Below are 55629 nucleotides of genomic sequence, written 5' to 3' on the forward strand. Positions count from 1 at the left end.
ACTTCCGCGTCATGAGGAACGCGCTCCGTAAGCGTCTCGCACTGGCCGCCGCCACGGCGGCGCTCGGCGGTGGGCTCGCCCTGCCGGCCGGGCCCGCGGTGGCCGCGCCCGCACAGGTGGGCCCCGGCGACCGCGCCACCGCCGAGGCCGCGGAGGGCGCGGGCATCCTGGGCACCGCCCCGGCCTGCGTCCGGCGGGACGTCATCAAGCACGAGAAGAAGGTGACGGTGGGGAACGACTGCGGCCGGGCCATGCACCTGAAGGTGGTCATCGACTGGGGGCCCGACTCGCGGTGTCTGACCTACCAGCACGGCGAGGCCTGGACCTGGCACTGGGGGAGGGGCTCCTACGGCAAGGTCGTCACCTGCTGAAGCCTCCGCCGGCACCGCGGTCCACGGCGGGAACGGATCGGCGGGACGGGTGCGGCACCGAGCCGCGGCTCGCGGTCACCTCGCGCCGCGGCACGCCCTCCGTGGACCGCGTCGGTGCCTTCCGCCCCTGCTCAGCCGAGCTTCTTCAGCGCTGCGCCGATCCGGTCCACCGCCTGCACGACCTTGTCCTGGCCGTACGCGGTGAAGCACAGCCGGAAGTATCCGGGGGAGGGGCAGAACAGCGTCTGTCCCGGCAGCAGCTGCACCTGCGCCTCCTTCTCCAGGTACGCACGCAGCTTCTCCTCCCGGCCGTCGATCTCCGGGAACACCGGCAACCACACGTCGCCGCCCGCCACCGCCGGAACCTTGCCGAGATACTTCTGGAGGTCCAGGAAGAAGAACTGGGCCGCGTTGTCGGTGTTGTTGCTCAGGAAGGGGACGCCCGCCTTGCTCAGCGCCTTCTTCACCGCCTCGTAACTGGCGGTCAGCCGCTCCGGGTACACGCTGCGCATCAACTGCTCCGGGTACCAGGGCCCCTTGTCCGCACCCCTACGGAACAGCTTTCCCACGACCACGTTCTTCAGCGAGTCCAGTGGGCTGAACCAGGACATCTCCTTCAGCCCCTTGCCGCCCCGCATCGCCTTGCGGACGTATGCGGAGCGGGAGAGGACGAAGCCCGCCCGGAAGCCCGAGAGGCCGAAGTCCTTGGCCAGGCCCCAGACGACGTGGACCCGGTCCTGGTGCTGGGGGTAGAGGCCGAGGGAGAACGCGCTGTGGAAGCCGGGCTTGGCCTCGGCGACCTGGCTGTGCGCGTACATCTCGTCCGAGATGATGTGCATGTCGGTCTTCGTCAGCGCCCAGGTGTAGATGCTCTCCAGCAGCTCCTTGCTGTAGTTGGCCCCCAGCGGGTTGTTGGGGTTGGTCAGGACGAGCAGCTTGGGGCGGGGGTCTGCGTGGTCGTACGCGTCCTGGAGCGCCTTCAGCGTCAGCTGGAAGGCGTGGGCGCCCGTCACGGGCAGTGGGGCGAACACGCACCGGAGGCCGGGCCGTTGCTCGAAGCACCACTTGAAGCCCTGCCAGGAGGGGGCGGGCAGCAGTACCTGGTCGCCCGGTTCGAGCACCTCGCCTTGTTCGAGGGCGAAGGCCAGGCACTCCAGTGCTCCGGAGACTCCCGCGGTGGCGTAGATGTCGTCGGCCTCGACGATCGGTGACATGGTCTGCTTGAGCAGTCGCGCGATGTGCTGCCGCAGTTCGTCCGTCCCGTACGACCTCTTGTAGCGGATGTCCTCCGGTCCGATCTCCGGGTTCTTGAAGACGTCCTCCTTCAGCGAGTCGTAGAGGAGGACGTTCTCGGCGACGGCCAGATTCAGTACCGGTGCCGGCAGCGACACATGGTGGAGGGCAAGTCGCTCTTCGGGGTCGGTGATCCCGTACAGGATGGCGGCGGCAGTGTTCTCTGTGGCGTCGTCGGTGGCGGTGATGGCCGTGTTCCCTTCCAGTTCCAGCGGGTACCCCCTGCGGCCCGGAATGTCCGCCTTGGTCGGGTATCCGCGCCGTACGAGCGGGAAACGGCGCCTCCGGCGAAGTCACCCGGGCAGATCAACGCGACGCTGCCGGAGGAAGCCTCAGGGGGTCGGGCTCGGTGGGTTGCGGGGGCCGCCCGCGAGGGGGACACCGGTGCGGCGGGCCTGCTCGACGGAGGCCTTGGACTTCGCGCTCTGTGCCGCGTCCTGGGGGATCTCGGCGGGGCGTGTCGGGCCGGGCGGCGGGACGTATCCGGGCAGACGCAGGGTGCGCCACACGTAGGGGTCGGCCTGGGCGCTGCCGTAGGGGGACCAGGCCAGGCGGGTCTTGCCGGTCTTGTCCTGGGTGTCGGAGTCGTAGAGGAGCACGTTGGCGGTGAGGCGTTCAGGGTCGACCGGGGCGGGCAGATCGGCGAGCGGGATCTTCGCTTCGACCGAGTAGCCCTTGTACGGGTCGGTGTCGACGGAGGCGACGGCCATGCCGGGGGCGTTGTGGTTCGCCGGCCCCTGGCGGTTGTCCCCGTCGCGTTCGGCGCAGGGGCCCTTGCCGCCCTTGGTGAAGGGGAGGACGCCGGCCTTGAAGGTGGTCGAGGTGTCGTCGGAGCGGCCCTGGGGGTCGAGGTCGATCTCGACGGCGTCGGTGCGCCAGTGGCGTTTGCAGTCGCCGGCGGCGTCCAGCGCGTAGCCCTTGATGTCGTCCGTGACATGGACGACGGCGTAGAGGTCGCCACCGTGACGGGAGAATTCGGCGGCGGCCGCGCAGTCCCTTTCGCCCTTGCACTCCTTTCCCTCCCAGTGCGTCAACTCCAGCTTCGGACCGGGGTATTCGTCCGGGCCGGCCACCCCGTCCACGACGGGGGCCTTGGCGACTTCGGGAATGTCGGTGGAGGAATGGGCGGGGTAGGAGGGCTGGGCGTCATTGGCCAGCCACGGCATGTGCATACGCCGCGCCCAGTCGCGGAAACCCGCGTACAGCGGGCGCAGCCCGGACTGCTCGCGCACCGCCGGTGTCGGTGGATTGTCGCGGTCGGCCAGGACGGTGAACCATTCGCAGGGCAGCCGGTCCGGCTCGGTCTCGACCGTGTGCGGCAGTGAGCCGAATCCCTGGGTGACGTAGTCGCGGGCCGCGTCCCGTTCGATCTGGGCCCATGTCTTCCCCGGGTGCTTGGTGGACGGGGTGCCGGTCCACACACCTACGACGGGCAGTCCGGTGTGCGGATCCGTGGACTTCGCTTTGGCGCACGTCGAACCCACCGGCCCTTTGAAGCCCCAGCTCTGGGCCAGCAGTTGGGACGGATTCCACACCTCGTACTTCTCCTTCTCGATCTGCTCGGGGAACGCGCGCCGATCGCCGGCGAGACGGAACGCCTCGACGGCGAGGCGACCGGCCTCCTGGTGGCTGCCGTGCTGATTGAACGGGCGCGGGTCCATGGTCACCACTTTGTGCGGGGTGGTCGCCCGGATCAGCCGGACCAGCCGCGAGAGGGTGTCCCTCGGCGTCTGCGGTGCTCGGTTCCAGACGGTGGTCGTCAAAGGGGCGGACAGTGTGTACCAGAAGTCCGGCTTGTCGAGGTAGAAGACATTGCGGATATCGGCCCGCCCGACGGCCTTGCGTTCCTCGTCCTCACGGATCATGCCGAGATCGGCGCCCTCCTGGTCGCCGGAGGCGTTCCCGCCGCCCTCGCCCCGGGTGATGGTCACCACGCCGGTGCTCAGCCCCGGACTCTCCCCCCACTGCCCGAACGTGGCCAGGGACTGGAACTCGTCATCCGGATGGGCTCCGATGAACAGCACATCGGTGTGCGCCGGATCCACCTTCGTGGAAGAGGTCCGTGTCTCCGGCTCGGTCCGGGTCGCGCACGCGGTCACGGTGAGCGCACCACCGACCAGGCCGAGCGTGCAGAGGGCGGCCGGCAGGGCACATCGAGGCTTCGATCCCGTCAAGAGCCCGTCCTTCTCTTTGGAGACGCACGATGGCAGGACGTGTGACGTGCGCAGCGATGATCAGCGGTATGGGCAGCTTGCCCCGAACGGCAGGAATCGGTCTCCTCGCTTCGCCCAAACAGGGGCGAGCCGAGCCACTGCTTCGGCAACGGGGGGCGGGTGAACCTGCCTGACGGGGCGTGACATGACATGTGTGTGACATGGCATCCGCGTATGCCGCCACATCTCGCCAGGTCTCTCCCGACTCGGTTTTGTCGTCCCACAGGTCGGGCAGGCTTTGACAATCATGTCCGAGGTCTGTCTAACTTACGCCGTAGATCGGTCATGAGTGTCAGCGACAAGCCCTGGCTTGCTGACCGGCAACCCTCGCACCGCGGTGGGGTGCCCCAGGTGACGACCGGACCGGAAGACTTTCGGTAAGCGCGAGGCCCACACGGGCCGGAAGAGTGATGGTGACGGGATGTACGCAGCTTTCGGGACGGCCGCATGGCGGCGCCGTGGCTGCCTGCTGCTGTGCGCGAACCGTTCGGTCGATCTGCTCCGCGTCAGCAGCGCGCTGTGTACCGGCAGCTGAGCTGCACCTGCCGTGCCTTCCGCCAAGACTGACGGCTGACGGTTCTCGGCGTCTCTGATGCCCACCGCTGTCGCGGTGTGCGCCTTTCCTTCCCAGCCCCCGTTCCACGCTTCCCCTGCGCATCGTCACGCAGAGCCCCTCCAGGGCCGCCGTGCCGTTGCCGCATCCGTGGGCCGGGGTGTCCGAATTCGCTGGAGCCCTCCATGAGTGAATCCCCCGGCGCTGCGATATCGCTTGCCTCAGCGCCTCCCGCCGAGGAGTCCCCCGAAGCCTCCTCCGCGCCTCGTCCCGTACGCCCTTCCGAGGCCGGCCCTTCCGGAGCCGGATCTTCCGAGGTCGAACGGCCGGGTGACGACGGCACCGCACCGCGGCCACCGGCGGCACAGCGGGTGCTGCCGCTGCGCAGACCAGGCCGCTGGATCGCCACGGCGATCGTGCTGGTGCTGGTGGCCCAGATCGTCCACGGACTGGTGACCAACCCCTTCTACCAGTGGGACCGCTTCCAGTACTGGTTCCTGCGCCCGACGATCCTCGACGGTCTGCTCATCACCCTCGAAGTGACGGCCTACAGCGCCGTGCTCGGTCTGCTCGGCGGCATCCTCATCGCCCTGGGCAGGCTCTCGCGGAGCCCGGTGCTGCGGGCGGTGAGCTGGACCTACACCTGGCTGTTCCGGTCGGTCCCGCTGATCGTGGTGCTGCTGTTCCTCTACAACTTCAGCGCGCTGTACAAGACGCTGAGCCTCGGGGTGCCGTTCGGTCCCGCCTTCTTCACGTTCGACGAGTCCCGGCTCGCCACCGACATCGTCGTCGCGGTCGTCGGACTCAGCCTGAACGAGGCGGCGTACGCGTCCGAGGTGGTGCGCAGCGGCATCCTCGCGGTCGACCAGGGGCAGCACGAGGCGGCGTCGGCACTCGGCCTGCCGAAGGGTTACCAGTTCACGAGGATCGTCTTTCCGCAGGCCCTGCGGTCCATCACCCCGAACTACGTCAATCTGCTGATCAATCTGATCAAGAGCACCTCGCTCGTCTTCTACGTCTCGCTGCTCGATCTGTTCGGCTCCGTGCAGAGCATGGGCAGCACCTACCCCGGTGACATCGTCCCGCTGCTGCTGGTCGCCACCGTCTGGTACCTGGTCCTCACGAGTGCCGTCTCCGTCGTCCAGTTCTACGTCGAGCGGTACTTCTCCCGGGGCGCGACGCGCATCCTGCCGCCGACGCCGTTGCAGAAGTCGCGGACCGCTCTGCGTGATCTGCGGGCCCGAGCCCGGAGGGAGGCGGCGATATGACCACCGAAATCACCGAGAAGACGGAGACCGTTGAGGCCGCCGAGATACGACCGGCCGCCGTCGAGGTCCACGACGTGCACAAGTGGTACGGGGCCCACCGGGTCCTGGACGGCGTCGAGTTGACGGTACGGCCCGGCGAGGTCACCGTGATCCTCGGGCCGTCAGGCTCCGGCAAGTCCACGCTGCTGCGGGTGATCAACCACCTGGAGAAGCCCGAGGTCGGGTACGTCAGCGTGAACGGTGAGCCGATCGGCGTGCGCCGGCTCGGCGAGCGCGGCAAGGCGGGGGTCGCCCCGGCGGAGGGCCGGGGGAGGCTCAAGGAGCTGAGCGAGCGAGCCATCCTGGGCCAGCGCAGCCGGATCGGCTTCGTCTTCCAGAACTTCAACCTCTTCCCGCACCTGACCGCGCTGGACAACGTGGCCGCCGCTCCCGTGGCCACCGGGAAGCTGACCAAGCCCGAGGCTCAGAAGCTGGCCCGTGAGCTGCTCGACCGGGTGGGCCTGGCCGACAAGTTCGGTGCCTATCCACGGCAGTTGTCCGGCGGCCAGCAGCAGCGGGTCGCCATCGCCCGCGCCCTCGCCCTGCGGCCGGGGGTCATCCTCTTCGACGAACCCACCTCCGCGCTCGACCCCGAACTGGTGGGCGAGGTGCTGGCCGTCATCAAGGACCTGGCCACCAGCGGCACCACCCTGATCATCGTCACCCACGAGATCGGTTTCGCCCGTGAGGTCGCCGACCAGGTCGTCTTCCTCGACGAGGGCCGGATCGTCGAACAGGGCCCGCCCGCCGAGGTGTTGGACCGCCCGAAGCACGAGCGGACCAGGGATTTCTTGAGCAAGGTGCTCTGACCCCGCCGTTCGCCCAGCGCCACACCACCGAAGAACCAGCGCCACGCCACCACAACCGCTCACCGAACCAAGGACAGCCATGCGTATCCGCAGCCTCCGCAGCCGACTCCTCCGCGGCCTCAGCACGGGCACCGCCGTCGCCACCCTCGCCACCGGCATCACCGCCTGCGGGGGCAACAGCGACGCGGCCGGCAGATCAGACGGCAAGCCGTCCGGGACGGTCGCCGTGGGCGCCCTCTCCAACGGAGCCGGTAAGGAGACCGACCTCAATGTCTCCGAGGTCAAGTCCATCAGTGCCAAGCTGCCCGAGCCGATCGCCAAGAAGGGCAAGCTGGTCATCGGCGTCGGCGCCCTGCCCGCCGGCTTCCCGCCGCTGGCCTTCGTGGGCGACGACCAGAAGACCCTCACCGGAGCCGAACCGGACTTCGGACGGCTGGTGGCCGCGGTCCTCGGGCTGAAGCCCGAGCTGAAGAACTCGACCTGGGAGAACCTGTTCGTCGGCATCGACAGCGGCCGGGTCGACGCCGCCTTCTCCAACGTCACCGACACCGAGGAACGCAAGAAGAAGTACGAGTTCGCCACCTACCGGCAGGACAACCTGGGGTTCGAGGTGCCGAAGAAGAGCACCTGGAACTTCGAGGGCGACTACCACAACCTCGCCGGCAGGACGTTCTCGGTGAGCCGGGGCACCAACCAGGAGAAGATCCTGCTGGAGTGGAAGGCGAAGCTGAAGAAGGAGGGCAAGGACCTCACCGTCAAGTACTACCCGGACGCCAACAGCGTCTACCTGGCGCTGAACAGCGGGAAGATCGACGCCCACTTCGGCCCCAACCCCGGCATCGCGTACCACATCACCCGGACGGCGAAGACCCCCAACGCCACGCGTAGTGCGGGCAAGTTCTCCGGCGCCGGCGCAAAGCTCCAGGGGTTGATCGCGGCGACCTCGAAGAAGGGCAGCGGGCTGGCTGAGCCGGTCTCCGAGGCGATCAACTACCTGATCGAGCACGGCCAGTACGCCAAGTGGCTGGCCGCCTGGAACCTCTCCAACGAGGCCGTCGAGACCTCCCAGGTCAACCCGCCCGGTCTGCCGCTCGAAAACTCCTGATCAACGCTCGCACGGAGGTCTGCCGCCCGGGACCCCGGCGTCACGTCGCAGTCCCGGGCGCACCGAACCGCCATGTCCGCCACGGATGACACCGATGTCGGGGATACCACGGATGTCACGGATGCCACGGAGCCCTCTCACCACTATGTCCACCAGCGTCTCTCCCCTCCCCGCGCAGAGCCCGGCAGATCCGCACGTCCTGGACAACGCCGTCTGGGCCGCGCTGACCGGCCCGCATGCTCGGTTCGCCGAGCGCCTCGGCCGCGCTGCCCGCTACCCCCTGGACGTGTGCCCCTTCTCCGCCCTCGCCGACCCGGCCGACCCGGGGGCCTGGGAGGACCTGGCCGCGTTGGTCGGCTCGGACACCGTCACCGCCGTCACGGGCGCGCGGGCCGCCCCCGACGGATGGGAGACCGTGGAGAGCGGGCAGGGCGTCCAACTGGTCGACACCGGGCTGGGCGCCGAACCCGCCCCCGAAGCGGTGCGCCTCGGGCCCGACGACACCCCCGAGATCCTGGACCTGATCGCCCTGACCAAGCCGGGCCCCTTCCTGCCCCGCACCGTCGAACTCGGCACCTACCTCGGCATCCGGCACCGGGGAGCGCTCATCGCCATGGCGGGGGAACGTGTGCGTCCGCCGGGCTGGACGGAGATCAGCGCGGTCTGCACCCACCCGGCACACCGTGGGCGGGGCCTGGCCACACGACTGGTCCGGGCGGTGGCGGCCGGGATCCGGGAGCGCGGGGACACCCCCTTCCTCCACACCCACGCCGGCAACACCCACGCCATCCGCCTCTACGAGTCGATCGGCTTCACCCTGCGCCGTCGTACGAACTTCCTGCTGGTGCGCACCCCGGGCGGTCGTCCGGCACCGACGCCGTGAACAGGCAGCCGCCCCGCCCGCCCACTCCCAGACGCCGAAGGGAACCGTCATGATCACCTCCGAGAACCGCCCCGCACGACCCTCCACGGGCGTTGCCGCCGAGGACGTCCTCCGCCGCACCCTGCGGCGCCACGCAGCCGGAGTCACGGTGATCACCGTTCCGGGCCCGGCCGGCTTCACGGCCACCTCCTTCACCTCCGTATCGCTGCGGCCGCCCCTCGTGTCCTTCTGCCTGGGCCTGGGCGCCTCGACCGCGCCTGCCGTGCACGCAGCCGACCGGTTCGCCGTCCACCTCCTCGGCACCCAGAACGCCGAGGTGGCACGGCAGTTCGCGCTCAGTGGCACCGACCGGTTCCAGGGGGTCGACTGGACCGAGCACGCGGACGGTCTGCCCGTCCTCGGCGACGTACCCGCCTGGCTCATCGCCCGGGTGACGCTGCGTCAGCCCGTTGGCGACCACCTGCTGGTCGTCGGCGAGGTCGAGGCCGGCGAGGTGCATCAGGACGCGACGGCGCTGGTGCACCACGACGGGGCCTTCGCCGCGGCCCGTCCACTGCTCCCCCCACCGATCCGTCGCGCTTCATGACCATCGCGACGATCTCGACGCTCACCCCGCTCACCCGATCACCACGCTCATGACGAGGTGAGCCCGCTCCCGGTACACGAGCCCGCTCCCGGTACACACGACCCCTCAGGAAGGCGCCCCATCGTGTCCTCATCACCCTCCTCCCCGCACTCTCCGGTCCGTTCCTCCGCTCCGCTGCACCTGGCGGTCGCGCTCGACGGTGCGGGCTGGCACCCTGCCGCCTGGCGTGAGCCGGTGGCCCGGCCCCGGGACCTGTTCACCGCCGGCTACTGGGCCGACCTCGTCGCCGAGGCCGAACGCGGTCTGCTCGACTTCGTGACGATCGAGGACTCGCTCGGACCGCAGTCCTCGCACTTCCTGGAACCGGACGGGCGTACCGACCAGGTGCGCGGACGGCTGGACGCCGTCCTCATCGCCGCCCGCGTCGCCCCGCTGACCCGGCACATAGGGTTGGTGCCGACCGTGGTGGCCACCCACACCGAGCCGTTCCACCTCTCCAAGGCGATCGCCACCCTCGACTACGTGAGCACCGGCCGCGCGGGCCTGCGCGTGCAGGTGACGGCGCGCCCGAACGAGGCCGCGCACTTCGGGCGCCGTACGTTCCCCCGGTTCGAGCTCGGGGACCTCGACACCCCGACCGTACGGGACCTGACGACCGACCTCCTCGACGAGGCGGCCGACTACGTCGAAGCGGTGCGCCGGCTGTGGGACAGCTGGGAGGACGACGCGGAGATCCGGGACGTCGCCACCGGCCGCTTCATCGACCGTGACAAGCTGCACTACATCGACTTCGAGGGCAGGCGCTTCAGCGTCAAGGGCCCCTCGATCACCCCCCGGCCGCCGCAAGGCCAGCCCCTGGTGAGCGCGCTGGCGCACGAGAACCCGAGCGGTGCCCCGTTCCGGCTGGTGGCCCGCTCCGCCGACGTCGGGTACGTCACGCCGCACGACACGGACCAGGCGCGCGCCGTCGTCGCCGCGGTGCGGGCCGAACAGGACGCGGCGGGGCGCGCGGACGAGCCGCTGCACCTGTTCGGCGACCTGGTGGTGTTCCTCGACGACACCCCGGACGCCGCGGAGGCCCGCCGGGACCGCCTCGACGCCCTCGCGGGACAGGCCTACACCAGCGATGCCCGGATCTTCACCGGCACGCCCGCCCAACTCGCCGATCTACTCCTTGAGTTGAGGGAGGTCGGGCTGTCCGGCTTCCGGCTGCGCCCCGCCGTACTGGGACACGACCTTCCCGCGATCACCACGGGCCTGGTCCCCGAACTCCAGCGCCGAGGCGCCTTCCGGCGCGCCTACGAAGCCGACACCCTGCGCGGGCTGCTGGGGCTCGCCCGCCCCGCCAACCGCTACGCCGTCACCGCCTGAGCCGGAAGGACTTCACGAATGAGCACGTCGTCAACGGGCAAGCCGCTCAAGCAGATCCACCTCGCGGCACACTTCCCGGGCGTCAACAACACCACGGTGTGGAGCGCCCCCGAGGCCGGCAGCCACATCGAGTTCAGCTCCTTCGCGCACTTCGCGCGGACCGCCGAACGAGCCAAGTTCGACTTCCTGTTCCTCGCCGAGGGGCTGAGGCTGCGCGAGCAGGGCGGAAAGCTCTACGACCTCGACGTGGTGGGACGGCCCGACACCTTCACCGTCCTCACCGCGCTGGCCGCCGTCACCGAACACCTCGGCCTGACCGGCACCATCAACTCCACCTTCAACGAGCCCTACGAGGTCGCCCGACAGTTCGCCAGCCTCGACCATCTGTCGGGCGGGCGGGCCGCCTGGAACGTGGTCACCTCCTGGGACGCCTTCACCGGCGAGAACTTCCGCCGCGGCGGCTTCCTGCCACAGGAGGAGCGCTACACCCGGGCCAAGGAGTTCCTGGCCACGGCCCACGAGCTGTTCGACTCCTGGCGCGGCGACGAGATCGTCGCCGACCAGGCGACCGGCACCTTCCTGCGCGACGCCCAGGCCGGAGCCTTCGTCCACCAGGGCGAGCAGTTCGACATCAGCGGACAGTTCAACGTCCCGCGCAGCCCTCAGGGACGCCCGGTGATCTTCCAGGCCGGAGAGTCCGACGAGGGGCGCGAGTTCGCGGCCTCCAGCGCCGACGCGATCTTCAGCCGGTACAGCAAGTTGGCGGAGGGGCAGGCCTTCTACCAGGACGTCAAGGGCCGCCTCGCCCGCTACGGGCGCAGGCCCGACCAGCTGCTGATCCTGCCCGCCGCGACGTTCGTCCTCGGTGACACCGACGCCGAGGCCCGGGAACTCGCCCACGAGGTACGGAGGCAGCAGGTCAGCGGCGCGACCGCGCTCAAGTACCTGGAGCACGTCTGGAACCGGGACCTGTCCGCGTACGACCCGGAGGGCCCGCTGCCCGATGTCGACCCGGTCCCCGGAGAGAACACCATCGCCCTCGGCCGAGCCAGCGTACGGCAGTTCCGTGACCCGTTCGCCGTCGCCAAGGAGTGGCGCGAGCGGGCCGAGGCGAAGAACCTCTCCATCCGCGAGCTGGTCATCGAGACCACCACCCGCCAGTCGTTCATCGGCTCCCCGGCCAGCGTCGCCGAGAGCATCAACGAACTCGTCCAGGCGGACGCCTCCGACGGCTTCATCCTCGTCCCGCACCTCACCCCCGGCGGCCTCGACGTCTTCGCCGACACCGTGGTCCCGCTGCTCCAGGAGCGCGGAGTGTTCCGCACGGAGTACGAGGGCACCACTCTGCGCGACCATCTCGGCCTGGACCATCCCGACGCCGAGGCGCGGGGCCGGCGGGCGGCGTCATGAGTACCCCCCTCGGCGTCCTCGACCTGGTCCCGATCTCGTCCGGCTCCACGGCCGCAGAAGCGCTCCGCAACTCCATCGACCTGGCCCGGCAGGCAGAGCGCTTCGGCTACGCCCGTTACTGGTTCGCCGAACACCACCTCAATCCCGGCGTGGCGGGCACCTCACCCGCCGTCGTCCTCGCCCTGACCGCGTCCGCGACGTCGACGATCCGGCTCGGCGCCGGCGCCGTACAGCTCGGTCACCGCACCGCACTGTCCACGGTCGAGGAGTTCGGCCTGATCGACGCCCTGCACCCCGGGCGTCTCGACCTGGGCCTGGGACGCTCCGGCGGCCGCCCGGCCGGACCGCCCGCCGCCCCGCTGCCGACCGCGACGCCCGTCGTCGACGGCCGCGCCCCCAACGGGCTGCGGATCCCGGAGCGCTTCTCCTTCGCGCACCTGCTGGGCTCGCCCAGGGTCGCGCTCCAGCGCCGACTGCTCCAGCAGCCGGGCGCCGAGTCCCAGGACTACGGCGAGCAGGTCGACGACATCCTCGCGCTGCTGGCCGGCACCTACCGGTCCGCGGACGGCATCGAGGCACATGTCGTCCCGGGGGAGGGCGCCGACGTGGAGGTGTGGATCCTGGGGAGCAGCGGCGGACAGAGCGCCGAGGTCGCCGGCCGCAACGGTCTGCGGTTCGCGGCGAACTACCACGTCAGCCCGGCCACCGTGCTGGAGGCGGCGGAGGGCTACCGGGCCGCGTTCCTGCCCTCCGACGTGCTGGACAAGCCGTATCTGAGCGTCTCGGCCGATGTCGTCGTCGCCGAGGACGACGAGACCGCCCGCGAACTCGCCACCGGCTACGGCCTGTGGGTCCGCAGCATCCGCACCGCCGAGGGCGCGATCGAGTTCCCCACGCCCGAGCAGGCCCGCTCCCATGTGTGGACCGACGCCGACCGGGGACTGGTCGCCGACCGTGTCGAGACCCAGTTCGTCGGCTCCCCGGGCCGGGTGGCCGACCAACTGGAGCGGCTCCAGGAGGCCACCGGAGCCGACGAACTGCTCATCACCACCCTCACGCACGGCCATGCCGACCGGGTGCGGTCCTACGAGCTGCTGGCCGAGGAGTGGCAGCGCAGATGAGCTGGCGCCCGTGCGCGGTGGGGAGGTCCCCCGGAGGTCCCCCGGCGATCACCGAAAGGTCACCCGGAGGCCGACCCACCGCGCACGGGGCTGCCGGATTCCAGTCGGTCCGGCTGCGCCGACCCCTGTCCTCAGGGGCCCTCTGCGACTGCGATTGTGAACGAAATGCTGCGCGTGCGTGGCGGGAGAATCAGATAGTGAGACAAGGGCTGTTGCGTCATTGACGTGGCCGAATTTCGCTGCCAGCCTCCGAGTGTGAGTCTTTTGCAGAACTTCACCGCACGCCTGCACGTCGATCTGCGACGCCAGGCCAGTGCCATCTGTGCCGCTTGACCCCTAGAGCGGCCGATGAGAGCGGCCGATGGCCGCTGGAGCCGCCGCTCGGCGTCAGCTTCTGAGCGACCCTTGATCCCGGTGCATCCGCTCGCCCGGGATTTCCCCGTCGCCTGGTGATTCTCGCCGCGTCCCCACCCGGAATCCGCGGAATTCGGTGCGCGAGCCCCTTTGTTTCACCCTGCCCTTCGTATTTCCCCTTTTCGGTTTCGTACCGCGGGCCGGCTTTGCGCCGCCGGAAATCGGGATGGCGGTTCCGGCCGCCGCACCCGCTCTCCCCGTGTCCGCGACGGAACGCCGTACGCGTACCGCCGTGCTCCACCCACCGACGTGAACAGGACCCTTCCATGAGCTCCCTCAGCGCGCTGACGACCCCATCGAACCGACGACAGTTCCTCACCCTGCTGGGCCTCTCGGCGGTCGCGGTCAGCTGCGGCGCCGGGGGCGGCGGCTCGACCAAGGACCAGACCAGGACCCTGCGGTACCAGGGCTGGGCGGGTTCGGTCATCCTGCCCGAACTGGCCGAGGACCTGGGCTTCCTGGAGGACGTGAAGCTGAAGTGGGTCGGCAACACGATCAGCGGGCCGCAGGACATCCAGTCGGCGGCCACCGGACAGGTCGACTTCGGCGGCGCGTTCAACGGGGCCGTCGTCAAACTCGCCGCGAGGAAGGCGCCCATCACCGCGGTCATCAGCTACTACGGCGTCGACAAGGCCGCCTACAACGGCTTCTACGTCCTCAAGGACAGCCCGATCCGCTCGGCCCGTGACCTGATCGGCAAGAAGATCGGGATGAACACCCTCGGCGCGCACTCCGAGGCGATGCTCGACATCTACCTGCAACGCCACGGCCTGTCGCAGGCGGACATCAAGAAGGTCGAGCCGTTGGTGGTGCCCCCGGTCAACACCGAGCAGTCGCTGCGGCAGAAGCAGATCCAGGTGGGCGTCCTCGGCGACATCCTGCGGGACAAGGCCCTGCAGTCCGGCGGCATCCGGCCGCTGTTCACCGACCACCAGCTGCTCGGCGACTTCTCCGCCGGCACGTATGTGGTGAACGACCGCTTCCTGAAGCAGAACCCCGACACCGCGCGCACCTTCGTCACGGGCATCGCCCGCGCCATCGAATGGGCCCGCGCCACACCGCGCGAGAAGGTCATCGAGCGGCAGATCGAGATCGTCAGGAAGCGTGGCCGCAACGAGGACACCGCACCCCTGAAGTACTGGAAGTCCTTCGGCGTCGCCGAGACCGGCGGGCGGGTCACCGACAAGGACCTCCAACTGTGGATCGACTGGCTCGCCGAACGCGGTGACATCGACAAGGGCCAGGTCAAGGCGTCGGACCTCTACACCAACGAGTTCAACGCGTACAGCCGGAAGGACGGCCGGAAGAACGATCCGAAGGGCCCGTCGTCCGCGGCCGAGCCGACCTCCAAGAGCGGGAGCTGAGCCATGCCGGGATCCACCACACCGAAGATCGAGTTCGAGCAGGTGCGCAAGGTCTTTCCCGCCAAGAGGGGGAGGGCCCAGCGCCGCGGATCGGCGCACGGGGACGGTGAGTTCACCGCTCTGGACGGCGTCGACCTGCGGATCGACGCCGGGGAGTTCGTCGTCGTGGTCGGCCCCAGCGGATGCGGCAAGTCCACGCTCCTGGACCTGCTGGGCGGGCTCGCCCGGCCGACCGACGGACGGATCCTCCTGGACGGGGAACCCGTGACCGGGCCCGGTCTGGACCGCGGCATCGTCTTCCAGCAGTACGCCCTGCTGCCCTGGCGCACCGCCCTGGGCAACGTCGAGTTCGGCCTGGAGGCGACCGGCGTGCCACGACGTGAGCGCGCCGCGCGTGCCCGCGAGTACCTGGACCTGGTCGGGCTCACCGGATTCGAGCACCGTCATCCGCACGAGCTGTCCGGCGGTATGCGCCAGCGTGTGGCCATCGCCCGCTCCCTCGCCTACGACCCCGACGTCCTGCTGATGGACGAGCCGTTCGCCGCGCTGGACGCCCAGACCAGGGAGTCGCTCCAGGACGAGCTGCTGCGCATCTGGCAGCGCACCGGCAAGACCGTCGTCTTCATCACCCACGGCATCGAGGAGGCCGTCTACCTGGGTCAGCGGGTGGCCGTCATGACCTCCAGGCCCGGCCGCATCAAGCAGGTCGTGCCGATCGGCTTCGACTCCCGCACGGCGACGGACGACCTGCGGTCCAGCCCCGAGTTCGCACGGTACCGCCACGAGATCTGGACGCTGCTGCACGACGAGGTGACCAGGACCCAACTGCTGGAGAAGGAAGAGGTCTCCGTATGAGTCTCGCAAGTGGTTCGCGCACCCGCCCCAAGGCCCCGGAGGAGCGCACGGCCCCGGAGGAGCGCACGGCTCCGGAGGAACTCGCCGTACCGACCGCCGGCACCCGGACGGAGCCCACGGAGAAGCCCGCGGAGAAGCGCGCGGCCGCCCTGCCGCTCGCGCCGAGCAGGCCGCGGCTCCACCGCGCTCCCGTGGTACCGCGCATCCTGCGCGCGGCCTTGACCGGCGCCACCAAATCGGCGGCGATCGTCGCCCTGCTGCTGGTATGGGAGCTGGCGCCCCGCTTCGGCCTGGTGGACCGGACCTTCCTGCCGCCCTTCAGCGAGGTCGCCCAGGCATGGTGGGAACTCGTGGCCAACGGCCAGCTCGCCGACAACGCACAGGCGAGCCTGGTGCGTTCGTTCAGCGGATTCGGCATCGCCGTCGCGGTGTCCGTACCGCTGGGCCTGCTCATCGGCTGGTACCGGCCCGTCGCCGATCTCCTCAACCCCTTGCTGCAGGTCTTCCTCAACACCGCGGCCCTGGCCCTGCTGCCGGTGTTCGTCCTGCTCCTCGGCATCGGGGAGACGTCGAAGATCTCCATCGTGGTGTACGCGTGCGCCTGGCCGATCCTGTTCAACACCATCAGCGCGGTACGCACCGTCGACCCCACCCTGCTGCGGCTGGCCAAGTCCATGGACCTGTCCGCCCCGCGGCTGTTCCAGAAGGTGATCCTGCCGGCCTCGGTGCCGACGATCTTCACCGGAATCCGGCTGGCCGGGGCGGTGTCCATCGTCGTCCTGGTCGCCGCCGAGATGATCGGCGCCAAGGCCGGCCTCGGCTATCTGATCAACGCGTCCCAGTACAACTTCGCCATTCCGCAGATGTACGCGGGCATCGTCACGATCTCCGTCATCGGCGTGGCCTTCAACCAGCTGCTGGTGGCCGTGGAGAAGCGGCTCAGCTCGTGGCGCGTCCCCACGACGGGCTGACGCCGGTATCCGTCCCCGCGCAAGGAACCCGGAAGGATTCTCCATGCCCGCAACCAGCACCCATCGCCCCCGCCGCCTTCATCTCAACGCCTTCCTGATGAACGCCGGCCACCACGACGCCGCCTGGCGGCATCCGCGTACCCAGCCCGAACGCGTCACCGACCGGCGCTACTTCCAGCACCTCGCGCGGACCGCCGAACGCGGCAAGCTCGACTCGGTCTTCTTCGCCGACGGCCTGGCCCTGTGGGGCAAGGTCGAGCACAACGCGCTCGGCGGCTTCGAACCGCTCACCCTCCTGTCCGCCCTGGCGACGGTGACCGAGCGCATCGGCCTGATCGCCACCGTCTCCACCACCTTCAACGAGCCCTTCCACACCGCCCGGAAGTTCGCCTCCCTCGACCACCTCAGCGGCGGGCGCGCCGGCTGGAACATCGTCACCTCCGGCACGGTCGACGAGGCCCGCAACTTCGGGCAGGACGCACACCTCGAACACGGCCTGCGCTACGACCGGGCGCGGGAGTTCGTCGACGTCGCCACCAAGCTGTGGGACAGCTGGGCGGACGACGCGGTCCTGCTCGACCGCGAGCGCGGGATCTACGCGGACCCCGACAAGGTGCGGCCCATCGAACACCGCGGCGAGCACTTCGCCGTACAGGGGCCGCTGAACGTCCCGCGCAGCCCGCAGGGTCACCCGCTGCTGGTGCAGGCCGGTTCGTCCGAGGACGGCAAGGAGTTCGCCGCCCAGTACGCCGAGGCCGTGTTCACCGCACAGCAGACCCTCGCCGACGGCCAGGCCTTCTACAAGGACCTGAAGAGCCGCCTCGCCCGCTACGGACGGGCCGAGGACGACCTGAAGATCCTGCCCGGGATCTGCCCGGTCATCGGCTCGACGGAGGCGGAGGCCCGCGCCTTCGAGCAGGAACTGACCGACCTCCAGGTGCCGGAGTACGGACTCGCCCAGTTGTCGGGGATGCTCGGCACCGACCTGACCGGCCTGCCGCTGGACGGTCCGCTGCCCGCGCTGCCCGAGGTACGGGACATCAACGGCAACAAGAGCCGCTTCACCCTGGTCGCCGAACTGGCCCGGCGCGACGGCCTGACCCTGCGCGAGCTCATCGCGCGCCTCGGCGGCGGGCGCGGCCACCGCGTCCTCGCCGGGACCCCCGAGCAGATCGCCGACCAACTCGAGGAGTGGTTCACCCAGGGAGCCGCCGACGGCTTCAACGTCATGCCACCGCATCTGCCGGGCGGCCTGGAGGACTTCGTCGACCACGTCGTGCCGATCCTCCAGGACCGGGGCCTGTTCCGCACCGAGTACACCGGCCGCACCCTGCGCGAGCACTACGGCCTGCCTCGCCCCGCGGCCCGGCTCGCCCCCTCGGCCCGCGCCGCCGAGGAACAGCCGGCATGACCGGGCCCGACCTCACCACGGAGCCCGGCGCCGACGGAACCTCCCTGCCCATCACCTCCTGAGACCCCCGACCTGCCGAAACCCCTGAAAGGAACCCACCCATGAGCACCAGCACAGGCTTCGACATCCGCCGGATCGGCGGACGCATCGGCGCCGAGATCGTCGGCGTCGACCTCTCCGCCGACCTCGACCCGGCGATCGTCGCCGAGATCAACGCGGCGCTGCTGGAACACAAGGCGCTGGTCTTCCGCGGCCAGCAGCTGGACGACGCCGGGCAGCTGCGCTTCGCCGGCCTCTTCGGCCGACTCACCACCGCCCACCCCACCGTCCCGTCCGTCGACGGGCAGCCCAACATCCTGCCCGTCGACGGGGACGAGGGAATCCGCGCCAACCACTGGCACACCGACGTCACCTTCGTCCGCACACCCCCGAAGGCATCGACGCTGCGCAGCATCGTCGTCCCGCCCTACGGCGGCAACACGCTGATCGCCAACTCGGCCGCGGCCTACCAGGACCTGCCCGAACCGCTGCGCGAGCTGGCGGACAGGCTGTGGGCGGTGCACACCAACGACTACGACTACGCCGCCCCGAAGAACGACAAGGCGGCCGAGCACCGCAAACAGTTCGTCTCGTGCACGTACCGCACCGCCCACCCGGTGGTGCGCGTGCACCCCGAGACGGGGGAGCGCGGCCTGTTCATCGGGGGCTTCGCGCAGACCATCGAGGGCCTCGGCCCCTCCGAGTCCCGGGACCTGCTGCGCATCTTCCAGTCCTACGTAACGCGGCCGGAGAACATCGTCCGGGTGGCCTGGGCTCCCGGCGACCTCGTTCTCTTCGACAACCGCAGCACCCAGCACTACGCCCCCGACGACTACGGCGACCTGCCGCGCCTGCTGCACCGGGTGACCGTCGCAGGGGATGCCCCGGTGGGCGTCGACGGCACCTCCAGCCGCGCTCTCGAAGGCGGCGACGCGGACCACTACACACCAGCCGCGGCCTGAGGCCCGGTCCGGAAGGAGAGCATCAGTTCGGGGCCTGGTCCGCTGGTTGGCCCTTCGCGGCGAACAGGTCGATCAGGCGCTGGGCCGTGTTGTCGTCGGAGTCGATGGAGTGGAGCTCGGCACCCTCATAAGTGGCGACCTCGGTGCTGCGGAGGAACATGGCCTGCTCGTACTCGCTGAGCGCGGCCTCGATGTCGTCGGGGTGCGCGGCGAGGGCCTTGCCGAGTTCGGCGCCGTCGAGCATGGCCAGGTTGGCGCCTTCGCCGTTCGGGGCCACGAGGTGGGCGGCGTCGCCGAGCAGGGTCACCCCCGGCACCCGGTCCCACCGGTGCCCGGTCGGCAGAGCGTAGTGGGGGCGCAGGACCGGCGCGGTGTCGCCGTCGGTGATCAGCGCGGTGAGCTCCGGTGCCCAGCCGTCGAACTCCTCGGCGATCCGCGCCGGGGCCGCCGCGGCATCGGTGAAATCGACGGTGGCGAACCAGTCCAGCGGCCTGGACAGCGCCACGTAGGTGTGCAGGGTGTCGCCGCGTTCCCGGTGAGCGTAGATCTCCCTGCCCGGCGCGGGCGCGATCAGCATCCCGCCGCCGACCGTTTTCGCGGCGGCCGGGTGCCGGGTGTCGGCGTCGAACAGGTAGGTCTCGACGAACGATGTGCCGGCGTACTCGGGTGTGGCGGTGGAGAGCAGCGGCCGGACCCGCGACCACGCGCCGTCCGCGCCGACCAGCAGACCGGTGACGACGCTGCCACGGTCGGCGAACGTCACCTGGTGGCGCCCCTCTCCGAGGGCGCGGGTGCTGCTGACCTTGTGCCCCCACCGGACGGTGCCGGCCGGGAGCGCGTCGAGCAGGATCTGTCGCAGCTCACCGCGCTGCACCTCGGGACGTCCTCCCGTGCCGTCGTCGGCCTGGTCGAGCAGCACGGTTCCGTCCCGGTCGAGGATCCGCAGCGCCTGACGGCCCTCCAGGATGATGGCGTGGAACTCGTCCATCAGGTCGGCTGCCTCGAGGGCGAGTTGCCCGTTGTGGTCGTGGATGTCGAGCATCCCGCCCTGCGATCGCGCAGCCGGGGAGGACTCCGCCTCGTAGACCGTCACCGGTACTCCGTGGACGTGCAGGACGCGGGCCAGGGTGAGTCCGCCGAGCCCTGCGCCGATGATCGTGACGGGGGTGTGCATGGTGGCTCCTCGGGATCTGGGCCGCCCGGTGAGCTCCGGCCGGCCGTCTCCGAAAAGGTGTCAGGCCCTGCCGACGGGCCGCCGACATCGCAGGGACAGTCCCCGATAGGCGACCGACACCGCACCTTCGGCCCCGACACCTCACCGGCACGGCGTCCGCGTTCTGCCGCGCCCTCCCTACCGGGCCGGTTGTTCTGCCGCGCCCTCCAGGTTGCGGGTCATCCGTTCCAGGACGGAGACGGCGATCCGGTACTCGTCACGGGAGATGCCGGCCGTCGACAACTCGCGGAAGGCGTGGACGCGTTCGGCGACGCGGGCGAGGCGGGCGCGGCCGTCTTCGGTCAGGGTGAGGCGGCCCGGCTCCGGGCGGGCGACCCAGCCGTCGGTGAGGACCGTCTCGACGGCGGCGGTCAGGCAGCCGGCGTCGGCGTTGGCGGCCAGAACGGTCAGTACTTTGGTGTCGGTGGCCGCCGGATCGTCCTTGACGACGTTGAGGACCTGCCAGGCGATCCGGGTGAGGCCGAACTCGGCCAGCATGGCGTCCATATAGGTGGTGAGGGCGTGGTCGGTGCGGTTGAGCCAGTGACCGATGGGCTTCATGTCGTGCTCCTGAGCGGGTCAGTGGTGCCGGGTCCGGGCCCGACGGGGCAGTAGCCGCACGAGGGCGCAGCAGGCGAGGGTGGCTGCGGCGACCACGGCGAGGCTGTGGACGGCCGCGGTCGCGGGGGCGCCGGCGGTGTGGAAGTAGACGGTGGTGATGGCCGCGGCGCCGATGCTGTTGGCGAGTTGTGCGACGGCCGAGAGGGCACCGCTGGCGCTGCCCGACTCCTTCGGGCCGACGTCGCCGAGGGTGATCTCGTAGACGGTGCCGAAGCAGGTGCCGAGACCCAGGCCGGTGACGAAGACCGGGGCGACGAGTGTCCACGCCGTCGGGCTGGTGGCGTGGAGCAGGCCGAGCAGCGACAGCGTGCCGGTCAGTGTGAGCAGCAGGCCGACGAGGATGAGCGTGCGGCCGAGACGGGCCATCAGACGGTGCGCGGCGATCGAGGCGACGATGATGCCGGCGGCGACCGGGGCGAGGCCGAGGGAGGTCTGGGTCGGGGTGCGGTGCAGTCCGTCCTGGAGGAAGAGGGAGAGCACGAGGAGCAGACCGGTGACCGCCGCGTTGAAGACGAGGCCGAGGATCAGGCCGGAGGTGAAGCCGCGGTTCTTCAGCAGCGAGGGTTCGATGAGCGGGCTGGCGGCGCTCCGTTGGCGCAGGCAGAACAGCGCGAAGAGCAGGGCGCCGGCGGTGAGGGAGAGGACCGGGACGAGTGTCCAGCCGTGGCTGGAGCCGTCGATCAGGCCGTAGAGGAGGCCGAGCATCGTGGCGGCGAGCAGTCCGGATCCCGGCACGTCGACGGTGACCGTCCGGTCGCCTGCGTCGCGCGGCAGCAGCCGGGCGGCCAGGGCGATCGCGAGGCCGCCGAGTGCGATGTTGATCAGGAACATGGAGCGCCAGCCGAAGCTGTCGATGAGGACCCCGGCGAGGACCGGGCCGCCGATCGCCGACAGGCCGAGGCAGGGGGCGAAGACGCCGAACGCCTTGCCGATCTCGTTCGGGGGGAAGACCGCGCCGAGGATGCCGAAGCCCTGGGGGATCACGAGGGCCCCGAAGGCTCCTTGGAGGAGGCGGAACCCGATGACGGAGGTGGGGCCGGCGGCCAGGCCGCAGGCGACGGAGGCGAGCGTGAAACCGATCAGGCCGGTCAGGAACAGGCGGCGGCGGCCGAACTTGTCGCCGAGCCGGCCGCCGACCACCAGCAGGACGCCCATGGCCAGTGCGTAACCGGCGCCCAGCCACTGGACGAGGGCGTCCCCGCCGTGCAGGTCGTCGGCGATGGTCGGGGCGGCGACGTTGGTGATCGTGGCGTCGAGGAGGTCGAGGACGGCGGCGAAGAGGACGACGGCGAGGACGGCCCATCGTCGGCGGTCGGTCGTGTTCTGCGGGGTGGCGGGGGCCTGGTGCAAGGCCGTGGACATGGAATCCCTTGGGGTGAGGGGACGGACCGGTGTGGTGCCGGCCCGTCCGGGTCAGTGCCGGGTGAAGGCGGTGGCGTTCTCCTGGGCCCACTGCCGGAAGGTGCGGGCGGGGCGGCCGAGGAGGGTCTGGGTGGTGTCGGCGATGGCCGCCGGACCGTGGTCGGCGGCCTCCCACAGGTCGAGCAGCGAGGCGACCATCGGCGCGGGCATGTGGCGGCCCATCTGCTGCTCGGCCTCGGCGCGGGTGATGTGCTCGACCGCGATCCGGTGGCCGAGGGCTTCGGCCAGGACGGCGATCTGCTCGCGGAAGGTGAGCGATTCGGGGCCGGTCAGGGTGACCGAGCGGCCGGTGAGGGAGGTGCCGGTCAGCGCCTCGACGGCGATGTCGGCGATGTCGTCGGGGTGGATGGGCGCGATGTGCGCGTCCGGATAGGCGAGTTGGATCGGCAGCGACCGGCCGATGAAGTAGGCCCAGCCGAGGGAGTTGCTGGCGAAGGCGTCCGGGCGCAGGAAGGTGCGGATGAGGTCGGAGTCGGCGAGGGCGCGTTCGACCTGGAGGCTGTGGCCGGCGAGCGGGTCGTTGTCGGCGTCCGGGCCCAGGACCGAGGAGGACGAGAGCAGGACGACGTGCTCGACGCCGGCGGCCTCGGCGGCCTTGACCAGCTCCCGGATGCCGGCCGGCTGGGGGTAGAGGAAGACCTGGCGGACACCGCGGAGCGCGGAGTCGAAGGTCTCGGGCCGGTCGAGGGCGAGCTCGGCGACCTCGACGCCGTCCGGGGTGGTGAGTTCGGCGGGGTGGGCGCTGGCGGCGCGGACGGTGAGACCGGCGGAGTGCAGGCGGCTGATGACGGCCTGGCCGACCTTGCCGCGGGCGCCGGTGATGAGGAGGGTCATGAAGGTGCTCCGTTCGATGCTTGAAGACATATGCATGCTGACACGCACACATTTGCAAGTCAACACATGCCTTCGTGGAGACATTCATGTCTGTACGATGGGGGCATGACGAAGCGCGAGTCGAAGACCGCGGACGAGCTGCTGGACGCAGTGGGTCCGGCCTTCGGGAGGCTGCGGCGCTCCTCGCTCCTGGAGGTCGAGGACCCGATTTCCCAGAAGGACCTCAGCCGTACGCTGGTGCTCAGAGTCGTCCTGGAGGCCGAACAGGACGCCACGGGGGGCGAGTCGGACGGGCAGCCCGATGCCGGTGAGATCACCGTCGGCGCCGTCGCCCAGCACCTGGGCGTGGATCCGTCGGTGGCCAGCCGCATGGTCTCCGACTGCATCTCGGCCGGCTATCTGGTGCGCGCGGCCTCCCAGCGGGACGGCCGCCGCACCGTCCTCCACCTCAGCGCCGAGGGCCGCGAGCTGATGGCCCGCTTCGCCCGCCACCAGCGCTCGGCCTTCGAGTCCATCACCGCCGACTGGACCGAGCAGGAGCGCCTGGACTTCGCCCGCCTCATGCTCAAGTACGTCGACTCCCAGGACGCCCTGCGCCACCGGAGCCCGGGCAGCAACGCTCCGCACTGAGCCGTCCCGGCCCCTGTCCCCGGACGACGTACCGCCGCCCTGCCCGCCGAGCGCGGGCCCGTAGGCCTGTGGCAGCTGGTCAGCGCGATGGCGCTGCGGTCTGGGGCCGGTGGTGGATCGCGTCGGCGTGGAGGGCTCTCCTGTGGCGGCGGCCCGGGTGGCCGGGCGGTGTCCGGCGGATCGCGATCAGGGCGGCGTCGTCGGCGAGGCGGCCGCCGACGTGGGCGAGGAGGTCGCGCCGGAGGTGGTGCAGGAGATTCTCTGGGCTGTGGTCGGTCCACTGGGCGGCGCGTTGGGCGAACGGATAGAAGGCGCCGTGGGCGTCGCGCGCCTCGATGACGCCGTCGGTGTAGAGCAGCAGGGTGTCGCCGGGCTCGAAGGAGAACACGTCCAACGTGTAGTCCTCCGGCCTGGTGGAGCCGACGCCCAGTGGGGGCGCGGGGTGGACGGGAACGGGGTCGGCGTCGCCGGGGTGGAGCAGCAGGGGCGGAGGGTGGCCGCAGCTGGTCATCCGGGTCAGGGGGTCGGCGTCGGGGATCTCCAGCAGCAAGGTGGTCACGAAGCGCTCTCCGGCCTCCTCCTCGCGCTCGAAGTCGGGCAGGTAGTGGGTCACGCTCTGTTCCAGGCCGGCGGCCAGTTCGGGGAGGGTGACGTGCTTGTGGGCGGCCTCGCGGAAGGCGCCGAGCAGGAGAGCGGCCTCTCCGATGGCGTCCAGGCCCTTGCCCCGTACGTCACCGATCATCACGCGGGCCCCGCCGTCGATGCGGGTGGCCGCGTACAGGTCCCCGCCGATCTGCGCCTCGTCCTCCGCCGCCAGGTACAGGCAGGCGACCTGCAGCGGGCCGAGCTGTTCGGGCAGCGGCCACAGCAGGACGTGCTGGGCGGCCTCGGCGACCGACCGCACCTGGTCCAGCTCCTTGCGCCGCCGCTCGCGCACCACGCAGAAGCACACGATCAGGAAGGACAGCACCGCCAGCGCGAGGATCTGCACCATCACGTTCCGGGAGAACAGCACGCCGAAGTGCCACCCGATGAACGCCTGGGCCGCCACCGCGAGGCCCCCGACCACCCCGGTCAGGCGGGGACCGGCGAACGACGCGGTGATCGCGGGTGCGATGACCAGCAGCGGGCCGAGGTGGACATCGGCCGGAACCAGCAGGTCGACGACCGTGATCACCACGATGAGCACGAGTGGGATCAACAACAGCGCGTGGCTCGACTGCCATGGCTGCCACAGTCCGGCGAAACGCTGCCGGGCGGCCACCCCTCTACCCTGCACCATCCGGGCGCGACTGACGAGCGTGCTCCGGGACCACTGGCCCGATGTCTCTGCTCGTCGAGTCGGTCGTATCGGTCGTGTCGGTCGACTCGGCCGAGTGCGGCGTCGTCAGTGGCGAGGCGGGTGTGGAGGCGACGGGGGGACGGTGGCGATGCCCGGCGTGGTCTCCGGCCAGACCAGCAGGACGGGGCAGGGGGCGTGGTCGACGATGAAGCGGCCGGCGGGGCCGAGGCTGTGGGGGCCGAGGTGGGTGTGGTCGCCGTCGCGGGCGAGGACGAGCAGGTCGGCGCCGTCGGCGGCCGCCACGACCTCGCGTTCGGCGCGGCCGGATCGTTCACGGCGTGTGCAGGGGCGTCCGAGGCGTGCCGCCGCGTCGGTCAGGAGTTGTTCGGCGGAGGCGGCGGCCAGGTGTTCCAGCGCCGTGCCGGGGTCGCGTTCGGGGCGTGCGCGGCCGAGAAGGCCGGCGTAGGCGCCGTGGGCGGCGCCGGACACCTCGGGGCCGGTGATGTGCAGCAGCACGATCTCGGCGTCCTCGGGTGCGTGGGCGCGGGCGGCGTCCACGCAGGCGGGCCAGGTGCCCTCGGTGATCCAGGCGATGACGGTCACGAATATCAGCCTCCGACGACGGTCAGCGAGGCCCACAGTGCCACCACCGCGCCCACCAGGGCGGCAGGCACGGCGAGCAGCCCCAGGCGGGTGAACTCGCCGAGGTTCACCTCCTGCTCGTGGCGGTGGACGATGCGCCGCCACAGCAAGGTGGCCAGCGATCCGGCGTAGGTGAGGTTGGGGCCGATGTTCACCCCGAGCAGCACCGCCAGGACCGCGCCGGCCCCGCTCGGCGCGGCCAGCGGCAGCAGCACCAGCACGGCGGGCAGATTGTTGATCACATTCGCCAGGACAGCGGCCACCGCGGCGACGCCCAGCAGAGCCGGGAGCGTGGTGCCGGACGGGATCACCTTGCCCAAGGCGTCGGCGAGGCCGTTGTCGACCACCGCGCGGACCACGATGCCCAGCGCCAGGACGAAGGCGAGGAACGGCACCGCCGCGGCTCGGGCGATGGCCGCGGGGGTGGTGCGGCGCCGGGCCAGGGCACGCACGGCCAGCACCAGCGCACCGGCCAGCGCCGCCCAGGCCGGGTCGAGGCCGATCGCGGAGGTGAGGACGAACCCGGCCAGCGTGCCGGCCACCGTGGCCAGCGCGAACGTCGGTACCTCGCGGCGCCCGGCGGCGACCGGTGTCGCGGCGACGGCGTCCAGATCGGCGGCGAAGAACCGGCGGAACACCGCGAACTCCACGGCGATGGCGACGACCCAGGGCAGGGCCATCAGCGCGGCGAAGCGGGTGAAGCTCAGCCCGCTGGCCGTGAACGCGAGCAGATTGGTCAGGTTGGAGACCGGCAGCAGCAGCGACGCGCTGTTCGACAGGTGCGTGCAGGCGTAGACGTGCGGTTTGGGCCGGACACCGAGGCGGGCGGCGGTGGCGAAGACCACCGGGGTGAGCAGCACGATCGTGGCGTCCAGACTGAGCACCGCGGTGATCAGCGACGCGGCGGCGAACACGTGGAACAGCAGCCGGCGCGGCCGCCCCTGGGCGGTGCGTGCCATCCAGGCCCCGCAGGCATGGAACAGCCCCTCGTCATCGCACAACTGGGCAAGGACAAGCACAGCGGCAAGAAAGCCGATCACCGGTCCCAGCCGCTCGGCCTCCGCACGGGCGTGTTCCAGCGAGATCGCACCGGTGGCGACGACCACACCCGCCGCCGGAACGGCGACCACCGCCTCCGGCCAGCCGAACGGGCGCACCACCGCACATCCCAGCACCACCACGAGCAACACAACAGAAAGGGCTTCCGCCCAGGAGACGTTCAGGATTCCAGGCCTTCCAGGGTGAGCGGCACAGCAACAGTGCCTCCAAGCATCGCCGGTACGCCGACCTGGACGGACGCGCTCCGCACGTACGGACGGCGCACCGGCGAAACACCATGATCACCCGGGACCGGGGTCGGTCACGCCGCAACCACCTGGGAGGCCCGCGCGCAGGTCTCGGCGGACCTGAGCCAGTTGGTGAGGTCGGCCCGGGCGCGGGCCACCCGGGAGCGCACCGTGCCGACCGGGCAGCCCACGAGCGCCGCGGCATCCGCGTAGGGCATCCCGACCAACTGGGTGAGAACGAATGCCTGGCGCCGCTCGCCGTCCAGCGCGTCGAGCAGTTCGCGCAGCGCCAGGCCGTCGTCGAAGCCCGGAAGGCCGCTGGGCTGGCGGTGTTCCGCGACCGCCTGCCAGTCGTCGACGTCGGCGATACGCGGACGGGCGGCGGCGGACCGGTAGCGGTCGATCACCACACGGCGGGCGATGGACAGCAGCCAGGTGCGGGCGCAGGAGCGGCCGGCGAAGTTCGGCAGGCTGGTCAGGGCGCGCAGAAAGGTCTCCTGGGCCAGGTCGTCGGCGCTGTTGGTGTCGCCGCTCAGGTGCGCCACGAATCTCCACACATGGTGGTGGGAGCCGCGTATGAAGCTCTCGACGGCGTCGTGGTCACCGTCCCGTGCGGCCAGTGCGAGGCTGGTCAGCCGCTCATCGTCCACGGTGGTCCGCTTGCCGCGGGCCGGACCCACAAGGGCAGGAATCATCGCCACATGTCCTTCGGAGAATGCGGGCCGTACCAGGGCATGGCACGTCCCCGTCGCTGAGCGGCGCTCCGAGTACCCGTAGGGGGCCGGTGTCGACGTCAGGGCGACGGTCGACGGGGTGCGTCTACGGGCAGGCCGGAGGGCCGCGGGGCAAGGGCCGGCGTGCAGGGCACTGCAGTGCTCACGGAGGGATGAGGAAGGCAGCCGTGCGGACACGCCGGTACTCCGCCCGCCACCGATTCAATGCGCCTTGCGGAACAGGGGAGTGGGGGATCCCGGACGACATCGGCAACATCGCGTCGTCGACGGCATCGGCGTCGACGACGGCAATGCGGATTCCCGGACGGTGCCGGGAAGGTCCCAGGACGGGCGGTCAGCAGGAGAGGGAGACCTCCGGCGGGCCCCTGCGGGAGAGGACGTGGTGCAGGAGCACCCCGCGCAGGCGCAGGACATGACCGGCGCCCGCCACCGGGCGAGTGGCCGGTTTCCGACCGGTCCAGCCCAGCGTCGCCAGGACCAGCAGCAGGGGTGCGAACCACACCGCGGCCACGCTGCGGGCGAGCCGGAACGCGGCCGCCTCGCCGCGCCACATCCACAGGCCGCACACCAGGGCGGCCAGCGCATGGGCGAAGAACATGCCGAGGGTGCCGTGGCCGGAGTGCATCATCGGCAGCTGGCTCATATGGCGGTGCATGGCACCCATGTCGCCGGCGTGTGCGACGGAGGCCGCGGCCGCGTCGGCCATGCCCGCCAGACCGCTCATCCCCGGCACGTCACCCAGTGGCGTCGGCAGTGGCGCACGGACGGTTCCCAAGTCGGGGCCGCCCCGGCACGACTGCGCCAGGCCGAACAGGGAGTGCAGGCCGAGTTGGGCCACGACGGTGGAACCGGTCACGACCAGCGCACCGCGTTCCCGCCCTGCCGGCCACCACGCAGCCGAGCACGTCACGCCGAGTGCGGCGACCAGCGCCCACCAGGGCAGGGGCTGAGTGGACATCAGCGCGTGCCCAAGGGCCGCGGTCGTCACGCACACGGCCGCGAAGATCGCGGCGCGCACGGCGCGTGAAACCGACCCGGCAGTCATGTTCGACATCGTGCCAGTCGGCTCGCCCGCGCGGGAGGGGGCGTGGTGCCTCGGCCCGGTTGTTGTCAAGATCGGCTAAAGCGCCTCGTGGACGCTGAGTTGAGTGGCAGACAGCTTGAGACGGAGGGTCGGCGGCGTTGCGCCTTAGGGCCTGTCCGATGGGTCATGGCCGGGTCCGCGGCGTCTGGCACGGCACCTCGCGGCGTTGCCGAAGCGTCCCGAGAGCTCCGCCATCGGGACGCTCCGGCGCCTTGCGATGCAGCTCGGCATCCAAAGGAGCACATGAGGAGCCGAGACGGAGTTCGCGCAGCGAACGCAGTGCACCAGACGCCGCGGCCTTTCCGACCCTGACCCATCGGACAGGCCCTAGCCCGTCGGTCTCCTCTGCGCGCCCAGCTCGCCCGCACCGCTGACGCCGGCTCGACCGCTACACCCCCGCCGCTCCGAGGGCCTGTCCTGACCACGGGAGAGGGCACGTCTGAGCATCAGGGCACAGGCCGAGACGACCAGCGCTCCGGCGGCCGGCAGCACGATGTACGGGGTGAAGTACCCCGCCGTCAGCCGTCGTCGCCGTCGCCGTCGCCGCGGAGGGTCCGGGCGAGTACGGAGCGGTGGGTCGGTTTCGCGTCGCTGTAGCGCTTGTGGCCTGCGTCGGTGAGGACGACGAAGATGCCGCGGCGGTCGAGATCGCACATGACGCGCTCGACGAGGCCGCCCCGTTCCAGCCTGGCGACCAGACGGGACGAGGCGCTCTGGCTCAGGTGCACCACGTGGGTGAGGTCCTGGCCCCGGCACTTGCCGTGGTCGGAGGAGGCGAGGAGTTCGAGGGCCTCGAACTCGCTGACGCTGATGCCGTGCTGTGCCTGCAGATCGTGCTCAAGAGCGTTGTGCACGGTGGCATGACGGGCGAGAAGCCCGTGCCACTCCTCGACCAATTCCTGTTCCGTGCCACCGATCATGCGGCCAGGTTAGCATGCGCCAGCATTTGATGCACGAAGATTAAATGCACTTGCATTCGATGCGTGTGCATGTGAGAGTCACGGCATGACTTCGTCCGCACCTCTGTCCGCCTCCACCTCCACGTGGAACGCAAAGCTCTGGGGAGTTCTGCTCACGGTCTCCCTCGTCATCGGCCTCGACGCGCTCGACGTCTCGATGGTGGGTGTCGCGCTCCCCTCCATCCAGGCCGACCTGGGCCTGTCCACCAGCGCGCTGCAGTGGATCGTCAGCGGCTATGTCCTCAGCTACGGCGGGCTGCTGCTGCTCGGCGGACGCGCCGCCGACCTGCTCGGACGCCGCCGGGTGTTCCTGACCGCGGTGGCCGTGTTCGCCGCCGCCTCCGTCCTCGGCGGCCTGGTCGACGACGGAGCCCTGCTGATCGCCACCCGCATACTCAAGGGCATGGCGGCGGCGTTCACCGCGCCCGCCGCGCTGTCCATCGTCACCACCACGTTCGCCGAAGGGCCCGCGCGCAACAGGGCGCTGGGCATCTTCTCCGTCTTCGGAGCCAGTGGCTACTCCGCCGGCCTGGTGCTCTCCGGCCTGCTGACCCAGGTCGGCTGGCGGTGGACGTTCTTCCTGCCGGTGCCGGTCGCGGTGATCGCGTGGATCGCGGCCAACCGCCTGCTGCCCAAGGACGGCCCCCGCTCCTCCGGTGGCTACGACATCCCCGGCGCGATCACCTCGGTCGGCGCGATGCTGCTGCTCGTCTACACCGTCGTGGAGGCGCCGGAGGCCGGCTGGGCCGCGCCGAACACGCTGATCCAGTTCGCGGTCGCCGCGGTGCTGCTGCTCGCCTTCGTCCTGATCGAACGCCGCAGTGCGCATCCGCTGGTCCGTCTCGGAATCCTCCGCTCGTCCTCGTTGGCCCGGGCCAACCTCGGCATATCGGTGTTCTTCGGCGGTTACATCGGCTTCCAGTTCGTGGTCATGCTCTACTTCCAGTCGGTGCTGCAGTGGTCGGCGATCCAGACCGCGCTCGGCTTCCTTCCGGCCGCGCTGATCGTCGCCTTCGGCTCGCCGCAGATGGAGCCCCTGATCGCGCGGATCGGCACCTCGCGCACCATCGCGGGCGGTGTCATCGCCCACCTCGTCGCCTACGTGCTCTTCCTCGTCATCGACCGGGACGCCCCCTACGTCGTCGGTGTGCTGCCCAGCATGATCCTGCTCGGCATCGGCTTCACCCTGGCCTTCGCGTCCTTCAACATCCAGGCCACCGCCGGCATCCCGGACCATGAGCAGGGCCTGGCCGGCGGCCTGCTGAACACCTCCACGCAGGTCGGCGGCGCGATCGGACTCGCCATCGTCACCGCGGTCCTCACCGCCGGCGGCGAAGGCAGGACCGGCGCCGACGCCCTGCTCGCCGGCTTCACCCCGGCGCTGCTCACGGTCACCGTCCTCTCGGCCATCGGCCTGGTCATCGGACTGTCGGGAGTGCTCGGACGGCGCAAGACCGACAAGCCGGCGGACGAGTCGACGGAGAACTCGCCGCGTGAGCCGGAACTGGCCCTCGTCGACTGACCCGTCCCGTCCCGTCGCGGCGCATCCCGGTCTGAGGCACCAGCCGAAGCCGGGATGCGCCGTCCTCGTCGGCGCTTTCCGTGTGCTGTCAGGCGACGCGCAGGACGCTCTTGCCGACGGTTGCGCCCTCGGCGAGGCGCTGTACGGCGACGCCCAGGTCCGCCAGGTCGTACTCCGCGGTGATGTCCACGCGCACCCGGCCGTCGGCGACGAGGTCGAGCGCACGGCGGACACTGTCGGCGAGCCGCTCGGGGTGGGTCCGGCCGAGCAGGTTGCTGTTGTAGGTCACGAGCGATGTGCCCTGCATGAGCAGGTCGTTGGTGTCGGCCAGGACGGGCTCGTCAGCGCCGAGGTTGCCGTATGCCACCAGTCGGCCGTGTTCTGCCAGCCGTTCGAGGCCGGTGCGGCGGGTCGAGCCGCCGACCGGGTCGAGGATCACATCGAACCTCTCGTCGCCGAGCCTGGTCGGGAACTCCTCGCGCAGCAGGAGCTGGTCATAGCCGAACTGGGCGGCGTAGTCGGCCCTGCGGCCATTGCCGACCACACCGACGATCCGGCCTGCTCCGGCCAGTCGGGCGAACTGGACGGCGAGCGTGCCGACCGACCCCGCGGCCGCGTGGATCAGCACGCTGTCGCCCGGCCGCACCTGCGCGGCGGTGTCGACGAGGTCGTAGGCGGTCGGTGCGCCCCACCCCAGACCTGCGGCCGTCCGCAGCGGCAGGTCGCCGATGCCCGACGTGAGCACGGCGGGCGCCAGGGCCACCTCGGCGTAGGCGCCTGCCGTGGTCAGCGCGGTGACGGGCTCGCCGACACGGTGTGCGTCGACGCCCTCGCCTACCGCGGCGATGTGCCCGGCCGCCTCGAATCCGGGGACGAAGGGGCGCTGCACGGGGAAGTGGCCGTCCCGGACCATGGTGTCGCCCCACTGGATCCCGGCGTAGGCGACGCGGATCGCCACTTGGCCGGGCCCGGGAGTGGGCTCGTCGAGTTCGGCGACCCGGTAGTGGTCGTCGGGGTCGAGAACGACAGCCTTCATGATTACAGTCCCCTGTGTTGACTCAGTATCCTTATAGTCGGCAACCGTAGGTATATAAGGTCCCTGAGTCAACCCATGGACCTGTCAATGAAGGGGGAGTGTGCGGTGGAAGCCCCGATCGAGAACGACCTCTGCACCCGGATCAGGCGGTCGGAGCAGGCCCTGATGGCGCACCACGAGGCGGTACTGCGCGCCTACGGCCTGACCATGACGCAGTACACCGTGCTGTTGACCCTCTCGCGCGAGGGTGGCATGTCCGGCGCCCAAGTGGCCCGCTCCTGCGGGGTGACACAGCAGAGCATGAGCAGCGTGCTGACCAATATGGAGAACAAGGGACTCATCCGCCGCGAGACGTCCCCGGTGCACGCCAAGGTGCAGATCGCCACCCTCACCGATGAGGGCCAAGCGCTGCTGGACCGCGCCTACCAGGAGGTGAACGTCCTTGAGCGCGCGCTCAAGGACGCGTTCACACCCTCCGAACACGCCGCGCTCTGCGAACTTCTGGAACGCGCCACCGGCATCCTGGTCCAGCAGACACGCCGCGCCGCAGCCCCGCCCGCCACCTGAGCACGCGGTGCGTCAGCGAGGGGTCAGCACCATGCGGAAGCGCGCGGCGCCGGAGAGCATCTTCTGATACGCCTCATCGGCCTGGTCCAGCGGCAGGACCTCCGTCATCGGGCGGATCCCGTGCAGGGCGCTGAATGCCATGGTGTCGTGCACGTCCTGCGCGGTGCCGGACGGGTGTCCGCGCACGATCCGGCCTTGCAGGATCACCTGGAGCGGGCTGATGCCCATCGGCTCGAAGGTCGCACCGATGACCACCAGCTCGCCACGGTGCGACAACCCCTCCACGGTCGCCGTGATCGCATCCGAGCTGCCGGCGGTGGCCAGTACGACCTTCGCGCCCCCAAGGGACCGCAGCGCCTCTGCGACGGTGGTGCCCGCGGTGCTGTCGATGTAGTGGTGTGCGCCGAGCTGCTCGGCGAAGTCGGCCTTGGCGGCTCCGCGGGCGATGGCCGCGGTCTCGAACCCCATCGCGGCCGCGTACTGCACCCCCAGGTGGCCGAGGCCGCCGAGGCCGAGTACGGCGACCAGGTCGCCCGGCCGTCCGGAGCTGCGCCGCAGTCCGTTGTACGTGGTGACGCCGGCGCAGGCCAAGGGCCCGGCGTCCGTGGGCGCCAGCGCGTCGGGGATCCGGGCCAGGGCGTCCACCGGGGCGATCACCGCCTCGGCGAAGCCGCCGTCGTACGCCCATCCCGGAACCTTCAGGTTCTCGCAGACGACGAAGTCGCCCTGTCGGCAGGGCGTGCAGTGGCCGCAGCTGCCGCCGAACCAGCCCACCGCCACCCGATCACCCACATGCCAGCCGCGGTCCTGGGCGCCTTCGCCGAGCTCTTCGATTCGCCCGGCGATCTCGTGCCCGGGAACCAGCGGAAACCGTACGCCCGGAAACGCGCCGTCGACGAAGCCGGCGTCGCTGTGACAGATCCCGCAGGCGTCCACGGCCACACGTACGTGGCCCGGGCCCGGCGTCGGCACCTCACGCTCGACAATCTCGAACGTCCCGCCGGGGGCGGCGACCTGCGCGACTCGATATGCACTCATCTGGATCTCTCCCGAATCGGACGCGGCAGCCCTGTCCTCCAGCACACCAGCTCCGGCCCGATCGCGCGCGCCGAAGGGACAGCGGCGACAGGCGGGCCTCGCCCGGCTGGAGGCGCGCCCCCGTCGGCTGGGCGGCCCTCGCCCGGCTGGACGCCGGAATCCGCAAGCGAAGCCGCCGACCGCCGACTACCGACTGTCAGCGAAGCCGGTGCCGTGCGTGGCCGACGCCCGGGGAGTCGCCCCGACCGCAGGCAGCACAGCCCTTAATGTGCCAGAAGTGACGCCCCATCATGAAAGGAAGATCTTGTGCCTTCTCGACTCAACCCGTACATCAGCTTCGACGGCGACGCCCGGCAGGCCATGGAGTTCTACAAGAAGGTCTTCGGTGGCACCCTGGCGATGAACACCTTCGGCGAATTCGGCGGGCAGGAGGCCGGAGCCGCCGCCGACAAGATCATGCACAGCATGCTCGAGACCGACAGCGGCTTTACGCTCATGTGCGCCGACACCCCGCCGGGGATGGAGTACAAGCCCGGCAACAACATCTCCGTGAGCCTGAGCGGGGACGACGTCGGCGAACTGCGCGGCTATTGGGACAAGCTCTCCGCGGACGGCACGGTCGCGGTTCCGTTGGAGAAGCAGATGTGGGGCGACGTCTTCGGCATGTGCACGGACCGCTTCGGCATCACCTGGCTGGTCAACATCAGCGAGCCGGCCTGAACGAACGGCCGGCAGCATGCCTCCTCCTGTACCGCGATGTCTCCACGGACCGCCTACGTGTGGTTCAGCTCGTGTAGAAGCGCTTGACCGCCTTCAGGAACTCCTTGTCGCTCAGCTGTCCGTCGTTGTCGGCGTCGAGCGTCGTGAAGTACCCCGACGCCTCGTTCGGCGGCATGCACAGGAAGTCGGCCGCGCGGAGGAACTCGTCCTGGCTGATGGTGCCGTCGTCATCACTGTCGAGGACGGCGAAGAGGGTCTGGCAGACCTCCCCCTTGCCCGGACGGTTCGGGGAACGGAATTCGGGCGAGGTGCGGATGGTCACGTACTCGTCAGCGGTCAGGACCTCGTCGCCGTCGACGTCGCCCAGAGAGAGGAGTGAACCCCACTGGGTCTCGTTGGCCCGGATCAGGGCCTGGGCCTTGGGGGAGTCCTCGGGGATGCCGAGGGCGGTGAGGAGCCTACGTGGCGCACGCAGGAAGTCGGTGCGGTCGACGACCCCGTCGCCGTCGGCGTCCATCCGCCGGAACTCCTCGACGAGCGCGTTGTTGCTGGTAGTGGTCATGCCGCCGCAGCGTGCCAGGTGCGGGCCCCGGCAGCGGACGACCCGCCGCCCGGTTACGCCTCACGAGTGAACGGAGGGGCCGTACGCGTGGGCCGTCGGTGCCGTGAAGAGGCGGCCTATACGGGCTGGTCCCGCTGACCGTCGAGCGGCTCCGGAGCGGCGCACCAGTGCACGGCGAGGGCGGCGATGTCGTCGTCGTGGCGCCCTCTGCTGTAGTGGAGGAGGTCATGGTGGAGAGCGTTGAGCAGTTCGCCGGGTCGCCCTGGGGCCTGCCGGCGCAACCAGGGCGCCACCTGGAAGAACTCGCCGTCGCGGTCGCGGGCCTCGGCGACGCCGTCGGTATAGAGGAGCAGCAGGTCGCCCGGGGCGAAATCGAAGGTGTCGATGCTGTAGTGATCACCGATCAGCTCCGCGAGGTTGAGCAGCGGCGAGGGAGCGGTGGGCTCCAGGGCGCGGACCTCCCCGCGGTTGAGGAGCAGCGGCGGGGGGTGTCCGCAGTTGAGGATTCCGATACTGCCGCCCCCGCGTGGGATCTCGGCGATCAGGGCGGTGGCGAAGCGCTCCATCATGCCCTCGGGGGGAAATGCCGCGTTGTAACGGGTACTGCTGGCCTCCAGGCGACGGGCGATATTGACCAGGTCGGCCTCGTCGTAGGCTGCCTCCCTGAAGGAGTTGACCATCGCCGCGGCCGAGCCCACCGCCGGCAGGCCCTTTCCCCGCACGTCGCCGATGAGCAGCCGGACCCCGTACTTCGTGTCGACCACCTCGTAGAAGTCGCCGCCGATACTGGCCTCCGCCGCGGCGGCGAGATAGAGCGCCTCGATCTCGATGGCCCCGAAGCGGCGCGGCATCGGGCTCAGGACCACCTGCTGCGCCGCGTCGGCGACGAGTCGGACCTGGAACAGGGTCCGCTCCCGCCGGAGCCGGACGTGGCTTCCGTACGCGGCCGCCACGGTGACGGCGACGATGCCCGCCGCCGTCCACCATGTGCCCAGGCCGGGGAACACCAGGCTGAGGCCGATCATGAGGAGAAGGCAGACCGTCCCCAGCAGGATGGTGGGGAGTACGGGCCACATGGCGGCGGCGAGGGTCGGCGCCGCGGGCAGGAGCCGGCTGAAGGCCAGTTCCGGGGGAGTGGCGTAGGCCAGGCTGGCGATGATGACAGTCAGGATGACCGGAGACAGCAGAGTAAGTGGCCCCCGGCCGTGGCGACGGCGGAGGCGCAGCTGTCCAGGCTTGATCACACTTCGCAGGATATATGCGCAAAGCAGACATGGTGTGACCGCTGCGTCGGAGTCGGCCGCCTGCGTCCGGACGGTGCACCCTGCTGGGCGATGGTGCCGAGGTCGAGCGGGGTCGGGCCGTCGACGACGGCGGGCCCCGTATGGCCGTGTCCTCGGGCAGCGGCAGTCGGGTGCAGCCGACCGCCAGCAGTAGTAGTCGTGGCGAGCGCGGCCGTGGCGGGCGGCGGCCGTCAGCATGGTCGGGGTGACGGGGGTCGGGGGTGCCCAGGATGATCAGGCGTCAGCACCCCGTAGCCGGGGCCGCCGCCGTCAGGCCGAGCTTGCGGGCGCAGCGTCGGCTACGGCGCCGGCTCCGGCTCCCCGATGTCCTCCCGCCAGAGTTCCGGGCTGGCCGCGACGAAGTCGCGCATCAGTGCCATGCATTCTGCGTCGTCGAGCACCACGATCTGCACACCGTGCTCCGCGAGCCATGCCTGACCACCGTCGAAGGACCGGGCCTCCCCGATCACCACGCGCGAGATGCCGAACTGACGCACGAGTCCGCAGCAGTACCAGCAGGGGGAGAGCGTCGTGACCATGGTCGTCCCGCTGTACGTACGCTGCCGTCCGGCTGCCCGGAACGCGGCCGTCTCGGCGTGCATCGAGGGATCACCGTCCTGCACGCGCCGGTTTCGCCCACTCCCGAGCAGAGCGCCGTCCGCGCCGTACAGCGCGGCTCCGATCGGGATGCCACCCTCTTTCAGCCCGGCGCGGGCCTCCTCCAGCGCGACGTCGAGCAGGGCCCGTTCCCGGATGAGATCCATGCCCCCATTGTGCTCTTCGAGCGTTTCGTGCTCAATGGAGCCAGCGGCTGAAGGGGGACAGCGCGGTGCGGAACCCGAGCGGACGTCTGATGTCCTGGCTCTTCCAAGGCACTTACCGCGGACACGACCTGCCACTCCACCTTGCTGCCATCCGACGGCTCGAGCCGCGCAGGGAAGAGGTCTACGAGCACGAGTACCTGTACTCCTGCCTGAGCGTCCTCGACGCCAAGGCTCAGGTCCTCCTCGGCTATGACGCGCTCCTCATGGCCGCCGCTTCCATCGTGCTCTCCGTCGTTCCGGACGGCACTTCCGCCGGTAAGGCGTTGATCGTCGCGGCGCTCGCGACGAGTGGTGTGTCCTCCGTGCTCTGCCTACCGGTCGTCTGGGTCCAGTGGACGGACACGGACGAGTTCGAGCGAGCGGAGGACTCCTTCAAGCGTCTGCTCGTGATCAGAAATCGGCGCACGATCAGTTACCGGATGGCATGGGTGATAGCTCATCTCGCCGCCGTGCTGCTCATCGTGGGCACCCCGCTTCAGTAGACGTGGAGCAGCACAGGCCGGGCTCGCCGGCAGGCCTGTCGCGCTGCCGTACGGAACGGGTTTCAGCGCACGAAGTGGATCTCCGGGTAGTGGCGTGAGGGGCCGTCGAGCAGGCTGCTGTCCCGGTGGCGCAGATGCTTGTCGAAGAAGGCCGCGAGGTAGGTGCGTTGGACCTCGATGGAGCGGTTGGGGTCGATCGTGCCGAGAATCTGGGTCAGTTGCTCAGGGGTCAGCCGGAACGCGGCTGCCGCCTGGGGGAAGAAGACCTGGTTGTCGACGAAGGAGTTGTGCCCGGAGCCGAGAAGCTTCAGGTCGAGGCGCTCTCCGTGCAGGTGGTCCCAGAACTTCGCCCAGCTCCGGTCGGTATTGCGGTTGTGGTTCTGGGAACTGAACAGCAGGAAGGGGCGTTTGAGCGGCTGGGTCGTCGACGGCCCGAAGAACTGACCGTCCAGGTTCGCACCGGCGTCGATCCTGGAGTCCGCATGCATGGCCGCGGGCACCGCTCCCCCGCCAAGGGAAGCGCCGAACATCCCGATACGGTTCATGTTCACGGACTTTGACAGTCCGCGAGGGAGCGGCTTGTGCTCCACGTCCGGGTTGTGACCGCGGGCGAGCGACTCCAGCTGGTTGATGACGAAGTGGGTGTCCGCCGCCCGGACGGCGATCGTGTCGGACGAGTGGGAACCCGGCGGCATGGTGTTCACCTCGAGCCGCCCCCCGGGGAACTCCACCTCGCTTGCGTCGTGGGTGTGGTCGATGGTGACGACCATGTATCCCCGACTGGCCAGGTCCTGCGCGAGTGCGGTGCCCATCGCGCGGGGCGAGTGGAGCCCGGTCGAGTACAGCAGCACCGGGAGTTTGCCGGCCCTGCGGTCGACCGGTGCGCCGATGTGCCCGGCAGTGGTGGGCAGGGTCACCGAGCCCGGCGGCACCTGGGAGCGGGCCAAGAAGTGTGCGGCGGCGGCGGGTTGCAGCCAGGGCGCGGCGGGATAGCGGTCGGTGTCCGTGGCCGGGTACCACACCGAGACCATCAGCTCGCGCGGCTGGTTTCCCGGCACCCACGGATCCGTCCGTGCCGAGTCGCGCAGGTGGAGGTCGACCATTCCGACGCGATGGCGGCCGGTCGGGGCGGGGAGCGTCAGCTGGCCCGGGGCAGGTGCCGTGTTGATGGGCGCCGCTGTGTCCGAGGGCGCCGCATTATCCAGGGACGCTGCCGTGGTCACGGGCGTACCGGCGGTCTTCTCCGCGGCGGTGGCCGGCGCGATTCCGGCGCCCAGGGCGAGGGTCAGTAGTCCTGTGGTGCCGGCGACCCGGGCCCGCAACCGGCTCTGGCGCCTTCGTGCATGCTTCATGGGCGGCCCCCTCCATGGTGGTGATCGCCATGGGACCGGCGATCGGCTGGCGAGCATCGTATAGGCAGTTTGCCATGGTCGCGCCAACCCGCCTGATTTCACGGGGAGTTCCCCCGCGACACTTGGTGAGATGAGCGCTGTCGACGCGTACGGAAATGCACGGTGTCGGCTTCGTGTCCCGTCCGTTTCCGGGCGTCTGCGACCGGCCTTTCCCGGGACTCGGATGCGCCGAGAACGTCCTGTCGGCGCTCGTGGAGTATGTCATCGAGGCGAGCGGTGTCGAGTGCCAATGCGGGGCAAGCGCCGGGGAAATGGCCTGATGTGGCCGGTCGTAGTTGTCGGTGCCCGGCAGCTCGACGGCCTCGGGGAACCAGTCGCAGCAGCAAAGGGCCAAGCCGGTCGAGTGCCTGTGTGGACGGCCGTTCCGGTGCCTCGGTGCGGCGGCTGGCGGGGCACCTGACCCGGTCAGGAGACCTCTGTGGGGGATGACTGATTCACGCCATCGCCGGACGGTGGCCATCGGATCCCGAATTCCACCGGCGTTGCTCACCGTTTTCACTGAGTGTTTTTGTTACGCGCCAGTTCGTGATCACCAAGGCATCGCCCGTCATCCTCCGAGGGTTTGTGGATCCCTTGAGAAGGGCGGCTTCAGGGGTGACCCTCAGCGCGTCTGCGACTGTGCGTGACGCGATGAATGCACACCGGAAACGCACAGGCAATCGCCCTGGTTGGTATAGGCCTTGGGAATTCCGACACGCCCGGCATGAGGCGGGCGTCTTATAAGCAACTTCTCCCGACGGGGAGTTGAGCGCAGTTCCCGTGAGCCGGTATACAGGGCCCAGCACGAACAGCCTTGTGATTATCCTGTGCTCCCCGTATTCACTCTGGTCGAGTTGCCGCACGGCCATTCCCCACATGCCGAGAGGACGTCGTCCTGCACGCCGTTGCCCGCGCTCCCCGTCCGCACCGCACTCGACGCCGCGCCGACATGCCTCTGCTCGGAGGCGTCCGCCCACCGATCGCCGCACTGCTCTGCGCCCTGCTGGCAGTTGCCGCCTTCACCGCACTCGGTCTCGGTACCGTTCACGAAGAGGATGTCCCGCAGGCCTTACGCGACGCGGAACGCCGGATCGCCGAGGACGCCGCCGATTCGGTCGGGACCTCTCTCCACGCGAGGGCCATGGCCGTGCGCCGCGCCGCGGCTTCGGACGCGCCTGCCGGCGGCAGCACTCCGGCCGTACTCCTGCGATCCCTCCTTCCGGCCGGGCACCCTGCGAGCGGCGGTGCGCTGCTCGACCCGCACACCGGCAGGCCGCTGGCCGCCAGTGGGGAGAAGGTGCCGCTGACCGGGGTGGACGTGGCGGCGGTGGCGCGGCCCCGTACCGCGAACATCGCGCCCCGGTTGGCCCTTTCGGGCCGTGGCGAACCGCGGGTGGTGTTCTTCGCCCGGGTGACCCTCGCCGCTCCGGGCGGCAAGCAGGACGAGAACCACGACCAGGCCGGTGACCTGACAGGCCGTCAGGACCCCGGGGAACGTGAACTCCTGCTCGTCGTCTCGGAGAAGGTCGCTGCTCCAGCGGTGTACGGGGCGGGGCGCACCGGTCAACTGGTGGACCGGAACGGAAAGGTGCTGGCCGCCGCCGGAACGGCCTTGGCGCCCCACACCGACCACCACGCTCTTCCTGCCGCTGCGGCGAACGCCGCGAGCGCCGGTCTCCCCACCGGCGACGTCTCGGGCACCGTGCTCGGTGACGGCCACGACGGGCTGCGCAGGGTCACGGGGTGGGCATCGGTCTCCGCGGCGGACGGCAAGGACGGCAAGGACGGCAAGGACGGCAAGGGCGGCGAGGGCGGCGAGGGCGGCGAGGACGGCGAGGACGACGCCTTCGGCCTGGGGCTGACTGTCCTCTCGGTCAGGGACGTACCCCCGGCGAAGGCGGGCGCCGACCATACCTGGTTCGCCCTCATGGCCGCGGGGGCGTTGGTGGTGATCGCCGTGCTGGTCACCGTGGCACTGTGGGGCAGCATGCAGCGTCCGCTGTTGCGGCTGCACCTGTCCGCTGCCCGGCTGGCCAGGAGCGCCGGCGAGACGACCGGCGACCGCGCGGAGTTGGCCCGATCGGTGCCGGCCGCCGCGTTCGGCGAGCTCGGCAGGGTCGGCCGGGCGCTGGAGTCGATACGCCGCCAACTGCTCGGCGAGACGGGACCGGAGCCCGTGCGGCCGGCGCGGCGCCGCCCCGGTGTCCGGGCTCTGGCCCTGGTCTGCGTACTCGTGATCGCCGCATGGGGGGTGCCGCTGCTGTTCCTGCTCAACCGTGTACCGGCGGCCAAGGCCGTACCGGCGGCGGTCGTCGCCGACCAGCAGGCACGCACCGAGGCCGCCGCTGACCGGGTGCGGCGGTCCCTCGCCCGGAGCTGCACCGATCTCGCGGCGGCGGCGTCAGCCCTCTCCGGTGTGCCGCGCGAGCGGGCGACGGGCGTTCTGCGGCGCGAACGCGCGGCTCACCCCACCTACCGGTCGCTGTATGTGCTGGACCGTACCGGAGCCATCGTGCTGCGGGTGGGGGAGGAGCCGGTGCGCGCCCTCGCTCATGCGCCCACCGGCGACGGAATCACCCAGGTCAACACGTCGGGCACGATCCCCACGATCGCCGCCTACGCCCAGATCCCAGCGGCCGGGAAGGCCGGGAACGCCCCGGACGCCGCCCCGGACGCCGCCCCGGCCGTCGTCGTCGCCGAGATCGGCACGAACGCGCTGAACTCCCTGGTCGCGCGGGAGGGGCTCGGCCGAGTGTGGCTGACCGACGAGCGCCACAGGGTGCTCGCGGCGAGCGTCGGCTTTCAAGCCTTCCAGTCTCTGCCCCACCGAGGTCTCACCCGTCTGGCGGCCGGGACCGAGGCGGCACCCGGCAGCGCGGACAGCGCGGCATCGGCCGTACTGCACGTGGGGACGGCACCCGGCGAGGGCCCATCGGTCGCGGCCGCGGCGCCACTGGCACAGAAGGGGCCGGTCGCCGCACTCCGCTGGCGCGTGGTCTCCGCCGAGCCCGCCGCAGCGCTCAAGCTGGCGGCATATCAGGTGCAGGCCCGCACCATGCTGGCCGGTCTGCTCGCCCTCTCCGTCGGTGTGGCCTGTCTGGGCTGGCTGCACATCGTGGTGGTCAGGCCGCTGCGCGCCGTCACCAGGTGCGCGGAGCGGCTGGCCGGTGGTGACCGTCGCACCGTGCTGTACCCCGTCCACCACGACGAGTGCGGCTCGGTCACGCGCAGTCTGGAACTGCTCCGGCAGGCGCTGGTGGAGCGGGACCGCGGCGGCGGGGGACCCTACGCGACCGCCGTCCCTGCCCGATCGTTCCAGAGCGGCGTCCCGCCGCAGCACTGAAGGACCAATTGACGTGCTTTTCCTCTACGTTGTGCTGCTGTTGAGCTGTGCCGTGCTGCTGGTCGCCGGCGTGCTGGAGCAGCGGCGGCACTACGCCGCGCTGGCGCAGATACCCACCCGGGTGCTGGTCAACGGCATTCGCGGCAAGAGCTCGATCACACGGCTGTGTGCGGGGGCGCTGCGCGGCGGTGATCTGGTCACCGTGGCCAAGACGACCGGCACCGCGGCCCGGTTCATCCACCCGGATGCCACCGAGGAACCGGTCTACCGGAAGTTGGGCATCGCCAACGTCGTCGAGCAGATCGGCATCGTCCGGCGCGCGGCGGCATACCGGCCGGACGCTCTGGTGATCGAGTGCATGGCGGTGATGCCTGCGCTTCAGGAGATCAACCAGGAGAAGCTGATCCGCTCCACCATCGGCGTGCTGTGCAACGTTCGCGAGGACCATCTCGCCGAAATGGGGCCGACGTTGGACGATGTGGCCCGCTCGCTGTCCCGGTCGATGCCGGTCGGCGGGGTCTGTGTCACCGCCGAGCGGGAACGGCTGCACATTCTCCAGGAAGAGGCGGACAAACGGAGGTGCCGTCTGATCTCGGTGGATCCGGAGTCGGTCACGGACGAGGAATTGCGCGGCTTCAGCTGGTTCACCTTCAAGGAGAACGTCGCCATCGCGCTGGCCGTGGCCGAACTGCTCGGTGTGGACCGGTCCACCGCGCTGCGCGGCATGTGGGACGCACCGCCGGACCCCGGCGTGCTCTCCGTCGAGCGCTACCGCACACCGGACGGCAAACGGCTGCGCTTCGCCAACGTCTTCGCCGCCAACGACCCCGAGTCGACGTTGATGAACGTCCGTCAGCTGGAGGAGCTCGGCGCGATCCGCCGCCCGCTGAACGTGGTCGTCAACTGCCGCCCGGACCGGGTCGAACGCAACGGGCAGATGGGTGCGATCATCCCCGCCCTGGCCCCGGAGAAGGTCCTGCTCATCGGGCACCCGACCAAGAGCGCCCGCGACGGCATCCCGCCGGGCTGGTCGTCGGGCCGGGTGGTGGACCTGGGCGGCGACCGGCGCGACGCACAGGAGTTGACCCACGCCGTCCTCGCCGAACTGGGCCCGGATTCCTCGCTGGTGGCCGTCGGCAACATCCACGGCCAGGGCGAGCTGTTCCTGGAGCACCTCGGCAAGCTCCCCGCCGACGACGCCGACGAGCCGCTTCCGGTCGCGCACCCGCCCGAGCCGCAGCCGTACAGCTGGGTGGCGTCGCTGAACCGTTCCAGGACCGGCCCGCATCTCCCGAGACCCGTATCCGCCCACGCCGACGCCCTGCACCAGCCGACAAGGAACCCCCTGTGATCCCCGTCAACGTCACCCCGCAGACCATCGCACTGGGGATAGCCCTCGGACTGGTCTTCTCGCTGGTCTGCTACCTGACCACCAACCTCTCTCCCGGCGGCATGATCACCCCCGGCTGGCTGGCGCTGACCCTCGTCACCGACGTGGTCCGAGCCGCCATGGTGATCGGCGTCACCGCGCTCACCTTCCTCGCGACCAAGGTCCTTCAGCGTCATGTGATCCTCTACGGAAAGCGGCTGTTCGCCGCCGTGGTGCTGGCCGCGGTGCTGCTCCAGACCACGGTGCTGCTCGCGCTCCAGCACGAGTTCCCGCTCCTCTACACCGCCCAGACCCTGGGCTTCATCGTGCCCGGTCTCATCGCCTATCAGTTGGTCCGCCAACCGTTGGCCGCCACCGTGATCTCCACCACGGCCGTGACCCTCGGCACGTACGTGGTGCTCGTCGCCGGGCTGCTGCTGGGGGCGCTGCCCATCGGCTGACCTCGCCGTACCGCCCGTGTCCGCCGCGCCCGAGGGTGCGCGGGGGCCGCCGCCCGTGAAGCCCGCGAACGATCCCCTGCCCCCGCCCGACGTCCCCTGAGAGACCCCGCCATGGCCACGACCGCCCTCGCCCGGGACCATGCCGGCCACCGCCGGCGCACCACCGGGTTCCGCCAATGCCTCACCAGTGATGGGGAGTTGCCCGCCCTTCTGCTGATCCTGGCCGCTGCCGCGGTCCTCTACGCCTGGGGCATCGACCGTGCCGGGGTACACCCGTACTACAGCGCGGCAGTGCGGTCGATGGCGGCGAACTGGCACGCCTTCGTCTTCGGCGGGCTCGACCCGAGCGGCTCGATCACCGTGGACAAGATCCCCGGTGCGCTGTGGCCACAGGCCCTCTCCGTCAAACTCCTCGGACCGTACAACTGGGCGGCGGTGCTGCCCCAGGTACTGGAGGGCCTACTGGCCGTCTGGGCCCTGCACCGGATCGTCCGTGCCTGGGCTGGCCCACGGGCAGGGCTGCTCGCCGCGCTGGTGCTCACGCTCACGCCGGTCACCGTCGTACTCGACCGGCACACCATCCCCGACACTCTGCTCGTCCTGCTGTTGGTCCTCGCGGCGGGATCACTGCAGAAGGCCGTCGCCACCGGGAGACTGCTGCCGCTTCTCATGTGCGGGACATGGGTGGGACTGGCCTTCCAGGCCAAGATGCTCCAGGCGTGGCTCGTCCTGCCGGTCTTCGCCGCGGTGTACCAGATGGCGGCACCCGGCTCCCGGTGGAACCGGGCCTGGCGGCTGCTGCTCGCCGGGGCCACCGCACTCGTCGTCTCCTGCTCCTGGCTGCTCCTGGTGTGGGCGACCCCTGCCTCGAACCGTCCCTACATCGACGCGACCACCAACAACAACCCCTTCACCCTGGTCTTCGGGTACAACGGGCTGAGCCGCTTCGGCCACGACCCGAACGCGCTGGGCGCCGTCGCCGGCACCGCGGCCAGTCGCACCACCGACAACACCGGTTGGACCATGCTGGTCAACCAGGACGTGGGCCCGCAGATCGCCTGGCTGCTGCCGCTCGCCGTACTGGCCCTGGCGCTGGGGGTGTGGTGGCGCGCCGGACAGCCGCGCACCGACGGGCCGCGGACGGGGTTCCTGCTCTGGGGAGGCTGGCTTGCGGTGCACGTCGTGGTCTTCAGCAACTCCAACGGCAACCACGGCTACTACACCACCGTACTGGCCCCGGCCCTCGCGGCGCTGACCGGTGGCGGAGTCGCCCTCTTCTGGGCCCAGTACCGCGCCGGTGGACGACGTCGAGCGGCGCTGCCCCTCGCCATCGGAGTCACGGCTCTGTGGGCTGCGGCAATGGAAGGCCGGCACAGCGCATTCGCACCCTGGCTGCTGCCGGTGGTGCTGATGCTCGGGCTGTGCGGGGTCGTCGGCCTGTGCACCCGCGGACCACGCACGACGCGAAGGGCGGTGCACAGCGCCCTGGCGGCTTCCTTGGCGTCCATCCTGCTCGCCCCGGCGGTCTGGGCCACCTCCTGCCTGGACCCGCGCTATGCCGGCTCACCGCTGTCGCCGCTGGCCGGACCGGTGGGACCCGACTACCGCGACAGGCACCACCATCGGCCCACGTTCCGGCGATACCCCTTGAGCAAGCCGTCCGGTCGGGACGCCGCGCTGCTGAACTACCTCTCCGCGCACCGTTCCGGGGAGAAGTACCTGCTCGCCACCCAAGCCGCCTACGGCGCCGAGCCGCTGCTGCGCGCCACCTCCCAACCCATGCTGATCATGGGCGGCTTCACCGGCTTGACCCCCTATCCGGCCGCGCGGCAACTCGGCGAGCTGGTCTCCACCCACCGACTGCGCTACGCCCTGCTGACCACGCGCCGCCCGACCACACCAGCATCCGCCTGGGTGAAGAGAAACTGCACCCCCATCTCCCCGAGCGCCTACGGCCGCACCTCGGACGGAAGCTTCACCCTCTACGACTGCGCCCGAGGAGCCGACTGACCGGCCGTACGTCACTGGTTCCGCCGCACACCACCTGCCTCGCCGGACCTCCCGGCTCCGAGGCCCGGTCGCCGGAGCTGCTGGCCCCAAGCCCCCTGTATTCACGCCGAGTTCCGGCCGCACGGGAGCCCACGGTCTCGACCGCGGGAGTGAAGGATCTGCGGCGAAGAGCTGCTCACATCGCGGAATATCCCGTTCCGCACAGACGCGTGACGGGGGCAGGAGCACGATCTCCGCCGTTGAATCCTGCACCTCCGCCCAGGTGTTGTCTCGTTCAGACGGCGCGACTTGATGATCCGTTCGTCCCTGCCAGCATGTGGCGGCGCGGGCCGACCTCCGGCCCGCCGGCTTCACCGACCCTCCGCGTTCTGCCCCGGAGGGGAAGCCGAACGAACAGAGGAGTGGAACATGTCGCGTCCCACCCGACGCCAGGTGCTGTACGGCAGCGCCGCGGCCCTGGCCGGAGCGGCGCTCACCGCACCGGCCGCCCTCGCCGACACCCCCGCCGCCCGCCCCGCCGACGGCCACGGCCATGGACACGGGCCAGGAACCGTGCGCTCCGCCGGCCACGAAATGCCGGAACCCTTCGACGAGATGTACCAGGGCCGCCACATAGAGGGCTGGCCGGCAGAGGAAGGAGGCGCACACGACGGAGGTCACCCAAGCCATGGAAGCCGGGCGGAGCACCGCTCCGGCCAGGCCGGCCCGCACGAGGGCATGGACTTCGTCGTCCGCATCGACAACGACGACCTGCATGTGATGCGCAACGCGGACGGCACCTGGATCAGCCTGGTCAACCACTACGAGACGTTCACCACGCCACGTGCCTTGGCGCGCGCCGGCGTCCGTGCACTCCAGGGCGCCGACCTGGTCCCCGTCGTCACCGGCTGAGGCCCGACCCTGACCGTCCCCCCACCGAGGAGTCCTCGACATGGCAGTCCGGAAGAACCAGGCGGACCTCACCGCCACCGAGAAGCGGGACTTCGTTGACGCGGTGCTGGAGCTGAAGCGCACCGGCCGCTACGACGAGTTCATCAGCACCCACAACGCCTTCATCATCGGTGACACCGACAACGGAGAGCGCACCGGCCACCGGTCACCGTCATTCCTTCCCTGGCACCGCAGGTTCCTGCTCCAGTTCGAAGCAGCCCTCCAGAGCATCACACCGTCGGTCATGCTGCCCTACTGGGACTGGACCGTCGACCGCTCGCCGCGCAGCTCGCTGTGGGCCGACGACTTCCTCGGCGGTGACGGCCGGAGCGGTGACGGCCGGGTGACGTCGGGCCCGTTCGCCTTCGGCAGCGGCAACTGGCCGATGAACATACGGGTCGACGGCCGGACGTTCCTGCGCCGCTCCCTGGGTACCGGGGTCCGCGAACTGCCGACCCGCGCCGAAGTCGACCGGGTGCTCGCCCTGAACGTCTACGACACCGCCCCCTGGAACAGCTCCTCCGACGGCTTCCGCAACAACATCGAGGGCTGGCGCGGTCCCAACCTGCACAATCGGGTGCACGTCTGGGTCGGTGGCCAGATGACGACCGGAGCCTCGCCCAACGACCCGGTCTTCTGGCTGCACCACTGTTTCATCGACAAGCTCTGGGCCGACTGGCAGCGCAAGCACCCCAAGTCGGGCTATCTGCCGACCGGCGACACCCCCGACGTCGTCGGCCTCCACAACACGATGAAGCCTTGGAACGACGTCACACCGGCGGACATGCTGGACCACACCAGGTTCTACACCTATGCATGACAGGTGCATGACCATCCCGAGCTGATCCCGGGGATCCCGGGGCGCGCACCGTTCCACACGGAGGGTGGGGCTGCCCGAGGTGACGCCTCGGACAGCCCCACGTCGTGCTCAGGCGTGCTCGGTCAGTGGCAGGTGGTGGTGCCGAGGTCTTTGCGCGGGCCGTCGTCCGGATGATGGGGTGGCACGGTGACCGACCACGATGAGGCGGCGACTGTCCGACCGTTGACACTGGCTTGGGTGAACCGGCACCTGGAGGTCGGCGAACGGATCGTCAGGACCGTTGCGCTGCACGGCGGCATCACCGCCGAAATGCGGCGGCTGACCATCGGCGGACGGGACGGAGGCACCCGTGACCTGGTGCTGCGGACCTTCGTCGACGTGGAGCACGCCGAGGACTGGCTGAACAGGGAAGCCGGCACCCTGACCCTGCTCACGGAGACCGGCGTGCCGGCTCCCGGACTGGTCGCGGTGGATGCGACCGCCGCACATTGCGAGTATCCGTCGCTCCTGATGACACATCTGGCGGGCCGGACGGTCCTCGGCGATGAGGGATTGGACACGCGCGTCCCTCTGCTGGCCCGTCAACTCGTGGCGATCCACGCGTTGCGCCCCGCCGAGCGGCCCCGGGAGTACGTGGCGTTGACGACCGCCGACACCGTCGTGACTCCGAGGGGTGCCGACGCGGCGGCATGGGCCGCGGCGATCGATGTGATCCGCGGGCCCGCGCCGCCCTATGAAGGGCGATTCCTGCACCGGGATTTCCATCCCGGCAATGTGCTGTTCGACGACGTGGTGTCCCCGAGCCCGGCAGGTCCCCGGATCGCCGGCGTCGTCGACTGGGTACAGACCTCCTGGGGCCCGGCGGACCTCGACGTCGCGCACTGCTCCACCAATCTCGCGCTGCTGCACGGCCCGGCGTGGGGTCTGCGGTTCGCCGAGGCGTACGAGGAGGCCGGCGGAGAGCTGGCCTCCGTCGTGAGCGAGCGCCTGTACTGGCAAGTGCGCGACCCGCTGGCGTTCTCGGAAGAAGTGCAATGGGTGGCGCAGTCATGGCGGGAGGCAGGGAGGGCAGAACTGACGACGCGAGCCGTGGAGGAGCGGCTGGATGCCTACGTCACCACCCTGATGGACGCGCTGGGCTGAGCCGAGGCGACCCGGGGCGCGGACACAACGGCGAACCGCCGTTGCCCCGAGCCAGAACCGAGTTCTGGTCAGCGATCGTCGTGGAACCAGTCGCCCGGCATCAGGTCACGAACGCGAAAGGCCCTGCATTTGCCGGCACCAAAGCGCCCGCTGCCCCTCATCTGCAATTCTTCCGTCTCGGCGGACGACATGGGGTCAGCCCAGTCGCTGGGAGGAAGCGCCCAGGTCAGAAGGCTGTCCAGTCCTCGGTATCCGACTACTTGGGCCCTTCCTGGAATGCGCCAGGAGATTGCGGCCATTTGGCTGGCGAATGCGAGAGGAGCGCTCCGAGGGTGATTTTTCATCCGGTACTGTCGGCTATGACTCAGGTCACAGAAGTGCTTGCTGTTTCGATTCCGACTTTGTGAGGCGTGTTTTCGATGAGCCTGTCCATCCGTAACCAGATCCCCGGCACCGTCACCGCGGTCACTGCTGGTGAGGCCATGGCGTCGGTGAAGGTGCGCTTGGCCGGCGGGCAGGACATCACCGCCGCGATCACCACCGACGCCGTCAAGGACCTGGGGCTGGTCGCGGGTTCCGCCGTCAAGGTGCTGGTGAAGTCCACCGAGGTCGCCCTTGCGACCGGCCCCGTCGAGGGCATCTCCATCCGCAACCAGCTCGCGGGCACCGTCACCGACGTCTCGACCGGTGGCGCCATGGGCTCGGTCAAGGTCTCCGTCGAGGGGGGCGAGTTGACCGCCGCGATCACCAAGGATGCCGTCGAGGCACTGGGCCTGGCCACCGGGACCTCCGTCGTCGCGCTGATGAAGTCGACCGAGGTCTCCCTCGCCGCCGCCTGAGCCCGGCGCTGATCGGGCTCGCCGCATCCGGCGGCCGGCCTCACGCCTCCGCCAGGTCGAGGAGTTCCTTGTACGAGCCGCCGAAGCCCTGGTGTTCGTCGACCAAGTGGATCTCCAGGACCCAGTGGGCCCGCCACCCGCCCTCGTCGATGCGGCGCAGGGGCAGGGCGTTGTCCGGACCGATGTAGGAGTCGGCCCGGGCATCCTGGGCGTGCGCGGCCGGTGCCGCTCCGGCCAGGTGCCCGGCATACCATCCGGCCGGAGTCCAGCCCGCCTTGGCGGCCAGGGCCTGGACCTCGGCGTGCAGCTGCCGACCGGTCACGGCCCGGTCCACGTGGAACGCCTCGCGGGCCTGGGCGAACATCTTCGGCAGGTCCGCGCGGAGCCGGTGCTTGTCCGGGTCCTCGCCGAGGACGATCGTACGGGCGAAGCCCGTCTCGTACCCGGGGAGCAACGGCCCGAGATCGACGACCACGATGTCGTCCGCGCCGATCTCCCGGTCCACCGGCGGCTCCTGGCCGTAGGGCAGCACGGAGTGCGGGCCCGCTCGGACGACCCGCCGGGGCGGGCACGCGACCGGACCGCACACTTCCCGTGCCAGTTCCCCGATCCGGTCGCCCGCCTCGCGTTCCCTACGACCTGGTGCGATCAGGCCGCGGGTGGTGACTTCGGCGAACAGGGTCTGCGCCATCCGCTGTGTCTCCACCAGCCCCAGGGTACGGAGCCGTTCGTCCATCCGGTCGGGTACCGCCATCGTGCTCTCCCTCTTCCTGTTACGGGGTCGCGCGCACGATGACGAGCGACCCTTCGTACGTCGGCCGCATGCGCAGATGGCCGAATGCTTCGTCCCAGGCACCGGAGTCCAGGTCGTGGCGCAGGGTCCGGTCGAAGTGTTCGCGGACGCGGTCGTCGACGAAGCTCCAGGCCGAACACGCCTGGCGAGCAGCCGGGTCGAGCAGCATCTCGGGGCGCCCGTAGTACGCCTCGTTGAACCCGTCGGTGCAGTCCAGCGGGATGGGCACGGTCCGGACGGTGCTGGTGCCCCCGAGCGCGGCGGCCAGTTCCTCGACGCTCGGGTAGCGGCGGGCCTCGGTGTCGAGGACCTCGGGTGCGTACCGGTACAGCCAGAAGTCCCGGACCAGGGCGGGGTCGCAGGTCAGCATGACCACGGGTCCGCGGGTCACGCGCCGCATCTCGCGCAGACCGGCCCGGACGTCGGACCACTGGTGGACGCTGAACAGCGTCATGGCCGCGTCGAACTCGCCGTCGGCGAACGGCAGCTCCTCGGCGACGGCGTCGATGGCCCGGGCGAGCTGCGCGGGCCGCTGGGCGCGCATCGACTCCGACGGCTCGACGGCCGTCACCGTACGCGCCGCGCTCTCGTACGAGCCGGCGCCGGCGCCGACGTTGAGGACGGTCCGGGCGTCGCCCAGGGCCTCGGCGATGCACCGGGCGATCCGCTCGTCCGGCCGGCGGTAGGAGGAGTAACCGGAGCCGAAGGTGCCGTAGTCGACGTCGCCGGCGCTGCCGTCCTGGGTGCGTGTGGTCATGGGGGCCTACCTCGCCTCGTGAGCAGGAACAGGGGAACGGATCCCCGCACGCCGTCGGTTGTGCCGGTAGGAGCGCGGGGAAGGGATGGGGGTGCTCCGACCGGACTCCTCCGCGGCACGACACGATCTATCCTGCATCTGCGGCTGGGGTTCGACAATCTCCTGGCAATTGCTTGGGTCTTTCCCCAAAAGCCGCCGCATTTGTGAAGAGGATGTTGGAGGTAGCGACGATGTACATCCGCAGGTCGTCGAGCCGCACCGGGCCGTGCGCCCGCCGCCGAGGGAGGGCTTCGTGACAGGAGGGACGACGGGCGTGCCGGAGGACCGGCGGGTCGAGGGGCTGGTAGCGGCCCAGCAGAAGGCCGTCGAGCTGTTCGCCGAGGCGGAGGCGCGCGGGCTGGTGGTGCCCGGCCGGGGCGAGCGCGAGGCCAGCGACCTGATCCGCGACCTGGCCAACGAGATGTTCGGCACCACCAAGCACTGGCACAAGCGCATCATCCGCTCCGGCCCCAACACCCTCCGGCCGTACCGGGACAACCCGCCGGACCGGATCATCGGCCCCGACGACATCGCCTTCGCCGACTTCGGCCCCGTCTTCGAGGAGTACGAGGCGGACTTCGGCCGCACCTACGTCTTCGGCGACGACCCGCACAAGCACCGCCTGCTCCAGGACCTGCCCCGCATCTTCGACGCCGGCCGCGCCTTCTTCGCCGCCGACCCCGCCGTCACCGGCCGACAACTGCACGCCGAGGTCGAGCGCCTCGCCGCCGAGGCCGGCTGGACCATCGGCATCTGGCACGCCGGCCACCTCGTCGGCGAGTTCCCCCACGAGACCAACGACGGGGCCAAGTCCGAGTCCTACATCACCCCCGAGAACGACAACCCGCTGCGCCGCACCGACCGTGCCGGGCGCACCTGCCACTGGATCCTCGAACTCCATCTGGTGGACCGGCAACGGGGCTTCGGCGGCTTCTACGAGCAACTCCTGGACCTCGCCTGACCTCCGTCGACAGTCGGGAGCATCTTCCAGCTTCAGCCACCAAGCGCCGGCCCCTCGGCGACCGAGGCACGAGCGTGGCGGTCGAGCGCGAGCCAGACACGGTCCCGGGTGACGGGCAGGTCGGGGTGGGTGGAGGAGCAGACCGTCAGCCGTTCACCCGTGCCGTCCTCCTTGGGCTCGAAGTAGGCGACGCAGCCGTGGGCTTCGAGGCTGGCGTGCTGGACCGCCGAGGCCCTCCATCTGCACGTGAACACCGTCCACTACCGCATCCAGCGCATCGAAGCCCTCACCGGCCGCGACCTCTCCCGCCTCGACGACAAGCTCGACCTGCGCGCCGCGCTGCTCTGCCGCTGAGTCGTCCGGCCGGTCAGTCGCGGTCGATGTGGACGTTGGTCGACTTCACCCTGGCCGTGACGGTGACTCCGACCGCGATGCCGAGTTCCTCGACGGCTTCCCGGGTGACCAACGACACCAGCCGATGCGGACCGGACTGCACTTCCACCCGTGCGGCCACCTCGTCGACGTGCACGGCGGTGACGATCCCGGCGAACGAGTTGCGCACGGAGGTGGACACCGCGTCCGGCACCGGATGCAGCCCCGCGGCCCGCTCCTTGGCGAAGCCCGCCAGGCTCACCCCGTCGATCGCCCGGTTCCCCGAACCGTCCCGGTCCATGCGCAGCCGTCCGCCGTCCGCCCACCGACGAACGGTCTCCGAACTCACGCCCAGCAGCCCCGCTGCCTGCCCAATGCTGTACGACGGCACCCTCGCACTCTAGCCAAGGCCCGGCGCCTGCCCGCCGGAACATGGGCGTACATGGCGGCACGTGGCATCAAAGCCCCGATCCCAACGGGGAGTTGGCCCCACCCAGATCGTCAGCGCGACACGAGGAAGTGGACCTCACGAGGCCTGACCTCCAGCTCGCTCAGGCCGTCGGGCGTCGCGCCCATCTCGCGGCCGACCTCGGCCGCCGCCCGGAACGCCTCCTCGGACTCGAACGTGCCGGTGGTGACGACGGCCTCGCCGTCCGGCGTGACCCAGACCCCGACGGACAGGAAGCCCGGCTGCCGCCGCGTCGCCTCGGCGACCTTGTGGCACTCGCCGACGAACTCCTCGACGTGCTCGGCGGCCGGGTAGTGGAAGGCAACGAAACCGAATGACATGACGTGTCCCTTCTCGGGTTATACGATGCCGTACAAGGCGAGGCTAGACCTGTTGTACGAAGCCGTACAACGGGTCGGACCGGGTGAACTGGGTGAGGTGGGCCACACATGGGCGCATTGCGCACACCGCGCGAGAAGTGGGTCGAGGAGGGGCTTCGGGCGCTGGCCGCGGGCGGAGTGGACGCGGTGCGGGTCGAGGCGCTCGCCAAGACGCTGGGGGTGACCAAGGGGGGCTTCTACGGCTACTTCGCCGACCGCGACGCACTGCTGACCGAGATGCTGGACGTCTGGGAGCGCGAGAGCGTGGACGACGTGGTGGACCGGGTCGAGCGGGAGGGCGGTGACGCGCGGGACAAGGTCCGCCTGGCCGGACAGCTCACCTTCTCCAGCGACCGCCTGCTCCCCATCGACCTGGCCATCCGCGAGTGGGCCCGCCGCGACCAGGCCGTCGCCGACCGCCTGCGCCGGGTGGACAACAAGCGCATGCAGCTGGCCCGCGACGCGATCGGTACCTTCTGCACCGACCCCGACGAGGTCGAGGCCCGCGCCCTGCTCGCCTTCTGCACGGCCATCGGCAGCCACTTCCTCGCCGCCGACCACCCCGGCCGCACCCGCGCCCCGGTCATCGCCCGCGCCGCCGACATCATCCTCGACGTCCCGCAGGGCGGCCCTGGCACGTGATCCCTCCCCCGCCCCTGGCAACTCGCCGACATCGCCGGGTTGCTCATGATGTGCCGGCCAAATGGAGACGGCCCCGCTTGCGCGAGGCCGTCCTTCTTCAAGGCCCGGTGCCGGGCGGGCGGATCAACGACGTGAGGCGGTAGCGGGTACGCGCGGAGCGGTCAGACGGTCGGCACCCGGCGGGACGGGAACCATCGCGAAGATCGCGTCCTGCTGTTCCTGGAGTTCCTTGGCGCGCTCGGGTGTGGTGGTGGGCAGCCGCTGCTCCTCGTACAGCTTGTGCGTCTCCTCCTGTGCCCACTTGCTCGTCGGCGTGTGGAACTGGATCTCGAACGGATGTCCGGAACGCGGTGCGCGCCAGCCGGTGTTGAGCCCCTTGTAGCCCTTCGCGGTGGTCCAGCGGTTCGTCCACTTGGAGCTGTCGTTGCCCCAGGCCGCCAGGGTGTGTGCGGCGATGGTGACCCCGACGCTGTAGCGGTGGTCGGGCCACTGAAGGGTGTAGCGCACCGAGTCGCTGATCCTCGCCAGGGCCTCGCCGACGTTCTGGCCCGGGTTCTCCTTCATCGAGGTGGCGACCTTGCGCTTGAGTGAATCGGGGGACTTCAGGCGGCGGTCGAAGCCGATGACCTCGGCGTCGCTGAGTGCCGCGGCCGCCCGCACCTGCGGGCTGATGGACCGCTCCGCCTTCTTGGCCTGCTCCAGATAGGCGTCCACGCGCGCGTTGTCCGCCGGGCTCAGCGACAGTCCGCCCTCACCCTGCCAGCCTCCGTCCTCGGTGGCCGACCGGGCGCTGGGGTGGACCGTGCTGTCCTGCGCCGACGTGGCCTGCGCCGCGTTCGCCAGGCCCAGCCCCACAATGGCGCTCAGGGCCAGCGCGGTGACGGCCCGGGACACCTTGCCTGTGATCCTCATCGTCTGCGGCGTTCCTTCCTAGACACGGCACCCATACGACTGCCACGTGATCCGGAAGGGATCCTGGCTTTTTCGGGGTGCAGTTATGCCTCGTCCGACGCAGAGTGTCCTGATTGCGCCGTTATTCACCCCGGCTGGTGGAGGGGCCTCGCCTGGCGCGACGCTCTGGCCCCGGGTTGCCTCTCGGGGGTCAACCCCTCTCGTGCGGACGGGAGACAAGTGGACCGTCCTGGTCATCAC

Annotated in this window: 55 protein-coding genes, 1 pseudogene and 1 riboswitch (1 of these 57 only partly in view); of the genes and pseudogenes, 32 read left to right on the forward strand and 24 right to left on the reverse strand. The window is 70.4% G+C overall.

What is annotated here, in order from left to right; all coding sequences use genetic code 11:
- The first annotated feature begins 11 nt into the window (after window positions 1-11).
- Window positions 12-371, forward strand: a complete 360-nt coding sequence (locus tag ACFWZH_RS07295) for a hypothetical protein (RefSeq protein ID WP_384426599.1) — start codon at window positions 12-14, stop codon at window positions 369-371.
- Window positions 372-502: 131 nt separating this feature from the next.
- Here the strand turns inward: ACFWZH_RS07295 and ACFWZH_RS07300 are convergent, their stop codons facing one another.
- The gene (locus tag ACFWZH_RS07300) at window positions 503-1762 is read right to left on the reverse strand and encodes a pyridoxal phosphate-dependent aminotransferase (protein WP_384426601.1); all 1260 of its coding nucleotides are present in this window, start codon (window positions 1760-1762) and stop codon (window positions 503-505) included.
- Window positions 1763-1996: 234 nt separating this feature from the next.
- Window positions 1997-3838: a PIG-L family deacetylase gene (locus tag ACFWZH_RS07305; RefSeq protein ID WP_384426603.1), complete on the reverse strand. Its 1842-nt coding sequence runs from the start codon at window positions 3836-3838 to the stop codon at window positions 1997-1999.
- A gap of 320 nt (window positions 3839-4158) precedes the next feature.
- A riboswitch (SAM riboswitch) is annotated at window positions 4159-4267 on the forward strand.
- 348 nt (window positions 4268-4615) lie between these two features.
- Here ACFWZH_RS07305 and ACFWZH_RS07310 point away from each other — a divergent pair.
- From ACFWZH_RS07310 to ACFWZH_RS07375, 14 genes are all read left to right on the forward strand, one after another.
- Entirely contained in the window at window positions 4616-5698 is a 1083-nt protein-coding gene (locus ACFWZH_RS07310; protein WP_384426605.1) for an ABC transporter permease subunit, read from the forward strand.
- The gene (locus ACFWZH_RS07315; RefSeq protein ID WP_384426607.1) at window positions 5695-6546 is read left to right on the forward strand and encodes an amino acid ABC transporter ATP-binding protein; all 852 of its coding nucleotides are present in this window, start codon (window positions 5695-5697) and stop codon (window positions 6544-6546) included. The genes ACFWZH_RS07310 and ACFWZH_RS07315 overlap by 4 nt, the downstream gene beginning before the upstream one ends.
- Window positions 6547-6625: 79 nt before the next feature.
- Entirely contained in the window at window positions 6626-7651 is a 1026-nt protein-coding gene (locus tag ACFWZH_RS07320) for an ABC transporter substrate-binding protein (protein ID WP_384426609.1), read from the forward strand.
- 145 nt (window positions 7652-7796) lie between these two features.
- Window positions 7797-8534, forward strand: coding sequence for a GNAT family N-acetyltransferase (locus ACFWZH_RS07325; RefSeq protein ID WP_384426611.1), 738 nt, complete (start codon window positions 7797-7799; stop codon window positions 8532-8534).
- Between the two features lie 49 nt (window positions 8535-8583).
- A complete protein-coding gene (locus ACFWZH_RS07330) occupies window positions 8584-9120 on the forward strand; it encodes a flavin reductase family protein (RefSeq protein WP_384426613.1) in 537 nt (178 codons plus the stop codon).
- A gap of 123 nt (window positions 9121-9243) precedes the next feature.
- Window positions 9244-10491 (forward strand): LLM class flavin-dependent oxidoreductase, encoded by a 1248-nt coding sequence (locus ACFWZH_RS07335; protein WP_384426615.1) that lies wholly within the window; start codon window positions 9244-9246, stop codon window positions 10489-10491.
- 18 nt (window positions 10492-10509) lie between these two features.
- A complete protein-coding gene (locus ACFWZH_RS07340; RefSeq protein WP_384426617.1) occupies window positions 10510-11901 on the forward strand; it encodes an NtaA/DmoA family FMN-dependent monooxygenase in 1392 nt (463 codons plus the stop codon).
- The gene (locus ACFWZH_RS07345; protein WP_384426619.1) at window positions 11898-13022 is read left to right on the forward strand and encodes an LLM class flavin-dependent oxidoreductase; all 1125 of its coding nucleotides are present in this window, start codon (window positions 11898-11900) and stop codon (window positions 13020-13022) included. Before ACFWZH_RS07340 ends, ACFWZH_RS07345 begins: the two co-directional genes overlap by 4 nt.
- A 255-nt stretch (window positions 13023-13277) precedes the next feature.
- Window positions 13278-13355, forward strand: coding sequence for a putative leader peptide (locus ACFWZH_RS07350; protein WP_384426803.1), 78 nt, complete (start codon window positions 13278-13280; stop codon window positions 13353-13355).
- A 347-nt stretch (window positions 13356-13702) separates the two neighbouring features.
- A complete protein-coding gene (locus tag ACFWZH_RS07355; RefSeq protein ID WP_384426621.1) occupies window positions 13703-14800 on the forward strand; it encodes an ABC transporter substrate-binding protein in 1098 nt (365 codons plus the stop codon).
- A gap of 3 nt (window positions 14801-14803) precedes the next feature.
- The gene (locus ACFWZH_RS07360; protein WP_384426623.1) at window positions 14804-15655 is read left to right on the forward strand and encodes an ABC transporter ATP-binding protein; all 852 of its coding nucleotides are present in this window, start codon (window positions 14804-14806) and stop codon (window positions 15653-15655) included.
- Window positions 15652-16626 (forward strand): ABC transporter permease, encoded by a 975-nt coding sequence (locus tag ACFWZH_RS07365; protein WP_384426625.1) that lies wholly within the window; start codon window positions 15652-15654, stop codon window positions 16624-16626. Before ACFWZH_RS07360 ends, ACFWZH_RS07365 begins: the two co-directional genes overlap by 4 nt.
- A 43-nt stretch (window positions 16627-16669) precedes the next feature.
- A complete protein-coding gene (locus ACFWZH_RS07370; RefSeq protein WP_384426627.1) occupies window positions 16670-18037 on the forward strand; it encodes an LLM class flavin-dependent oxidoreductase in 1368 nt (455 codons plus the stop codon).
- Between the two features lie 101 nt (window positions 18038-18138).
- A complete protein-coding gene (locus ACFWZH_RS07375; protein WP_384426629.1) occupies window positions 18139-19038 on the forward strand; it encodes a TauD/TfdA dioxygenase family protein in 900 nt (299 codons plus the stop codon).
- Window positions 19039-19060: 22 nt separating this feature from the next.
- Here ACFWZH_RS07375 and ACFWZH_RS07380 read toward each other — a convergent pair whose 3' ends face one another.
- The 4 genes from ACFWZH_RS07380 to ACFWZH_RS07395 all read right to left on the reverse strand — a co-directional run bounded on the left by ACFWZH_RS07380 (window position 19061) and on the right by ACFWZH_RS07395 (window position 23128).
- The gene (locus tag ACFWZH_RS07380) at window positions 19061-20212 is read right to left on the reverse strand and encodes an FAD-dependent oxidoreductase (protein WP_384426631.1); all 1152 of its coding nucleotides are present in this window, start codon (window positions 20210-20212) and stop codon (window positions 19061-19063) included.
- A gap of 177 nt (window positions 20213-20389) precedes the next feature.
- Window positions 20390-20812 carry a MarR family winged helix-turn-helix transcriptional regulator gene (locus ACFWZH_RS07385; RefSeq protein WP_384426633.1) on the reverse strand — a complete coding sequence of 141 codons (423 nt, stop codon included), beginning with the start codon at window positions 20810-20812 and terminating at the stop codon, window positions 20390-20392.
- Between the two features lie 18 nt (window positions 20813-20830).
- Window positions 20831-22234 (reverse strand): MFS transporter, encoded by a 1404-nt coding sequence (locus ACFWZH_RS07390; protein ID WP_384426635.1) that lies wholly within the window; start codon window positions 22232-22234, stop codon window positions 20831-20833.
- Window positions 22235-22285: 51 nt separating this feature from the next.
- The gene (locus ACFWZH_RS07395) at window positions 22286-23128 is read right to left on the reverse strand and encodes an NAD(P)H-binding protein (RefSeq protein WP_384426637.1); all 843 of its coding nucleotides are present in this window, start codon (window positions 23126-23128) and stop codon (window positions 22286-22288) included.
- Between the two features lie 105 nt (window positions 23129-23233).
- Between ACFWZH_RS07395 and ACFWZH_RS07400 the strand changes: the two genes are divergently transcribed.
- Window positions 23234-23758 carry a MarR family winged helix-turn-helix transcriptional regulator gene (locus tag ACFWZH_RS07400; protein ID WP_384426638.1) on the forward strand — a complete coding sequence of 175 codons (525 nt, stop codon included), beginning with the start codon at window positions 23234-23236 and terminating at the stop codon, window positions 23756-23758.
- A 79-nt stretch (window positions 23759-23837) separates the two neighbouring features.
- On the opposite strand, the gene ACFWZH_RS07405 is transcribed toward ACFWZH_RS07400, so the two are convergent.
- The 6 genes from ACFWZH_RS07405 to ACFWZH_RS07430 all read right to left on the reverse strand — a co-directional run bounded on the left by ACFWZH_RS07405 (window position 23838) and on the right by ACFWZH_RS07430 (window position 29706).
- The gene (locus ACFWZH_RS07405; RefSeq protein WP_384426640.1) at window positions 23838-25040 is read right to left on the reverse strand and encodes a PP2C family protein-serine/threonine phosphatase; all 1203 of its coding nucleotides are present in this window, start codon (window positions 25038-25040) and stop codon (window positions 23838-23840) included.
- Window positions 25041-25145: 105 nt separating this feature from the next.
- Entirely contained in the window at window positions 25146-25643 is a 498-nt protein-coding gene (locus ACFWZH_RS07410) for a universal stress protein (RefSeq protein WP_384426642.1), read from the reverse strand.
- 5 nt (window positions 25644-25648) lie between these two features.
- Window positions 25649-26905: an SLC13 family permease gene (locus tag ACFWZH_RS07415; RefSeq protein ID WP_384426804.1), complete on the reverse strand. Its 1257-nt coding sequence runs from the start codon at window positions 26903-26905 to the stop codon at window positions 25649-25651.
- Between the two features lie 137 nt (window positions 26906-27042).
- On the reverse strand, window positions 27043-27663 hold the full coding sequence (locus ACFWZH_RS07420; RefSeq protein ID WP_384426644.1) for a sigma-70 family RNA polymerase sigma factor: 621 nt from the start codon (window positions 27661-27663) through the stop codon (window positions 27043-27045).
- Between the two features lie 373 nt (window positions 27664-28036).
- Window positions 28037-28747 carry a hypothetical protein gene (locus tag ACFWZH_RS07425; RefSeq protein ID WP_384426645.1) on the reverse strand — a complete coding sequence of 237 codons (711 nt, stop codon included), beginning with the start codon at window positions 28745-28747 and terminating at the stop codon, window positions 28037-28039.
- Window positions 28748-29304: 557 nt separating this feature from the next.
- Window positions 29305-29706, reverse strand: a complete 402-nt coding sequence (locus tag ACFWZH_RS07430; protein ID WP_384426647.1) for a MarR family winged helix-turn-helix transcriptional regulator — start codon at window positions 29704-29706, stop codon at window positions 29305-29307.
- Between the two features lie 85 nt (window positions 29707-29791).
- Between ACFWZH_RS07430 and ACFWZH_RS07435 the strand changes: the two genes are divergently transcribed.
- Window positions 29792-31267: an MFS transporter gene (locus ACFWZH_RS07435; RefSeq protein ID WP_384426649.1), complete on the forward strand. Its 1476-nt coding sequence runs from the start codon at window positions 29792-29794 to the stop codon at window positions 31265-31267.
- A gap of 88 nt (window positions 31268-31355) precedes the next feature.
- Here the strand turns inward: ACFWZH_RS07435 and ACFWZH_RS07440 are convergent, their stop codons facing one another.
- On the reverse strand, window positions 31356-32303 hold the full coding sequence (locus tag ACFWZH_RS07440) for a zinc-binding alcohol dehydrogenase family protein (RefSeq protein ID WP_384426651.1): 948 nt from the start codon (window positions 32301-32303) through the stop codon (window positions 31356-31358).
- Between the two features lie 105 nt (window positions 32304-32408).
- Here ACFWZH_RS07440 and ACFWZH_RS07445 point away from each other — a divergent pair, with 105 nt between their 5' ends.
- Window positions 32409-32870, forward strand: coding sequence for a MarR family winged helix-turn-helix transcriptional regulator (locus tag ACFWZH_RS07445; protein ID WP_384426653.1), 462 nt, complete (start codon window positions 32409-32411; stop codon window positions 32868-32870).
- Between the two features lie 12 nt (window positions 32871-32882).
- Here ACFWZH_RS07445 and ACFWZH_RS07450 read toward each other — a convergent pair whose 3' ends face one another.
- Window positions 32883-33908 carry an alcohol dehydrogenase catalytic domain-containing protein gene (locus ACFWZH_RS07450; RefSeq protein ID WP_384426655.1) on the reverse strand — a complete coding sequence of 342 codons (1026 nt, stop codon included), beginning with the start codon at window positions 33906-33908 and terminating at the stop codon, window positions 32883-32885.
- A 306-nt stretch (window positions 33909-34214) separates the two neighbouring features.
- Here ACFWZH_RS07450 and ACFWZH_RS07455 point away from each other — a divergent pair, with 306 nt between their 5' ends.
- Window positions 34215-34628, forward strand: a complete 414-nt coding sequence (locus ACFWZH_RS07455; protein ID WP_384426657.1) for a VOC family protein — start codon at window positions 34215-34217, stop codon at window positions 34626-34628.
- 64 nt (window positions 34629-34692) lie between these two features.
- Here the strand turns inward: ACFWZH_RS07455 and ACFWZH_RS07460 are convergent, their stop codons facing one another.
- From ACFWZH_RS07460 to ACFWZH_RS07470, 3 genes are all read right to left on the reverse strand, one after another.
- Entirely contained in the window at window positions 34693-35190 is a 498-nt protein-coding gene (locus ACFWZH_RS07460; RefSeq protein WP_384426659.1) for an EF-hand domain-containing protein, read from the reverse strand.
- A gap of 116 nt (window positions 35191-35306) precedes the next feature.
- A complete protein-coding gene (locus ACFWZH_RS07465; RefSeq protein ID WP_384426661.1) occupies window positions 35307-36434 on the reverse strand; it encodes a PP2C family protein-serine/threonine phosphatase in 1128 nt (375 codons plus the stop codon).
- Between the two features lie 338 nt (window positions 36435-36772).
- Entirely contained in the window at window positions 36773-37237 is a 465-nt protein-coding gene (locus tag ACFWZH_RS07470) for a nucleoside deaminase (protein WP_384426663.1), read from the reverse strand.
- A gap of 65 nt (window positions 37238-37302) precedes the next feature.
- Here ACFWZH_RS07470 and ACFWZH_RS07475 point away from each other — a divergent pair, with 65 nt between their 5' ends.
- Window positions 37303-37779: a hypothetical protein gene (locus tag ACFWZH_RS07475; RefSeq protein WP_384426664.1), complete on the forward strand. Its 477-nt coding sequence runs from the start codon at window positions 37303-37305 to the stop codon at window positions 37777-37779.
- 62 nt (window positions 37780-37841) lie between these two features.
- On the opposite strand, the gene ACFWZH_RS07480 is transcribed toward ACFWZH_RS07475, so the two are convergent.
- On the reverse strand, window positions 37842-39131 hold the full coding sequence (locus ACFWZH_RS07480) for a hydrolase (protein WP_384426665.1): 1290 nt from the start codon (window positions 39129-39131) through the stop codon (window positions 37842-37844).
- A 988-nt stretch (window positions 39132-40119) separates the two neighbouring features.
- Here ACFWZH_RS07480 and ACFWZH_RS07485 point away from each other — a divergent pair.
- The 8 genes from ACFWZH_RS07485 (at window position 40120) to ACFWZH_RS07520 (ending at window position 50085) form a co-directional block, all read left to right on the forward strand.
- The gene (locus ACFWZH_RS07485) at window positions 40120-42513 is read left to right on the forward strand and encodes a HAMP domain-containing protein (RefSeq protein ID WP_384426667.1); all 2394 of its coding nucleotides are present in this window, start codon (window positions 40120-40122) and stop codon (window positions 42511-42513) included.
- Between the two features lie 13 nt (window positions 42514-42526).
- Entirely contained in the window at window positions 42527-43864 is a 1338-nt protein-coding gene (gene pgsB / locus ACFWZH_RS07490) for a poly-gamma-glutamate synthase PgsB (protein WP_384426669.1), read from the forward strand.
- The gene (locus tag ACFWZH_RS07495; protein ID WP_384426671.1) at window positions 43861-44343 is read left to right on the forward strand and encodes a poly-gamma-glutamate biosynthesis protein PgsC/CapC; all 483 of its coding nucleotides are present in this window, start codon (window positions 43861-43863) and stop codon (window positions 44341-44343) included. The genes pgsB and ACFWZH_RS07495 overlap by 4 nt, the downstream gene beginning before the upstream one ends.
- A 111-nt stretch (window positions 44344-44454) precedes the next feature.
- Window positions 44455-46353 carry a glycosyltransferase family 39 protein gene (locus ACFWZH_RS07500; protein WP_384426673.1) on the forward strand — a complete coding sequence of 633 codons (1899 nt, stop codon included), beginning with the start codon at window positions 44455-44457 and terminating at the stop codon, window positions 46351-46353.
- Window positions 46354-46761: 408 nt separating this feature from the next.
- Window positions 46762-47244: a tyrosinase family oxidase copper chaperone gene (locus ACFWZH_RS07505; RefSeq protein WP_384426674.1), complete on the forward strand. Its 483-nt coding sequence runs from the start codon at window positions 46762-46764 to the stop codon at window positions 47242-47244.
- Window positions 47245-47284: 40 nt separating this feature from the next.
- Window positions 47285-48103 carry a tyrosinase family protein gene (locus ACFWZH_RS07510; RefSeq protein WP_384426676.1) on the forward strand — a complete coding sequence of 273 codons (819 nt, stop codon included), beginning with the start codon at window positions 47285-47287 and terminating at the stop codon, window positions 48101-48103.
- A gap of 186 nt (window positions 48104-48289) precedes the next feature.
- Window positions 48290-49246, forward strand: coding sequence for a phosphotransferase family protein (locus tag ACFWZH_RS07515; RefSeq protein WP_384426678.1), 957 nt, complete (start codon window positions 48290-48292; stop codon window positions 49244-49246).
- Window positions 49247-49665: 419 nt separating this feature from the next.
- Window positions 49666-50085, forward strand: coding sequence for a molybdopterin-binding protein (locus tag ACFWZH_RS07520; RefSeq protein WP_384426680.1), 420 nt, complete (start codon window positions 49666-49668; stop codon window positions 50083-50085).
- Window positions 50086-50125: 40 nt separating this feature from the next.
- Here ACFWZH_RS07520 and ACFWZH_RS07525 read toward each other — a convergent pair whose 3' ends face one another.
- Window positions 50126-50839: a M24 family metallopeptidase gene (locus tag ACFWZH_RS07525; RefSeq protein ID WP_384426682.1), complete on the reverse strand. Its 714-nt coding sequence runs from the start codon at window positions 50837-50839 to the stop codon at window positions 50126-50128.
- Between the two features lie 19 nt (window positions 50840-50858).
- Window positions 50859-51635, reverse strand: coding sequence for a class I SAM-dependent methyltransferase (locus tag ACFWZH_RS07530; RefSeq protein WP_384426684.1), 777 nt, complete (start codon window positions 51633-51635; stop codon window positions 50859-50861).
- 292 nt (window positions 51636-51927) lie between these two features.
- Between ACFWZH_RS07530 and ACFWZH_RS07535 the strand changes: the two genes are divergently transcribed.
- The gene (locus ACFWZH_RS07535) at window positions 51928-52635 is read left to right on the forward strand and encodes a M24 family metallopeptidase (protein ID WP_384426686.1); all 708 of its coding nucleotides are present in this window, start codon (window positions 51928-51930) and stop codon (window positions 52633-52635) included.
- Between the two features lie 32 nt (window positions 52636-52667).
- Here the strand turns inward: ACFWZH_RS07535 and ACFWZH_RS07540 are convergent, their stop codons facing one another.
- Complete coding sequence (locus tag ACFWZH_RS07540; RefSeq protein ID WP_384426688.1) at window positions 52668-52889, reverse strand: hypothetical protein; 222 nt, start codon at window positions 52887-52889, stop codon at window positions 52668-52670.
- Here ACFWZH_RS07540 and ACFWZH_RS07545 point away from each other — a divergent pair.
- A pseudogene (locus ACFWZH_RS07545) lies at window positions 52858-52989 on the forward strand (helix-turn-helix domain-containing protein); the annotation flags it as partial. The gene ACFWZH_RS07540 and the pseudogene ACFWZH_RS07545 sit on opposite strands and share 32 nt — an antisense overlap.
- 13 nt (window positions 52990-53002) lie before the next feature.
- On the opposite strand, the gene ACFWZH_RS07550 reads toward ACFWZH_RS07545, so the two are convergent.
- Together ACFWZH_RS07550 and ACFWZH_RS07555 are read right to left on the reverse strand one after the other, a co-directional pair.
- Window positions 53003-53398 (reverse strand): molybdopterin-binding protein, encoded by a 396-nt coding sequence (locus ACFWZH_RS07550; protein WP_384426690.1) that lies wholly within the window; start codon window positions 53396-53398, stop codon window positions 53003-53005.
- Window positions 53399-53508: 110 nt separating this feature from the next.
- A complete protein-coding gene (locus ACFWZH_RS07555; protein ID WP_384426691.1) occupies window positions 53509-53796 on the reverse strand; it encodes a putative quinol monooxygenase in 288 nt (95 codons plus the stop codon).
- A gap of 108 nt (window positions 53797-53904) precedes the next feature.
- On the opposite strand from ACFWZH_RS07555, the gene ACFWZH_RS07560 reads away from it, so the two are divergent.
- Complete coding sequence (locus ACFWZH_RS07560; RefSeq protein ID WP_384426693.1) at window positions 53905-54477, forward strand: TetR/AcrR family transcriptional regulator; 573 nt, start codon at window positions 53905-53907, stop codon at window positions 54475-54477.
- Window positions 54478-54600: 123 nt separating this feature from the next.
- Here the strand turns inward: ACFWZH_RS07560 and ACFWZH_RS07565 are convergent, their stop codons facing one another.
- On the reverse strand, window positions 54601-55389 hold the full coding sequence (locus ACFWZH_RS07565) for an ATP nucleotide 3'-pyrophosphokinase (protein ID WP_384426695.1): 789 nt from the start codon (window positions 55387-55389) through the stop codon (window positions 54601-54603).
- An 85-nt stretch (window positions 55390-55474) separates the two neighbouring features.
- Here ACFWZH_RS07565 and ACFWZH_RS07570 point away from each other — a divergent pair, with 85 nt between their 5' ends.
- Window positions 55475-55629, forward strand: partial view of a winged helix-turn-helix transcriptional regulator gene (locus ACFWZH_RS07570; protein WP_384426697.1) — the beginning only. Its footprint extends 331 nt past the window's final position; the window shows 155 of its 486 coding nt (coding positions 1-155); its start codon is at window positions 55475-55477; its stop codon lies beyond the right edge, outside the window.

Origin of the sequence: Streptomyces sp. NPDC059008 (genome assembly GCF_042749045.1) — a bacterium.
GTDB lineage: Bacteria > Actinomycetota > Actinomycetes > Streptomycetales > Streptomycetaceae > Streptomyces.

Coding starts and splice junctions, on each gene's coding strand:
- ACFWZH_RS07295 (WP_384426599.1), top strand. CDS start 12: ATGAGGAACGCGCTCCGTAAGCGTCTCGCACTGGCCGCCGCCACGGCG.
- ACFWZH_RS07310 (WP_384426605.1), top strand. CDS start 4,616: ATGAGTGAATCCCCCGGCGCTGCGATATCGCTTGCCTCAGCGCCTCCC.
- ACFWZH_RS07315 (WP_384426607.1), top strand. CDS start 5,695: ATGACCACCGAAATCACCGAGAAGACGGAGACCGTTGAGGCCGCCGAG.
- ACFWZH_RS07320 (WP_384426609.1), top strand. CDS start 6,626: ATGCGTATCCGCAGCCTCCGCAGCCGACTCCTCCGCGGCCTCAGCACG.
- ACFWZH_RS07325 (WP_384426611.1), top strand. CDS start 7,797: ATGTCCACCAGCGTCTCTCCCCTCCCCGCGCAGAGCCCGGCAGATCCG.
- ACFWZH_RS07330 (WP_384426613.1), top strand. CDS start 8,584: ATGATCACCTCCGAGAACCGCCCCGCACGACCCTCCACGGGCGTTGCC.
- ACFWZH_RS07340 (WP_384426617.1), top strand. CDS start 10,510: ATGAGCACGTCGTCAACGGGCAAGCCGCTCAAGCAGATCCACCTCGCG.
- ACFWZH_RS07345 (WP_384426619.1), top strand. CDS start 11,898: ATGAGTACCCCCCTCGGCGTCCTCGACCTGGTCCCGATCTCGTCCGGC.
- ACFWZH_RS07355 (WP_384426621.1), top strand. CDS start 13,703: ATGAGCTCCCTCAGCGCGCTGACGACCCCATCGAACCGACGACAGTTC.
- ACFWZH_RS07360 (WP_384426623.1), top strand. CDS start 14,804: ATGCCGGGATCCACCACACCGAAGATCGAGTTCGAGCAGGTGCGCAAG.
- ACFWZH_RS07365 (WP_384426625.1), top strand. CDS start 15,652: ATGAGTCTCGCAAGTGGTTCGCGCACCCGCCCCAAGGCCCCGGAGGAG.
- ACFWZH_RS07370 (WP_384426627.1), top strand. CDS start 16,670: ATGCCCGCAACCAGCACCCATCGCCCCCGCCGCCTTCATCTCAACGCC.
- ACFWZH_RS07375 (WP_384426629.1), top strand. CDS start 18,139: ATGAGCACCAGCACAGGCTTCGACATCCGCCGGATCGGCGGACGCATC.
- ACFWZH_RS07380 (WP_384426631.1), bottom strand. CDS start 20,212: ATGCACACCCCCGTCACGATCATCGGCGCAGGGCTCGGCGGACTCACC.
- ACFWZH_RS07385 (WP_384426633.1), bottom strand. CDS start 20,812: ATGAAGCCCATCGGTCACTGGCTCAACCGCACCGACCACGCCCTCACC.
- ACFWZH_RS07390 (WP_384426635.1), bottom strand. CDS start 22,234: ATGTCCACGGCCTTGCACCAGGCCCCCGCCACCCCGCAGAACACGACC.
- ACFWZH_RS07395 (WP_384426637.1), bottom strand. CDS start 23,128: ATGACCCTCCTCATCACCGGCGCCCGCGGCAAGGTCGGCCAGGCCGTC.
- ACFWZH_RS07400 (WP_384426638.1), top strand. CDS start 23,234: ATGACGAAGCGCGAGTCGAAGACCGCGGACGAGCTGCTGGACGCAGTG.
- ACFWZH_RS07405 (WP_384426640.1), bottom strand. CDS start 25,040: ATGGTGCAGGGTAGAGGGGTGGCCGCCCGGCAGCGTTTCGCCGGACTG.
- ACFWZH_RS07420 (WP_384426644.1), bottom strand. CDS start 27,663: ATGATTCCTGCCCTTGTGGGTCCGGCCCGCGGCAAGCGGACCACCGTG.
- ACFWZH_RS07425 (WP_384426645.1), bottom strand. CDS start 28,747: ATGACTGCCGGGTCGGTTTCACGCGCCGTGCGCGCCGCGATCTTCGCG.
- ACFWZH_RS07430 (WP_384426647.1), bottom strand. CDS start 29,706: ATGATCGGTGGCACGGAACAGGAATTGGTCGAGGAGTGGCACGGGCTT.
- ACFWZH_RS07435 (WP_384426649.1), top strand. CDS start 29,792: ATGACTTCGTCCGCACCTCTGTCCGCCTCCACCTCCACGTGGAACGCA.
- ACFWZH_RS07440 (WP_384426651.1), bottom strand. CDS start 32,303: ATGAAGGCTGTCGTTCTCGACCCCGACGACCACTACCGGGTCGCCGAA.
- ACFWZH_RS07450 (WP_384426655.1), bottom strand. CDS start 33,908: ATGAGTGCATATCGAGTCGCGCAGGTCGCCGCCCCCGGCGGGACGTTC.
- ACFWZH_RS07460 (WP_384426659.1), bottom strand. CDS start 35,190: ATGACCACTACCAGCAACAACGCGCTCGTCGAGGAGTTCCGGCGGATG.
- ACFWZH_RS07470 (WP_384426663.1), bottom strand. CDS start 37,237: ATGGATCTCATCCGGGAACGGGCCCTGCTCGACGTCGCGCTGGAGGAG.
- ACFWZH_RS07480 (WP_384426665.1), bottom strand. CDS start 39,131: ATGAAGCATGCACGAAGGCGCCAGAGCCGGTTGCGGGCCCGGGTCGCC.
- ACFWZH_RS07485 (WP_384426667.1), top strand. CDS start 40,120: ATGCCTCTGCTCGGAGGCGTCCGCCCACCGATCGCCGCACTGCTCTGC.
- ACFWZH_RS07500 (WP_384426673.1), top strand. CDS start 44,455: ATGGCCACGACCGCCCTCGCCCGGGACCATGCCGGCCACCGCCGGCGC.
- ACFWZH_RS07505 (WP_384426674.1), top strand. CDS start 46,762: ATGTCGCGTCCCACCCGACGCCAGGTGCTGTACGGCAGCGCCGCGGCC.
- ACFWZH_RS07510 (WP_384426676.1), top strand. CDS start 47,285: ATGGCAGTCCGGAAGAACCAGGCGGACCTCACCGCCACCGAGAAGCGG.
- ACFWZH_RS07520 (WP_384426680.1), top strand. CDS start 49,666: ATGAGCCTGTCCATCCGTAACCAGATCCCCGGCACCGTCACCGCGGTC.
- ACFWZH_RS07525 (WP_384426682.1), bottom strand. CDS start 50,839: ATGGCGGTACCCGACCGGATGGACGAACGGCTCCGTACCCTGGGGCTG.
- ACFWZH_RS07530 (WP_384426684.1), bottom strand. CDS start 51,635: ATGACCACACGCACCCAGGACGGCAGCGCCGGCGACGTCGACTACGGC.
- ACFWZH_RS07555 (WP_384426691.1), bottom strand. CDS start 53,796: ATGTCATTCGGTTTCGTTGCCTTCCACTACCCGGCCGCCGAGCACGTC.
- ACFWZH_RS07560 (WP_384426693.1), top strand. CDS start 53,905: ATGGGCGCATTGCGCACACCGCGCGAGAAGTGGGTCGAGGAGGGGCTT.
- ACFWZH_RS07565 (WP_384426695.1), bottom strand. CDS start 55,389: ATGAGGATCACAGGCAAGGTGTCCCGGGCCGTCACCGCGCTGGCCCTG.